This is a genomic window from Neobacillus sp. SRL179 (assembly GCF_984799095.1).
The window spans coordinates 1,215,071-1,272,741 of sequence record NZ_OZ481792.1 but is presented as its reverse complement, the minus strand read 5'-3'; the positions used below and the strand labels follow the sequence as shown (position 1 = coordinate 1,272,741).

The 57,671-nt window shown below is 37.1% G+C and carries 57 protein-coding genes and 1 riboswitch (2 of these 58 running past the window's edge); of the genes, 29 read left to right on the top strand and 28 right to left on the bottom strand.

The genetic code is table 11. The annotated features are described in order from the left end of the window. The 3 genes from AC4E8C_RS06235 to AC4E8C_RS06225 form a co-directional block, all read right to left on the bottom strand. On the bottom strand, nucleotides 1–852 hold the 5' portion of the coding sequence (locus AC4E8C_RS06235; protein WP_490211119.1) for a long-chain fatty acid--CoA ligase. It extends 771 nt beyond the left edge of the window; the window shows 852 of its 1,623 coding nt (coding positions 1–852); it begins with the start codon at nucleotides 850–852; the stop codon falls past the left edge of the window. 473 nt (nucleotides 853–1,325) lie between these two features. Then, entirely contained in the window at nucleotides 1,326–2,195 is an 870-nt protein-coding gene (locus AC4E8C_RS06230; protein ID WP_490211117.1) for a Cof-type HAD-IIB family hydrolase, read from the bottom strand. A 158-nt stretch (nucleotides 2,196–2,353) separates the two neighbouring features. After that, nucleotides 2,354–2,701 (bottom strand): YlbF/YmcA family competence regulator, encoded by a 348-nt coding sequence (locus tag AC4E8C_RS06225; protein WP_490211116.1) that lies wholly within the window; start codon nucleotides 2,699–2,701, stop codon nucleotides 2,354–2,356. Nucleotides 2,702–2,872: 171 nt separating this feature from the next. Between AC4E8C_RS06225 and AC4E8C_RS06220 the strand changes: the two genes are divergently transcribed. From AC4E8C_RS06220 to AC4E8C_RS06185, 8 genes are all read left to right on the top strand, one after another. Next, nucleotides 2,873–4,228 carry a YheC/YheD family endospore coat-associated protein gene (locus AC4E8C_RS06220; protein ID WP_490211114.1) on the top strand — a complete coding sequence of 452 codons (1,356 nt, stop codon included), beginning with the start codon at nucleotides 2,873–2,875 and terminating at the stop codon, nucleotides 4,226–4,228. Between the two features lie 34 nt (nucleotides 4,229–4,262). Then, nucleotides 4,263–5,366, top strand: coding sequence for a YheC/YheD family endospore coat-associated protein (locus AC4E8C_RS06215; RefSeq protein WP_490211113.1), 1,104 nt, complete (start codon nucleotides 4,263–4,265; stop codon nucleotides 5,364–5,366). Next, nucleotides 5,344–6,708 (top strand): YheC/YheD family endospore coat-associated protein, encoded by a 1,365-nt coding sequence (locus tag AC4E8C_RS06210; protein ID WP_490211112.1) that lies wholly within the window; start codon nucleotides 5,344–5,346, stop codon nucleotides 6,706–6,708. The genes AC4E8C_RS06215 and AC4E8C_RS06210 overlap by 23 nt, the downstream gene beginning before the upstream one ends. Next, on the top strand, nucleotides 6,705–7,748 hold the full coding sequence (locus AC4E8C_RS06205) for a YheC/YheD family endospore coat-associated protein (protein ID WP_490211110.1): 1,044 nt from the start codon (nucleotides 6,705–6,707) through the stop codon (nucleotides 7,746–7,748). The genes AC4E8C_RS06210 and AC4E8C_RS06205 overlap by 4 nt, the downstream gene beginning before the upstream one ends. Nucleotides 7,749–7,825: 77 nt before the next feature. Continuing rightward, nucleotides 7,826–8,035 (top strand): YheE family protein, encoded by a 210-nt coding sequence (locus AC4E8C_RS06200; protein WP_490211108.1) that lies wholly within the window; start codon nucleotides 7,826–7,828, stop codon nucleotides 8,033–8,035. Between the two features lie 90 nt (nucleotides 8,036–8,125). Then, nucleotides 8,126–8,311: a hypothetical protein gene (locus AC4E8C_RS06195; protein ID WP_490211106.1), complete on the top strand. Its 186-nt coding sequence runs from the start codon at nucleotides 8,126–8,128 to the stop codon at nucleotides 8,309–8,311. Between the two features lie 118 nt (nucleotides 8,312–8,429). Beyond that, nucleotides 8,430–9,332 (top strand): PucR family transcriptional regulator, encoded by a 903-nt coding sequence (locus AC4E8C_RS06190; RefSeq protein WP_490211104.1) that lies wholly within the window; start codon nucleotides 8,430–8,432, stop codon nucleotides 9,330–9,332. A gap of 107 nt (nucleotides 9,333–9,439) precedes the next feature. After that, the gene (locus tag AC4E8C_RS06185) at nucleotides 9,440–10,540 is read left to right on the top strand and encodes an ABC transporter ATP-binding protein (RefSeq protein ID WP_490211102.1); all 1,101 of its coding nucleotides are present in this window, start codon (nucleotides 9,440–9,442) and stop codon (nucleotides 10,538–10,540) included. 124 nt (nucleotides 10,541–10,664) lie between these two features. On the opposite strand, the gene AC4E8C_RS06180 is transcribed toward AC4E8C_RS06185, so the two are convergent. Continuing rightward, nucleotides 10,665–10,838, bottom strand: coding sequence for a hypothetical protein (locus AC4E8C_RS06180; protein ID WP_490211100.1), 174 nt, complete (start codon nucleotides 10,836–10,838; stop codon nucleotides 10,665–10,667). Nucleotides 10,839–11,235: 397 nt separating this feature from the next. Between AC4E8C_RS06180 and AC4E8C_RS06175 the strand changes: the two genes are divergently transcribed. Next, entirely contained in the window at nucleotides 11,236–11,439 is a 204-nt protein-coding gene (locus AC4E8C_RS06175) for an alpha/beta-type small acid-soluble spore protein (protein WP_490211098.1), read from the top strand. Nucleotides 11,440–11,512: 73 nt separating this feature from the next. On the opposite strand, the gene fumC is transcribed toward AC4E8C_RS06175, so the two are convergent. The 3 genes from fumC to AC4E8C_RS06160 all read right to left on the bottom strand — a co-directional run bounded on the left by fumC (nucleotide 11,513) and on the right by AC4E8C_RS06160 (nucleotide 17,026). Then, entirely contained in the window at nucleotides 11,513–12,889 is a 1,377-nt protein-coding gene (gene fumC, locus AC4E8C_RS06170; RefSeq protein WP_490211096.1) for a class II fumarate hydratase, read from the bottom strand. Nucleotides 12,890–13,256: 367 nt separating this feature from the next. Further along, nucleotides 13,257–15,272 (bottom strand): ABC transporter ATP-binding protein, encoded by a 2,016-nt coding sequence (locus AC4E8C_RS06165; protein ID WP_490211094.1) that lies wholly within the window; start codon nucleotides 15,270–15,272, stop codon nucleotides 13,257–13,259. Next, nucleotides 15,269–17,026, bottom strand: coding sequence for an ABC transporter ATP-binding protein (locus AC4E8C_RS06160; protein WP_490211092.1), 1,758 nt, complete (start codon nucleotides 17,024–17,026; stop codon nucleotides 15,269–15,271). Before AC4E8C_RS06160 ends, AC4E8C_RS06165 begins: the two co-directional genes overlap by 4 nt. A gap of 516 nt (nucleotides 17,027–17,542) precedes the next feature. Here AC4E8C_RS06160 and AC4E8C_RS06155 point away from each other — a divergent pair. Further along, a complete protein-coding gene (locus AC4E8C_RS06155; RefSeq protein ID WP_490211090.1) occupies nucleotides 17,543–18,445 on the top strand; it encodes a nuclease-related domain-containing protein in 903 nt (300 codons plus the stop codon). Between the two features lie 907 nt (nucleotides 18,446–19,352). On the opposite strand, the gene AC4E8C_RS06150 is transcribed toward AC4E8C_RS06155, so the two are convergent. From AC4E8C_RS06150 to thiT, 6 genes are all read right to left on the bottom strand, one after another. Next, nucleotides 19,353–21,413: a transglycosylase domain-containing protein gene (locus AC4E8C_RS06150; RefSeq protein ID WP_490211088.1), complete on the bottom strand. Its 2,061-nt coding sequence runs from the start codon at nucleotides 21,411–21,413 to the stop codon at nucleotides 19,353–19,355. Nucleotides 21,414–21,542: 129 nt separating this feature from the next. After that, on the bottom strand, nucleotides 21,543–21,998 hold the full coding sequence (locus AC4E8C_RS06145) for a helix-turn-helix transcriptional regulator (RefSeq protein ID WP_490211086.1): 456 nt from the start codon (nucleotides 21,996–21,998) through the stop codon (nucleotides 21,543–21,545). A gap of 108 nt (nucleotides 21,999–22,106) precedes the next feature. Further along, nucleotides 22,107–22,262, bottom strand: a complete 156-nt coding sequence (locus tag AC4E8C_RS06140) for a FeoB-associated Cys-rich membrane protein (RefSeq protein WP_490211084.1) — start codon at nucleotides 22,260–22,262, stop codon at nucleotides 22,107–22,109. Nucleotides 22,263–22,283: 21 nt separating this feature from the next. After that, nucleotides 22,284–24,287, bottom strand: coding sequence for a ferrous iron transport protein B (gene feoB, locus AC4E8C_RS06135; protein WP_490211082.1), 2,004 nt, complete (start codon nucleotides 24,285–24,287; stop codon nucleotides 22,284–22,286). Next, nucleotides 24,287–24,511, bottom strand: coding sequence for a FeoA family protein (locus AC4E8C_RS06130; RefSeq protein WP_490211080.1), 225 nt, complete (start codon nucleotides 24,509–24,511; stop codon nucleotides 24,287–24,289). Before AC4E8C_RS06130 ends, feoB begins: the two co-directional genes overlap by 1 nt. 168 nt (nucleotides 24,512–24,679) lie before the next feature. After that, the gene (thiT, locus tag AC4E8C_RS06125) at nucleotides 24,680–25,270 is read right to left on the bottom strand and encodes an energy-coupled thiamine transporter ThiT (protein ID WP_490211078.1); all 591 of its coding nucleotides are present in this window, start codon (nucleotides 25,268–25,270) and stop codon (nucleotides 24,680–24,682) included. Between the two features lie 122 nt (nucleotides 25,271–25,392). Continuing rightward, nucleotides 25,393–25,501: riboswitch (TPP riboswitch) on the bottom strand. A gap of 222 nt (nucleotides 25,502–25,723) precedes the next feature. Here thiT and AC4E8C_RS06120 point away from each other — a divergent pair. The 5 genes from AC4E8C_RS06120 (at nucleotide 25,724) to AC4E8C_RS06100 (ending at nucleotide 31,132) form a co-directional block, all read left to right on the top strand. Continuing rightward, nucleotides 25,724–26,845, top strand: coding sequence for a histidine kinase N-terminal domain-containing protein (locus tag AC4E8C_RS06120; protein WP_490211076.1), 1,122 nt, complete (start codon nucleotides 25,724–25,726; stop codon nucleotides 26,843–26,845). Nucleotides 26,846–26,978: 133 nt separating this feature from the next. Then, a complete protein-coding gene (locus tag AC4E8C_RS06115; protein ID WP_490211074.1) occupies nucleotides 26,979–27,530 on the top strand; it encodes a GNAT family N-acetyltransferase in 552 nt (183 codons plus the stop codon). 233 nt (nucleotides 27,531–27,763) lie between these two features. Beyond that, nucleotides 27,764–29,074, top strand: a complete 1,311-nt coding sequence (locus AC4E8C_RS06110) for a hemolysin family protein (protein WP_490212487.1) — start codon at nucleotides 27,764–27,766, stop codon at nucleotides 29,072–29,074. A gap of 239 nt (nucleotides 29,075–29,313) precedes the next feature. Then, complete coding sequence (locus tag AC4E8C_RS06105) at nucleotides 29,314–29,715, top strand: MerR family transcriptional regulator (protein WP_490212486.1); 402 nt, start codon at nucleotides 29,314–29,316, stop codon at nucleotides 29,713–29,715. A gap of 61 nt (nucleotides 29,716–29,776) precedes the next feature. After that, nucleotides 29,777–31,132, top strand: a complete 1,356-nt coding sequence (locus AC4E8C_RS06100; protein ID WP_490211072.1) for a hemolysin family protein — start codon at nucleotides 29,777–29,779, stop codon at nucleotides 31,130–31,132. 118 nt (nucleotides 31,133–31,250) lie between these two features. Here the strand turns inward: AC4E8C_RS06100 and AC4E8C_RS06095 are convergent, their stop codons facing one another. Further along, nucleotides 31,251–31,547, bottom strand: a complete 297-nt coding sequence (locus AC4E8C_RS06095) for a hypothetical protein (RefSeq protein WP_490211070.1) — start codon at nucleotides 31,545–31,547, stop codon at nucleotides 31,251–31,253. Between the two features lie 361 nt (nucleotides 31,548–31,908). On the opposite strand from AC4E8C_RS06095, the gene AC4E8C_RS06090 reads away from it, so the two are divergent. Next, nucleotides 31,909–32,214 (top strand): HesB/YadR/YfhF family protein, encoded by a 306-nt coding sequence (locus AC4E8C_RS06090; RefSeq protein WP_490211068.1) that lies wholly within the window; start codon nucleotides 31,909–31,911, stop codon nucleotides 32,212–32,214. Nucleotides 32,215–32,333: 119 nt separating this feature from the next. Here AC4E8C_RS06090 and AC4E8C_RS06085 read toward each other — a convergent pair whose 3' ends face one another. After that, nucleotides 32,334–32,867 carry a YgdI/YgdR family lipoprotein gene (locus AC4E8C_RS06085; RefSeq protein ID WP_490211066.1) on the bottom strand — a complete coding sequence of 178 codons (534 nt, stop codon included), beginning with the start codon at nucleotides 32,865–32,867 and terminating at the stop codon, nucleotides 32,334–32,336. Nucleotides 32,868–33,227: 360 nt separating this feature from the next. On the opposite strand from AC4E8C_RS06085, the gene atpB reads away from it, so the two are divergent. The 5 genes from atpB (at nucleotide 33,228) to AC4E8C_RS06060 (ending at nucleotide 37,323) form a co-directional block, all read left to right on the top strand. Further along, nucleotides 33,228–33,941, top strand: coding sequence for a F0F1 ATP synthase subunit A (gene atpB, locus AC4E8C_RS06080; protein ID WP_490211064.1), 714 nt, complete (start codon nucleotides 33,228–33,230; stop codon nucleotides 33,939–33,941). Between the two features lie 22 nt (nucleotides 33,942–33,963). Next, complete coding sequence (locus tag AC4E8C_RS06075; RefSeq protein WP_490211062.1) at nucleotides 33,964–34,359, top strand: F0F1 ATP synthase subunit B; 396 nt, start codon at nucleotides 33,964–33,966, stop codon at nucleotides 34,357–34,359. Between the two features lie 5 nt (nucleotides 34,360–34,364). Next, nucleotides 34,365–35,327, top strand: coding sequence for a DUF3939 domain-containing protein (locus AC4E8C_RS06070; protein WP_490211060.1), 963 nt, complete (start codon nucleotides 34,365–34,367; stop codon nucleotides 35,325–35,327). A 221-nt stretch (nucleotides 35,328–35,548) separates the two neighbouring features. Further along, a complete protein-coding gene (locus AC4E8C_RS06065) occupies nucleotides 35,549–36,805 on the top strand; it encodes a DUF445 domain-containing protein (RefSeq protein WP_490211059.1) in 1,257 nt (418 codons plus the stop codon). A gap of 152 nt (nucleotides 36,806–36,957) precedes the next feature. Next, nucleotides 36,958–37,323, top strand: a complete 366-nt coding sequence (locus AC4E8C_RS06060; RefSeq protein WP_490211058.1) for a cytochrome-c oxidase — start codon at nucleotides 36,958–36,960, stop codon at nucleotides 37,321–37,323. A 71-nt stretch (nucleotides 37,324–37,394) separates the two neighbouring features. On the opposite strand, the gene AC4E8C_RS06055 is transcribed toward AC4E8C_RS06060, so the two are convergent. Continuing rightward, complete coding sequence (locus AC4E8C_RS06055) at nucleotides 37,395–38,213, bottom strand: 5'-nucleotidase, lipoprotein e(P4) family (protein ID WP_490211056.1); 819 nt, start codon at nucleotides 38,211–38,213, stop codon at nucleotides 37,395–37,397. Nucleotides 38,214–38,440: 227 nt separating this feature from the next. Between AC4E8C_RS06055 and AC4E8C_RS06050 the strand changes: the two genes are divergently transcribed. Beyond that, nucleotides 38,441–39,673, top strand: a complete 1,233-nt coding sequence (locus tag AC4E8C_RS06050) for a PucR family transcriptional regulator (RefSeq protein ID WP_490211054.1) — start codon at nucleotides 38,441–38,443, stop codon at nucleotides 39,671–39,673. A 127-nt stretch (nucleotides 39,674–39,800) separates the two neighbouring features. Beyond that, a complete protein-coding gene (ald, locus tag AC4E8C_RS06045) occupies nucleotides 39,801–40,931 on the top strand; it encodes an alanine dehydrogenase (protein WP_490211053.1) in 1,131 nt (376 codons plus the stop codon). Between the two features lie 71 nt (nucleotides 40,932–41,002). Here the strand turns inward: ald and AC4E8C_RS06040 are convergent, their stop codons facing one another. Both AC4E8C_RS06040 and AC4E8C_RS06035 read right to left on the bottom strand, forming a co-directional pair. Then, nucleotides 41,003–42,418, bottom strand: coding sequence for a SpoVR family protein (locus AC4E8C_RS06040; protein ID WP_490211051.1), 1,416 nt, complete (start codon nucleotides 42,416–42,418; stop codon nucleotides 41,003–41,005). A gap of 165 nt (nucleotides 42,419–42,583) precedes the next feature. Then, on the bottom strand, nucleotides 42,584–43,564 hold the full coding sequence (locus tag AC4E8C_RS06035; protein ID WP_490211050.1) for a M14 family zinc carboxypeptidase: 981 nt from the start codon (nucleotides 43,562–43,564) through the stop codon (nucleotides 42,584–42,586). Between the two features lie 148 nt (nucleotides 43,565–43,712). Here AC4E8C_RS06035 and AC4E8C_RS06030 point away from each other — a divergent pair, with 148 nt between their 5' ends. After that, nucleotides 43,713–43,967, top strand: a complete 255-nt coding sequence (locus AC4E8C_RS06030; RefSeq protein WP_490211048.1) for a YhdB family protein — start codon at nucleotides 43,713–43,715, stop codon at nucleotides 43,965–43,967. A 156-nt stretch (nucleotides 43,968–44,123) separates the two neighbouring features. On the opposite strand, the gene AC4E8C_RS06025 is transcribed toward AC4E8C_RS06030, so the two are convergent. Both AC4E8C_RS06025 and AC4E8C_RS06020 read right to left on the bottom strand, forming a co-directional pair. Continuing rightward, entirely contained in the window at nucleotides 44,124–45,866 is a 1,743-nt protein-coding gene (locus AC4E8C_RS06025; protein ID WP_490211047.1) for a phospho-sugar mutase, read from the bottom strand. Nucleotides 45,867–46,064: 198 nt separating this feature from the next. Next, complete coding sequence (locus AC4E8C_RS06020) at nucleotides 46,065–46,451, bottom strand: YhcU family protein (protein WP_490211046.1); 387 nt, start codon at nucleotides 46,449–46,451, stop codon at nucleotides 46,065–46,067. 119 nt (nucleotides 46,452–46,570) lie between these two features. Here AC4E8C_RS06020 and AC4E8C_RS06015 point away from each other — a divergent pair, with 119 nt between their 5' ends. Beyond that, nucleotides 46,571–47,494: an RluA family pseudouridine synthase gene (locus tag AC4E8C_RS06015; RefSeq protein WP_490211045.1), complete on the top strand. Its 924-nt coding sequence runs from the start codon at nucleotides 46,571–46,573 to the stop codon at nucleotides 47,492–47,494. Between the two features lie 77 nt (nucleotides 47,495–47,571). Here the strand turns inward: AC4E8C_RS06015 and AC4E8C_RS06010 are convergent, their stop codons facing one another. Next, nucleotides 47,572–47,826: a GlsB/YeaQ/YmgE family stress response membrane protein gene (locus AC4E8C_RS06010; RefSeq protein WP_490211043.1), complete on the bottom strand. Its 255-nt coding sequence runs from the start codon at nucleotides 47,824–47,826 to the stop codon at nucleotides 47,572–47,574. A gap of 417 nt (nucleotides 47,827–48,243) precedes the next feature. Between AC4E8C_RS06010 and AC4E8C_RS06005 the strand changes: the two genes are divergently transcribed. From AC4E8C_RS06005 to AC4E8C_RS05995, 3 genes are all read left to right on the top strand, one after another. Continuing rightward, nucleotides 48,244–48,858, top strand: coding sequence for a DUF47 domain-containing protein (locus AC4E8C_RS06005; protein WP_490211042.1), 615 nt, complete (start codon nucleotides 48,244–48,246; stop codon nucleotides 48,856–48,858). Nucleotides 48,859–48,869: 11 nt separating this feature from the next. Then, on the top strand, nucleotides 48,870–49,871 hold the full coding sequence (locus AC4E8C_RS06000) for an inorganic phosphate transporter (protein ID WP_490211041.1): 1,002 nt from the start codon (nucleotides 48,870–48,872) through the stop codon (nucleotides 49,869–49,871). Between the two features lie 118 nt (nucleotides 49,872–49,989). After that, nucleotides 49,990–50,565 carry a YitT family protein gene (locus tag AC4E8C_RS05995; protein WP_490211040.1) on the top strand — a complete coding sequence of 192 codons (576 nt, stop codon included), beginning with the start codon at nucleotides 49,990–49,992 and terminating at the stop codon, nucleotides 50,563–50,565. 31 nt (nucleotides 50,566–50,596) lie between these two features. On the opposite strand, the gene proC is transcribed toward AC4E8C_RS05995, so the two are convergent. From proC to deoR, 5 genes are all read right to left on the bottom strand, one after another. Next, complete coding sequence (proC, locus tag AC4E8C_RS05990) at nucleotides 50,597–51,400, bottom strand: pyrroline-5-carboxylate reductase (RefSeq protein ID WP_490211038.1); 804 nt, start codon at nucleotides 51,398–51,400, stop codon at nucleotides 50,597–50,599. Between the two features lie 19 nt (nucleotides 51,401–51,419). Next, nucleotides 51,420–51,932, bottom strand: a complete 513-nt coding sequence (locus AC4E8C_RS05985) for a DUF3189 family protein (RefSeq protein ID WP_490211036.1) — start codon at nucleotides 51,930–51,932, stop codon at nucleotides 51,420–51,422. A 122-nt stretch (nucleotides 51,933–52,054) separates the two neighbouring features. Next, nucleotides 52,055–52,450 (bottom strand): cytidine deaminase, encoded by a 396-nt coding sequence (locus AC4E8C_RS05980; protein WP_490211035.1) that lies wholly within the window; start codon nucleotides 52,448–52,450, stop codon nucleotides 52,055–52,057. Nucleotides 52,451–52,482: 32 nt separating this feature from the next. After that, nucleotides 52,483–53,157 carry a deoxyribose-phosphate aldolase gene (deoC, locus tag AC4E8C_RS05975; RefSeq protein WP_490211033.1) on the bottom strand — a complete coding sequence of 225 codons (675 nt, stop codon included), beginning with the start codon at nucleotides 53,155–53,157 and terminating at the stop codon, nucleotides 52,483–52,485. Nucleotides 53,158–53,294: 137 nt separating this feature from the next. Beyond that, complete coding sequence (deoR, locus tag AC4E8C_RS05970) at nucleotides 53,295–54,260, bottom strand: DNA-binding transcriptional repressor DeoR (protein ID WP_490211031.1); 966 nt, start codon at nucleotides 54,258–54,260, stop codon at nucleotides 53,295–53,297. Between the two features lie 249 nt (nucleotides 54,261–54,509). On the opposite strand from deoR, the gene AC4E8C_RS05965 reads away from it, so the two are divergent. Further along, nucleotides 54,510–56,681, top strand: coding sequence for an MMPL family transporter (locus AC4E8C_RS05965; RefSeq protein ID WP_490211029.1), 2,172 nt, complete (start codon nucleotides 54,510–54,512; stop codon nucleotides 56,679–56,681). A 54-nt stretch (nucleotides 56,682–56,735) separates the two neighbouring features. Here AC4E8C_RS05965 and AC4E8C_RS05960 read toward each other — a convergent pair whose 3' ends face one another. Beyond that, complete coding sequence (locus tag AC4E8C_RS05960) at nucleotides 56,736–57,290, bottom strand: 2-oxoacid:ferredoxin oxidoreductase subunit gamma family protein (RefSeq protein WP_490211027.1); 555 nt, start codon at nucleotides 57,288–57,290, stop codon at nucleotides 56,736–56,738. Next, nucleotides 57,283–57,671, bottom strand: partial view of a thiamine pyrophosphate-dependent enzyme gene (locus tag AC4E8C_RS05955; RefSeq protein WP_490211025.1) — the 3' portion only. The gene runs 373 nt beyond the window's last position; the window shows 389 of its 762 coding nt (coding positions 374–762); its start codon lies off the right edge, out of view; the stop codon is at nucleotides 57,283–57,285. The genes AC4E8C_RS05960 and AC4E8C_RS05955 overlap by 8 nt, the downstream gene beginning before the upstream one ends.

The following is a 57,671-nucleotide window of genomic DNA, read 5'->3' as shown; positions in this document are numbered from 1 at the left end:
TTCATCGAGTTCTTTTAATAGGCCCAGCCAAATGGTTGGAACTCCAGCCGTAATGGTTACTCTTTCCTGCTCAATTAGTTCAGCTATCAATTTCGGCGTAAAATATGGTCCAGGTAACACTAGTGACGTTCCAAACCAGACCGCAGTAAATGGCATCCCCCAGGCATTAGCATGGAACATCGGAACAACAGGAAGGGCGATGTCCCTTTCACTTATAGCTGCACTGTCAGCTAGTCCAAGTGCCATACTATGGAGAACAATCCCGCGGTGGGAATACACTACACCCTTTGGGTTACCGGTGGTTGCAGAAGTGTAACACATTCCGGCCGGGTCATTTTCCTTAATATTGTCAGGATATTGATATTTCGAATTTGCCTCTTCTAATAGTTTTTCATAATGATAGACAGGAGATAAAGTGGTTTCAGGTAATTCCTTTTCATCTGTCATAATGACAAAGGCCTTAACGGTTTTTAATTCAGCGGCGCAAGTTTCGAGCAATGGCAGGATGTCAGAATCAACAAGGAGTACCTGGTCTTCGGCATGATTAATAATGTAGGATATGTGCTGTGGTGACAATCGGATATTAATGGTGTGCAATACTGCACCCATGCAGGGAATAGCAAAATATGCTTCTAGATGGCGGTGATGATTCCAGGCTAATGTTCCCACCCTCTCCCCTTTAGTAACTCCTAGTTTCGTAAGACTATCAGCAAGTCTCCTTGTTCTTTCAGCAATTTGTTTATAAGTAAATCTTTGGATGCCGCTTGCCGTCCTGGATACAACTTGTTTCTTTGAAAAATACTTCTCTGCCCGATTAATCATTTGTGTCATTGTTAAAGGTGTTTGCATCATAGCTATTACTCCCCTCCAATATTGAGAACGTTTTAACTCCCCCTTAAATTTCTATGGGGTAATCACAGTAATTATTCGACATCTCGAATATATAATCCTTTATACAGAACAAGAACAAATGCGCAAGCGCCCGGTTAGCGGCGTATGGCCTGGAGCAAATCGACTGAGATAAGGTGAAACTTCAATTAGCGAACGTTTTTCTCCGCTGATTGTTAGTTGAACCAATCGGGTTCTTACGGGCAGTTGAGAATCTACTGCCCGTTAAACGCGATAAAGGAAACACGAAGAGCGTCAGCGATTCGATGTTGACTTATCGTAGGGAGATGGGCGAAGGACACTAGCCGCTGGGCGCTGGAGCTGGACTAGTCTCAACCAGTAAAAAGTTATCCACAACTCTTCAAATCTTTAATTTACTAGACCATAAAAAAATTCCCCCGCTTTTATAAAGCAGGAGAACTTTTTTTCGTTGTTCATTAACTTTTTATAATTTTCATCTTTCGCAAAAACTCAATAGGCTGTTGTTTGCGAAAATGTTCCTTTACCATGTAAGCCACACCGTGTTCGTTTTCCGATCTTGTTACCCAGTCAGAGGCTCGTTTCACCTCAAAACCAGCATTCCACATTGAAACCCCCAGACCAACTGCTTCGATCAGTGGGACATCATCAAGACCATCGCCAATATAAACCATTTCCGCTCTATGGATACCTAATTGTTTACCTAAGTAGGACAATCCCGCTAACTTAGAGACACCACTAGGAACTATATCAAGCCTTAAAGAATCTAATTGAATGACATCAATCTCATTAAACATTTTACTTAACGCTTTCTTTGCATCAATTACATCACTTTCCTCTTCAAAATAAACTTCAATTTTAGGTGGTGTTAATGGCTGATCATGTAAATATTCACTTAATGACGTAACAAATTGTTGAGAATAGAAAACTGGATCACCAGAGGTAAAAATAGTTTTTGAGAGTAGTTGATTATTTAGCTTTAACTTATTTGCTAGTGAAAATTGTTCATGGACGAGGCGGATTTGACAAGGTAACCCCTCTAAGAAGCTGACAGTGTCATAGGTAATATCCTCACTAATCCTTGCAACATATATAGGCTTTTCCTCAGCCCCTGCAATATAGGCCCCTTGATGGGTGATAAGCGGCATTTTTATTTTTAAGGCCTTAGCGACTTTTCGTGCTGATGGGTAGCTTCGCGATGTGACAAGCGTGACATATATTCCTTTTTGCTGGACATATTCAATCGCCTCTTTTGTTGACTTATGAATTTTCCCATTCGATTGAAGAAGCGTTCCATCAATATTTAACGCAAGCAAGCGATAAATCATTATGTTGCCCCCTGTTCTTGGTGAAATAACCTTTATATCACTTTTATGAGTTTCCACGCATGAATAGAACAGTCTGAATAAAACTCATCGATTGCATGTCACAATGCAGACAAAGAAAATGCCTCCGGTATTGAACCGAAGGCGCTGCAAAATGGGAATTACATGTTTCCGTATAAATCCTCTAATGGTTTCATAATGACCTTGTTTAATTCACCAATGATCATGCTCATCCGTTGTTCTGCTTCCATAAGTTGTGAGATTTTTGAGTTTTGTTGGACAAGACCAACGGTTGCTTGAGCTTGCTGGATTTCTTGTTCAGAAATGTCTTGGCCCATCATCTGTTTTTGTTGTAAGTTCATTTGAATCTCACGAAATTGTTCAAACATTTGTTTAGCCTGAGGGTCAGCATTAACTTGGTTATACGCTTGGTTTAATTGAATATACTCAGCGCTTTGGCGAATAGCTGTTTCTAGGGCATATGCGGAATCGTATAAATTAACTGCCATAATTGGTTCACTCCTTTTTTAGTAAACAATTCTTAACAACTATACCAAACTATTCAGTTAAATGCGAGAATGTTCAAATCACCATCCTAGAGGTTTCACATACATTACTTATATCAACTAATGCCCATATGAGCTCATCAATTCTTAAAACTATGCAAATGAGGAGTGTGTATGTCATATTCGTTAACCCAGATTATGATTGTTCCTAAAAATCTAAAATCTAAAGATGATTCCATTCAAATGTCCCCCCAGTTGTTTTCCCATTTACAATTGGAAAGGAGCAGGGAATTAACTATTACAATCGGAAAAAAGTCAATAAAAACAAACATCCAAACAGCCAATCCGCCTACTAATAATGAAATTTATTTTCCTGCAGAAATACTAGAATCTTGTGATTTGCCAATTCAATCCTATAATTTTCAGGCCATTTATCTGCCAGATACTCATACATTGAAACTTGGTCCTGTAATTGGCTTACTAACTGATATTAATCTTAAGAAAAATGGTGAACCCCACTTTTGTTCCATTCATTTATTTTGTGAGGAATTACATCATTGGGTAACTAAAAATGGGGGCTTTTTTTATGTATTTTCGTACGATCAATTCCCCAGCCTGGGATATTATTACAAGGATGGAAAATGGACTTCAGGGAAACTTCCAATCCCCGATGTCATTTATAACCGAATTCATTCAAGAAAACTGGAACATAAGCAGCCCTTTAAAGATTTCAGAGAAAAACTTAATCAATTAATGATTCCCTTTTTTAATGACCGTTTTCTTTCTAAATGGGATGTATATGAGCAATTACAAACTGAGGACCACCTTTTTTCATATATTCCCGAGACCAAACTATTTTCAAAAGATCATTTTCGAGAATTCATCAAAAAAAACAACTCAGTTTTTATAAAGCCTATTCATGGCAGTCAAGGGAGAAATATTATCAAAGTAACTCAAGAAATTGGAAGTCTTTACTCGTTTCAAACCTCGTTACCAGGCTTGCCCTCAAATGGTGATAAAAAATATTCGTTTTCTGAAATCGAACAACAAATCATCCCGCTGGTCCGAAACCAAATATATATCATTCAGCAAGGAATTGACCTAGTATCCCAAGATTCTTGCCCCATTGACTTCAGAGTATTAGTTCATCAGAATGTAAACAATCAATGGGTAGTAACCTCAACTGTAGCAAGAATTGGGTCTGATCAAGAATTTGTCTCCAATTTGGCAAGAGGCGGAACAATGACAAAACCATTGGATGCTTTACGGATTAGTATGAATCACATAAAAGCTTTGGAAATACTTCGGCTTATCAAAGAATTGGCCCTTGAAACTGCCCTGGTAATCAGCAAGCAATCAGGAGGTATTATGGGTGAGCTTGGTATTGACATTGGTGTCGACTCGAATGGAAAACCATGGTTAATTGAAGTAAACTCGAAACCTTCGAAAAAATTTGAAGATGGGTCAGGTAAAATAAGACCATCTACTAAAGCAATCATTCAATTTTGTACGAAACTTGCTTTTGACTAGAGAGCTTACCTTCCCATATATAGGAGGACCTAAGTTGATTATATTTGGAATTATGACGTTAAACATGGATTGTGAACTGACCTATGTTAACGAGATATCCGTTCAAGCAGAATCTTGCGGGATGCAGGTTTTTAGATTTATTCCCTCAGATATTAATCCAACTACACTGACAGTTAAAGGCAGGAAATTTGAACCGAGCACTACATCCTGGATGGAATGTGAATTACCAATCCCATCCCTCATTTATGACCGCTGTTTTTATGGAGATGATGAACATTCAAAACAATGCATGCCCATCGTTTCTTGGTTAAAGAGCAGACAAGATATTTCTTTTTTAGGCTACGGACTGCCTAATAAACTCGAATTATATAACGCCATTAAAAACACACCATTATCTTCCTACTTACCTCCAACACTGTCAGTTTCAGATCCAGGTATTGTTTTAGATGAATTAGCTGAAAAGAAAAAAATTATTCTAAAGCCGATCAACGGTTCACAGGGATACGGAATTTATTACATTCAAAAAAATGAGAGAACCTTTCATGTCAAAACCGAAAAACAAAAAAAGATTATTTCACGAATTTTCCCTAATGAATCGAAACTAATTCAATGGCTTCAATCATTATTAAAACAACGCGCCTATCTGTTACAGCCATACCTTGAATTATCCAATCAGGAGCGGCAGCCTTTTGATATTAGAATCCTTTTGCAAAAAAACGACCATGGCATTTGGGGAGAACGCGGAAAAGGGATTCGGATTGGCAGTACCGGTGGAATCCTCTCAAACTTAAGTGCGGGTGGTTCGGCCCTCACCTTTTCAGATTGGCTTTCATCCTTACGTCCGACAATGGGGGAATTTATTTGCCAAGAATTAGATTTTATTCTTACCATTCTCCCCACTACTCTTGAAAATGAATTTATGCCCTTATTTGAAATTGGTGTCGATATTGGTATTGCAAAAAATGGGTCCATTTGGATATTAGATATTAATTCTAAACCAGGGAGAAAAGTTTTGTTACAGACCCAGCCTGAACTGCAGGAAACTCTTTACCTTGCCCCTCTCCTTTATGGCAAATACCTTTCACAGATTAATCCAAATGAAAGGAAGAAATATTATGAGAAAACATTATCACATTGAAATTGCACAAAATGATCAATGCATTGTATTCTGCCCTCCTGCACTTATTCGTGACAATCAGATAAAAAAGATTGCTTTTGGCTCAAAATCAATGGAAGTTGAGTTTCTCCCCCACCCTGATCGGATTGACCAAATCGTTATTAGCAGGAATATACAGGAAGGGATTCAATTCCCTCATTTTAAAGTGCCACTTCATGCCTTTTTAGAAGGAGAAATTCTCTATATTGGACCATTGGTTGGAATTTTCACAGCAGGCTTCACATCAATATCCCAACAGCCGATGGGGGAACGAACATTGTTTTTTTCTAAACTGCTTTCCGTTAATAACTCCGTAGGAGCCTTAGCCTTTGTATTCGGGGAGCCGCATATTAATTGGGAACAAGGCTTAATTGAAGGATATTTTTATTATAATCATGCTTGGCATAGTGTGGAGGTTCCATTTCCAAATGTGATTTACGACCGCCTGCCAAATCGTAAAAGTGAAGAAAATCCAAAATTAATTAAGGTCCGAGATCGCCTGCAAAAGGAATATCTAATTCCTTGGTATAATCCTGGTTTTTTTAATAAACTTGATATTTACGAAAGGCTGCAAAACGAGGCTGCTGTTACGCAATACTTACCTGAGACGCATCCGTTTACGTCCTTTTCCTTACTTGAAATAATGCTCTCCACGTATGGACATATTTTTATTAAGCCTAAAAACGGCAGCTTAGGACTGGGTGTTCATCAAATAATATACGACAAATACAAAGACCAATATTATTGCCGCTTTCAAGATAAGGATGGAGTCAATCGCTTACGAAGATATTCAAGCATTGAGCAATTAGTTAATTCCGTGTTTGTGGACCAATCACTAGAAAAAATGCTCGTACAGCAAGGGATTCACTTGCTAAGACAAAACACTCGTCCGATTGATTTTCGGGTCCATACTAATAAGGATGAATTTGGAAAATGGCATGTCACAGCCATTGCCGCTAAAATTGCCGGTCCTGGCAGTGTTACTACCCATGCTCGCAGTGGTGGGGATATTAAAACAATCGCTGAAATCTTTCCTAAAGAAGAATGCGAATTGTATATGGAAAAACTGAGTGATGCTGCGCTGCTTTTAAGTTCAGCACTTGATCAAAATGTTGAGGGGATTATTGGGGAAATTGGCTTTGATTTGGGGATTGATCGAAATGGAGATGTTTGGCTTTTTGAAGCAAATTCTAAGCCCGGAAGGTCTATTTTCAGTCATCCAGAATTAAAAGCATTTGATTTATTAACTTGCAAATTATCGATAGCATTTGCCATCTTCCTTACCGAGCAATCGTTATTACATCCAGAGGAATTATTTAAATGAAAAAGCGTGAAACAGGTCCACTAGTTGGCATCTTGACGGCCCGAAAAGCAAATGGATCCATAGCTGGGAATGGTCAGTTATTTATTGAGCTGCAAAAAAAGCTTATTTCTCATAATGGAATAAGCTTTGTCTTTATTTCAGAAGAAGTGGAGGAAGACTTTATCATTGGCTACACTTTTTCACTGGAAAATAACCAGTGGAAAAAAGCGATATTTCCCTATCCTGACATTGTCTATAATCGAATTCCTTTTCGAAAGTCAGAAAAAGAGGAAACATGCCAGCGTCTTTTTTTAAATTTACAAGAGAGAAAAATTCCCTATTTTAACCCTTGTTTTATAGATAAATATGAACTTTTTCTCTTACTTAAAAAACATGCTCAACTCCAACATTATTTGCCTCAGACACTCCTCGTGCAAGATCAGAATGAATTGTTCTCCTTTTTGCAAAAGTATTCGTTGATTTATTTGAAACCCAGACATGCTTCAAAGGGTAATGGAATTGTACGTTTACAATTAATGGACACTATGTTCATTCGCCTTGAAGGTATTAATCGGCATGAAAGGTACGATTCTTTTGCTCAGTTTTGGGAAGTCTGGAACAAAGTATTAATAGAAAAACAGTATCTAGCACAGGAGGATATAAAGTCAGCATTATATGAGGGGAACCGTTTTGACTTTCGAATCATCGCTCATGCTGATCAAGATGATTATGTCCTTACAGGGGTAGGCATTAGACAATCTCAAAATCAGCAAGTCACCACTCATATTCCAGCTGGCGGCAGACTGCTCCCCTATGAACTTTTACAAACGAGTGAACATGACCAGTTCATTCAAACAATTGTCCCTCTTATTGGTAAAGCCCTATCACAGGAGCTTGGATATTTTGGTGAATTTTCCATCGATGCTGGGGTTAGCAGTTCAGGTAAATATTATATATATGAAGTAAATTCCAAGCCGATGAGTTTTGATGAAACCGAAATTGAAGAACGAAAAATAGTCCACCTTTGTCGTCTATTTATGCAACTTATTAATCAGAATTAACAAAATTTTTATTTAAATATTCTCCTATTCAAGGTAAGCTGTAGGTATACAGATTGTCTTCAAGGAGGATGGTTTTTATGCTGATGCATTTCCAATTCAAACCGCTATATTCAAATAAAAGCATTCCAGGTTGGAACTTTTCATTTTATTATAATAAACAAAGGTTTACAGGGATTTACCACCAGACAGGAAGAATAGAATGGACAACAGTTCAACCAAAACAAGAAGCGATTGAGACGCTTACCAGCCAAATTCATGAACTAATGCTCTTTCACGTATATGATTAATCTGATAAACATCCTTAAGGTGAATGAAATCTCGTTTCTTTCCACAATATAATTAACAAAGCTATTAACTAGCGAAAGGGATGTTTCGTAGTGGAAAAGAGAAAGAACACAAATGATGCCTCTGTATATGAAGGAAGAGATAAGGCTTATATGGATGTAGATCGAATGATAAATGAAGGCTTGTCGGGTGGTTCTGTACATTCACGTCAAGATAGCACAAATATTGAGGAAGCCCGTGACCTTACTGAAGAACAACCTCCAATAGTCCATGATTAATTTTAGTAACTGGCTAAGCCAAAATAGGCTTAGCCTTTATCATTTATGCCCGCCTGCTTTACTATTGGTATAATAGAAACAAAACTGTAAAAAAATTTTAAAAGATAAGGACAACGTTATGTTAAAAAATTTACTATCAATATATGAGAATGCGACTTTGCTAACCTCAAGACCCGAGAATCCTTCCGAACCTCTTTTTTACTTTTGGAGTGAGTCTGAGCATGTTGGAATTGGAATACCTAAAACCGAAATAAGTGATAAGGAAGTTAATCTTCTTAAGACTCTTTATACATTCTTAGAGTTTCAATTAACCACACTCTCTCCTGCAGCAAATGAATGGTATGATTTTTTATTTCTAGAAGGTCATCTCCCAACTCATTATTCTGGGACAAATTTACGATTTATCCAATTCCACATTCAGGGTGTTCCTGCCAATCAAACGGAAATTGAATTTGCTTTAAAAGGTTTTTTTACGGAAGATGTTTATATTGTTTGGGAAAGCGAAACCCAGGGGATAGTGATAGAGGAAATGAAACAGATTTCACTTTTAGAGGAAGAATTAATCTCGATGACAGAAACAGTTGAAAGCGACTTTTATGTAAAAATTACTTTCTTTATTGGGAAACCACATCCATTTTCAGATCAGCTGCGTGCTACTTTTCAGCAGGAAAAAGAATACTTTTTATTTGCTCTTAATAACCTAAGCACCCCTAATATTTTCACTTTTGAACGAATCTTCCCAGCCTATTTAGCACATCGTTTACCGGTTGATTTAAAACAAAAGGCCACCCAGGAAATAGTCGACGTATTTATTGAAGATCCAGAATTGTTTTCAACAATTAAGTTTTTTTTAGAAAATAATTTAAATGCAAGTTTGACGGCAAAAAAGTTGTATATCCATCGGAATACCCTCCAATATCGCATTGATAAATTCACCGAGAAAACTGGAATTGGACTAAAAGATTTTTATGGGGCATTTACTGTCTTTCTGACTTGTCTCCTTTTTGAAAAGAAAATGTGACAACCTGCCCAAAAAAGCGTTTTCAAACTTTGTGCAACCTGTCTATTTAGATTTTTGTCCTATCCCTGTAAACTTAATGTATAAGTGAGAACAGGGAGGAATTACTAATGGCAGAATTAAAATTGGACCATATTTTTAAAATCTATGACAATAAAGTAACGGCCGTACAGGATTTTAACTTACACATTGAAGATAAAGAGTTTATCGTATTTGTTGGCCCATCTGGATGTGGAAAGTCCACAACTCTTCGAATGATTGCAGGTCTTGAAGACATTTCAAAAGGTGATTTTTACATTGATGGAAAAAGAGTTAATGATGTAGCACCGAAAGACCGTGATATTGCCATGGTTTTCCAAAACTATGCTCTTTATCCGCACATGACTGTGTATGATAATATGGCTTTCGGATTGAAACTGCGTAAATTCCCTAAAGACGAAATTGATCGCCGTGTAAATGATGCAGCAAAAATTCTTGGACTAGAAGCTTACTTAACTCGTAAACCAAAAGCATTATCAGGCGGTCAACGGCAACGTGTTGCATTAGGACGCGCTATTGTCCGTGATGCTAAGGTTTTCTTAATGGATGAACCATTATCAAACCTTGATGCGAAGCTGCGTGTTCAAATGCGTGCAGAGATTGCTAAATTACACCGCCGCTTAGATACAACAACCATTTATGTAACGCACGACCAAACCGAGGCTATGACAATGGCGTCACGGTTAGTTGTTATGAAGGATGGTGTGATCCAGCAAGTTGGAACACCAAAAGAAGTATACGAAAGACCTGAAAATGTTTTTGTTGGCGGCTTTATCGGTTCACCAGCAATGAACTTCTTTAATGGGAAACTAGAAGATGGGAAATTTGTGATCGGAAAAACTTCACTTGCCGTTCCAGAAGGAAAAATGAAGTTCCTTCGTGACCAAGGTTATGTTGGCAAACCAATTATTCTTGGAACTCGCCCTGAAGACATACATGATGAGCCTGTTTTCATTGATGCATCAACTGGAACATCTATTAAAGCAAATGTCGATGTTGCCGAATTAACAGGTGCAGAATTGATGATTTATTCTTCAATTGATGAACAAGACTTTGTTGCCCGCGTAGATTCACGCGGAGATATCCATCCTGGAGATACAATCGAATTAGCAATCGATATGAACAAAGCACACTTCTTTGACGTTGATAGCGAATTAAGAATTCGTCCTTAGAGTAAAGAAAAGCGGAAGCGCCCTGGTCAGCGGCGTATGCCTAGAGCCGGGCAATTCTCAAAGTCAAAACTTATTTATTCTTATAATAAAAAATAGATAACAATAAGCCCCGAATAAACGGGGCTTATTCTTTCACAAAAATTATCTCGTCCTTTTGACAAGATGGACATTGATATAAATGCGGACATTTATGACCTGAATTTGTATCAGGATACCCATCCTCCATTTTCATTAAATCGATTTCCATATAGGCACTGTAATCATCAAAAAAATCGATTAACCTGCCGCTTTCCTTCATAGATTCCCCACAATTTGCGCACAATAAGTAAACTTCCCTTAGTCCATTACAGACAGGACATATGGTCATATCTTTCACCCTTTTGTTTGTTAGATGTTCTTAGTTTGCGTTAACTTACAAGCCCTATGTAAAGTAATAAATTACCAAATAGTTTTTGAATATAACCTCAAAAATTAATCATAATAAAGATTACAAAGCAACAATTACACCGATGGATGAAACCTTTAAGGGTAGTAACCGGTGCAACTCCGGATCATCCAACCAACTACTATAAAGCATCTCCAATTTTTAAAAACTTATCAAGCAGCATTGATAATATGGGTTAGGCCAAGGTGGCAATCATATGGTTCAATTCCATACTGACCCAAAAAATTATTAAGAGGAGTGTTATTCAACTATGGCAAGTAACAACAACTCTAATCAACTTTTAGTACCAGGCGTCGAGCAAGCTCTTAATCAAATGAAGCAAGAAATCGCTCAAGAATTTGGTGTAAACCTTGGTGCAGACACTACTTCACGTGCTAACGGTTCTGTAGGTGGAGAAATTACAAAACGTCTTGTATCAATGGCACAATCTCAACTTAGCGGTTTCCAACGCTAATTTTTAACAAACCTTATTGTACAAATTAATAATATGGCTAAGCCCCCTCCTTTAATGGAGGGGGCTTTCATTTTCATACCATTTTTTCAGGCTTGATCCATTCAGCAAATTGCTCAGCCGTTATATATCCAGTTTTTATGGCTGCTTCTTTCAAGGAACAATTTTCCTTAAAAGCCAGCTTAGCAATTTGGGCTGCTTTTTCATAACCAATATGTGGATTAAGTGCCGTGACCAACATCAATGACCGTTCTACATGGTTCCTAATTATTTCTTCATTGGCCTTAATTCCGATTGCGCAGTTGTCATTAAAAGAATGCATACCATCAGTAAGAAGACTGACAGATTGGATCAAATTATAAATGATGACTGGTTTAAAGACATTAAGCTCAAAATTCCCTTGGCTGGCAGCAAAGCCAATAGCAGCATCATTTCCAAATATCTGACACGCCACCATTGTTAACGCTTCACTTTGTGTTGGATTCACTTTTCCCGGCATGATGGAGCTTCCTGGCTCATTGGCCGGAATACTAATTTCACCAATTCCACTACGAGGTCCACTTGCCAGCCAGCGCACATCATTGGCTATCTTCATTAAATCAGCCGCTAAGGCTTTTAGTGAACCATGGACATGAACAATCTCATCATGACTGGTTAAAGCTTGAAATTTATTGGCCGAAGACCTAAATGGGTGTCCCGTTATTAATGAAAGCTGTTTAGCTGCCCTTTCTCCGAATTCAGGGTCAGCATTAATTCCCGTCCCTACGGCAGTACCGCCAATTGCTAAATCAAGCAAATACTGGCTGGATTCTTTAATCATTTTTTCATTTTTTGCAAGCATTGCCCTCCATCCACTAATCTCCTGTCCGAGTGTCAATGGTGTGGCATCCTGTAAATGGGTCCTGCCAATTTTTACGATTGTGGAAAAATCTTTCTCTTTCTCGTACAGCGTGTTTTTTAATTCCAAAATGGCGGGCAGAAGATTCTGGGTTATTTTTAAATAAGCAGCAATATGCATTGCGGTCGGAAAGGTATCATTAGAGCTCTGTGACATATTAACATCATCATTGGGATGAATGCGTTCTTCGCTTCCCAGGTCTTTTAATAAAAGGTTGGCTCGGTTAGCTATGACTTCATTGACATTCATATTTGTCTGTGTACCGCTGCCCGTTTGCCAAACCACTAATGGAAAATGCTCATCTAATCTTCCTCTATGAATATCATCACAGACTTTGATCATTGCCTTCATTTTTGCCTCACTGAGTTTACCTAATTGATGGTTTACCATGGCCGCTGCTTTTTTTATATAAGCCAAACCATAAATTAGTTCAAGTGGCATTTTCTCGATTCCAATTTTAAAATTATCCTTACTGCGCTGCGTCTGTGCTCCCCAGAACTTATCCACTGCCACTCGAACTTCACCAAGTGTGTCTCTTTCAATTCTATACTCCATAAACAACCACCTCACTATTTTCCTACTTACATAAATATATCCAATGATGACTATTTTATTATCATATTACCCTGAACTGTGATTCCCGACGCAAAAAAAAACTGCAGACATTTTGTCTGCAGCCTATGATTTAACGAGTGTATATCCGATAAAATAAGAAAGAATTAAAAAACTGCCAATTGCTAGTACAACTGAATAGTCTGACATATACATCCCACCCCATTTTATAAATTAAAAACTAAATCATTTTTAAATTATCATAATTTGCTGTACTAGCAAGTGATAAAAATTACACTTTTTAGAGAATCCCATTTTTCTTCTATAGAAAAAGAGCTGGCACTCTTTTTAAGAAGGGCCAGCTTTGATATTAACCTGCTAACTCGTTACTGCCTTGTTGAAGTTGATACATCTGATAATATTTCCCTTTATTCTCCATCAATTCGTCATGTGTTCCTTTTTCAGCAATTGTTCCCCGATCTAAAACAAGAATATGATCGGCATTTCGAACCGTGGATAAACGGTGTGCAATAATAAAGGTCGTTCTCCCTTTTTTCAAGACATCCATCGCGTTTTGAATAAGCGTTTCTGTTTCTGTGTCAATACTTGAGGTGGCCTCGTCAAGTATCAAAATGGCTGGATTAAAGGCAAGCGCACGGGCAAAGGATATTAATTGCCGCTGACCGCTTGAAAGGGTGCTTCCCTTCTCAATGACCGGTTCATCATACCCATTTTCTAAATTTCGAAACACCTTTTCAGCCCCAACATCTTTTAAGGCTTTCTCTACCATTTCCCTTGAAATTGAAGGGTCGTTGATACTCACATTTGAAGAAATGGTCCCAGTAAATAAATATGGATCTTGTAAGACAATTCCCATATGATTTCGAATCGTCTGCCGGGGAATCGTTGCAATATCCTTTCCATCGATTGTAATTTTACCTTTTTGACAATCATAAAACCTAAAAAGCAAATTCATGATGGAACTCTTACCAGAGCCGGTGTGACCCACCAATGCAATGGTTTCTCCCTGACTTGCCTCAAAGTCAATATCTTTTAGAACGTATTCTCCATCCTTATATCCAAAAGAAACATGTTCAAAGCGGACATTCCCTTGAAAGCGAGTGGTCCGCTCCATACTAACATCTTCCCCTCGCTCATCCATCAGTTTAAATACTCGTTCACCAGCAACGAGAGCTTGCTCCAAATTCGCTAACTGATTAACAATCCCCTGAACTGGCTGAAAGAGACGGTTAATATAATCCACAATCGCATAGAGCATCCCTAATGAAATGATGGTATTGGAATTCAATGCCTGACCGCCAAAATACCAAATAAAGGCTACAAAAATAAGATTTCGCAATACTCCCACCAAATTATGCGACGTAAGTGCATTTAAACTTAACAATTTATTTTGATACGTAAAATGTTGAGTGTTTAGTTCTTCAAAATCTTCTGTTGTTTCTCTTTCACGACTGAATGCTTGAATAATACTCATACCCTGAATGGATTCATTGATCATGGCATTAATATCACTGTTCCTTGAACGGATGATGCGATTATATTTAGACGCATACTTTCGATATAGTAACATCCAGGCATATAGAATCGGAAGCAGCAATATACACATGGCGGCAAGCTTGGCATTCAAAATAAACAAGGCTATATAAATCCCAGTGATGTAAATGGCACTTGTGAAGAAAGTGGCTAAAACAGTGACATATAATTCACGGATCGCTTCTGTGTCATTGGTAATTCTTGCTACTACTTTTCCAGCAGGCAAATTATCGAAGTAGCTGATTGGAAGTCGTTGCAGCTGCCCATAAACATCTTCTCGCATCTTTTGAATAATGCGGTTGGCTGACTTCTGTAATAAAAAGCGTTCTCCGTATTGAAAAATAGCGGAAACTACCATGAGCCCTAAGTAGAGAAACAATAATTGAAATATTATGGGAATCTCAGGTTGATAAAAAAGGAACAGTTCAGACGTTTGAAGGACCTTTGCAGGATATTGTGCGTGTCGGTCTCCAGTGCTAACGGTAAGTGTATCTTTTTTTAACCCCCTCTTCCCATCAAATTCTAGCTTTTCGTCAATAAGAACAAACTTGGAACCAACCTGCAAAATCTGTATCGCTTTTCCCTTTTCTTGATTGTTGAAAAAATATGCTTCCTGTTTATAAAATTTATCATGATATCTTACAGCTTTATTTTCACTAGCTGTTTCATACCAAACCGATTCAATCCCTAAAATATGTTGATCAATGATATTTTTAGCTATAAAAGGTCCTGCTAGATCTGTTACAACAGAAATGGTCAGCATGACTAATGCCGTTAAAATGATTTTTTTATATGCTAACGCATATCGAGTTAATCTTTTTCCTGTAGTCATACTGACACCTCCTCCTCAACTTTTCCCGCAATTTGTTGACGGATAAATTGTTCATGATACCATCCCTTACATTCGAGAAGCTGCTCATGTGTCCCTTCCTCCACAATGCCCCCTTCTTCTAGGACGATAATGTGGTTAGCATGCTGGACAGCAGACATACGGTGTGTAGTAATGATCGTTGTCTTGTCTTTTCTCACCCTGCGAATATTATCGATAATCTTCTTTTCTGTTTTAGCATCTACCGCTGATAAGGAATCATCAAGAATAAGTAGTTCCGGGTCTTTAATTAAGGCACGCGCAATGGAAATGCGTTGCTTTTGCCCGCCTGACAGGGCTACACCCTTTTCCCCTACAAGTGTATTCAGACCTTCCGGCAGCATTTCGAGATCTTTCCGAAAGGCGGCCAACTCAATTGCTGTCTCTAACTCTTGATCACTCGCATCTTTCTTGCCAAAAAGAATATTATCTTTCACACTCCTAGAGAAGAGCACATGATCTTGTGGTACATACCCTATCCAGCTTCGGACTTGATTTATCGCTTGCTTCTCCAACGAAACCCCAGAAATGAAAATATCCCCCGCCCCCAGCGGATATTGTCTTAATAACTGCTTTATAAACGTTGTTTTTCCACTCCCCGTTTTACCAACGATTCCAAGTGTCTGCCCCTGTATCAAATGAACATTAACCTCTTGCAGGTTGTCATTCTTTGAAGAAGGATAACGGAAGGTGACCTGTTGATAATCAATTCTGTCAACAGCTGCTATTTTCACTGGAATGGAGGGATTGTCAACTTCCTGCTTGTAATTGATAGTTTCATTCACACGATCTAACGAGGCATTTCCCCGCTGCATGATATTGATTAACTCTCCAATCGCAAACATTGGCCAAATCAACATCCCTAAATAGACATTGAAGGAGACGAGATCACCTAAAGTAATCGTTTGGTGAAAAACTAAATAGGCACCATATCCAAGTCCTATTAAATAACTAATACCAACCAGTACCTTAATAGTTGGATCGAATAAGGCATCGATTTTTGCTACGTTAATGTTTTTATGGTAAACATCTTCTGTTAATTGATGAAACCGATCATGATCAGCTTTTTCTTGGACAAATGCGCGAATCACCCGAACACCCGCTACAGACTCAAGGACCCGGTCGTTCAATTCACCAAAGGCATCCTGTGCTTCCATAAAACGTGCATGGATTCTTTTTCCATATATTTTCATCATAATCGCCATAACCGGGAGAGGAATAATTGCAGCGATGGTAAGCTTCCAACTAATGAAAACTCCCATTGTCATCAGCAATGTCAACATCCAGACACTTGAATCAACAAGCGTCAGGATTCCAAAACCAGCTGTAGTAGAAATGGCTTTTAAATCATTCGTCGCGCGAGCCATTAAGTCTCCTGTCCGATTTTTCTCATAAAATCCCGGTGTCATTTTTAATAAATGCTGCATAAATCGGGATCTAAGTTTTCTTTCCACTAGGAAGGCACCGCCGTGTAATTGATACATCCAAATATAGGTGATTCCGTATGACAAGACCATAATGAATAAAAGAATCCCTAAATATTGAATAAGTTTCTCATTATTAATAACACCAACATGAATATCATCGATAGCCATTCCTATTAATTTGGGCGGCAGTACATCCAATAGCCCCACTATAATTAACAAGGTTATCGAGACGCAATATCTCTTCCAATTTTCCTTAAAAAACCAACTTAATTTTTTTAACACGGTAAACATAACTGTCACTCCCCCTTGTGTTTAACTAACCACTTTCAGTCTCCCCTACTGTTTTTGCCAGGCGTACCTCTCTAATTTTTAACATCTAACCTTCCTCCTCATCTTCATATTTATAAAAAAAAGAGACATGCCGCAACAAGTGTGCAGCATGCCTCTTTTAAAAAAAGGGACAAAAAAAACACATGGTACGTTCTTAGAAGCCGTAACCAGTGTTTTCGCATCGTTCATTCAGAATAAAAATTTAGAAAAAAACAACTCGAGGACAGGCTACTCTCAGATTTTCAGTTAATAAAAAATTTCTATTCAAAACAATCATCTCGTAACCCTCCCTTTCCTTATTTTTCTTACTTTGTTAGATTATCACTAGATATTTTAAAAGTCAATTCCCATTTTTCAGAATTGTTTAGAAGTTAAATGTCAATAATTGGACATAAACTCTTTTCATCTTATCGACCTCTTTATTTACAATAAAATTAGATGTGGCTTTAGGTTCATCTAATAAAAAGGAGGTGCTTTATGGCATATAAGTCTCGAACAGAACGGGAAGAATTAACCATTTTAAGAAGCTTAAATGCACGGATGAAATTAACCAAAGAAGACAAAATGAATTATTTGAGATTAAAAAAAGGCTATGAAGGAGAAGTGATATTTGACTCTTTAACCGAGAAACTCTCCTGTGATTGCTACATCATAAATGACTTGCTGCTTGAATTGAATGGAGCAAAATTTCAAATTGACACATTAATTATTCAAAACACCCTATACCTTATTGATGTTAAAAATCATGAAGGCGATTATGTTTATGAAAATGGGGATTTTCAATTAAAAAATGAAAAGTTACTTAATAATCCCCTTGTTCAATTAAAACGATGTGATTCCTTATTCCGCCAATTGCTCCAAAAATATGGCCTCAAATTACAGGTTGAAGCGTCTTTGGTATTTATCAACCCTACATTCACCCTTTATCAGGCACCCCAAAATGAGCCTATTATTTATCCCACACAATTAAACAGATTCATTTCAAAGTTAGATCTGTTAACTGGAAAGCTAAATGAAAGGCACAAAAATCTGGCTGAGTTATTAGTCTCGTTACACAAAAAGGAATCTCCATACTCACGGGTACCCCCATATCATTATGAAAAGTTGAAAAAGGGATTGATTTGTTCTTCGTGCCAATCGTTTTCGGTTACGGTGAAAGGTAGAAAATTGATATGTACCAATTGTGACTGTGTAGAGAATCTTGATACTGCCTTACTGCGAAGTGTTAGGGAACTGACACTACTTTTTCCAGATTTGAAATTAACGACTGCGCTGGTTGAGGAATGGTGCGGAGGAATTGGATCACAAAAAATGATGGGTAGAATTCTTAGGAAAGAATACAAAAAAGTTAGTTCAGTTAGATGGTCATATTACGAATAATAAATATATGTCTTTTGGATATTTTTAGACGGCCCGGACGCTTAGGAAATTTCTATGTACCGAGCGGTCTCTTTTTTTCTCTGCTTGGGCGATTATAGGTACTCTATCCTACCGTTGCTGATCTTCTTTTGTTTGCTCGGTCGATTAGAAGTACTCTATCCTACCGTGGTGCATCTTCTTTTCTCCGTCCGGTCGCTTAGAGGTACTCTATCCTACCGTGGTGCATCTTCTTTTCTCCGTCCGGGCGCTTAGAAGTACTCTATCCTACCGTGGTGCATTTTCTTTTCTCCGTCCGGTCGATTAGAAGCACTCTATCCTACCGCGGCGCATCTTCTATTCTCCGTCCGGTCGATTAGAGGTACTCTATCCTACCGTGGTGCATCTTCTTTTCTCCGTCCGGGCGATTAGAGGTACTCTATCCTACCGTGGTGCATCTTCTTTTCTCCGTCCGGACGCTTAGAAGTACTCTATCCTACCGTGGTGCATTTTCTTTTCTCCGTCCGGTCGATTAGAAGCACTCTATCCTACCGCGGCGCATCTTCTTTTCTCCGTCCGGTCGATTAGAGGTACTCTATCCTACCGTGGTGCATCTTCTTTTCTCCGTCCGGGCGCTTAGAAGTACTCTATCAACCGAAACGGCTCTTCTTTTCTCCGTTCGGGCGCTTAGAAGTACTCTATCCTACCGAAACGACTCTTCTTTTCTCCGTCCGGTCGATTAGAAGCACCCTATCCTACCGAAACGGCTCTTCTTTTCTCCGTCCGGTCGATTAGAGGTACTCTATCCTACCAAAATACTTCTTCTTTTCTCCAATCGGTCGAATAAAGATTAGTATCCCTCTATTCCACTAGTACCTTCCTCTCAAAATGAGAATGAAAAGAAGACACTGGTCCACAGTGCCTTCTTTAATCAATGGTCTTTCTCTTTCCCTTTCCCTTTTCCTTTATCCTTCCCCTTTTTATTCCATTTCTCTTTTTGCTTGTTCCATTTATCTTCCCACTTTTGAAGCTCATTGTTAAATTTGTCTTGTACACTATTTCGATTCTTTTCTTCCTCTTCTTTTTTCCTTTGTTCAATCAACGCTGCAATATGAGGCACACCAAATTCCTGTGTTGGAGCGTTTTGTAATGCTTCCTTCATTACCTCACGAAATATTACAGCAGAACCAGTCCCATTCAAAGGGGTAATATAATGGTCTGCATCCGTTTTGTCGTATCCTACCCAGATCGCCCCCACTAATTGTGGTGTATAACCGACAAACCATTGATCCTTTAATCCATTGATTCCCTTGATTGGAACCTGTGTAGAACCGGTCTTTCCTGCAGTTTCCCTGCCCGGTATTTGCGCCGCAGTACCTGTCCCATGCTCCACAACACCGAGTAACATGGTTGTCATATTATCAGTTACCGCTTTTGTAGTGACCCGTTCTTTTTGGACTTTTCCCTCTGCCACTACCAATCCACTTGCATCCACAATTTTTTTGATGACATGGGCTTGCATTCTAACACCGTGATTAGGAAACACGGAAAAGGCTTCAGCCATCTCTAATGGTGAGACGCCTTTATGCAATCCCCCCAGTGCCATTGGTAAATTGCGATCCTCTTTATCTAATGAAATTCCAAAGCGCTTAACCGAGTCGATCCCTTTTTCAATCCCTAACTGATTTAAAAGCCAAACAGCAGAGACATTTTTGGATTCCTTGACTGCCTCATACATTGGTACTTCGCCGGCATATTGATGGTCATAATTACTTGGTTGATACGTTCCAAAATTCAAAGGTTCATCTTTTAACATATCAGTAATTTTCCAGCCTTCTTCAAGCGCTGGAGTATAAACGGCAAGTGGTTTAAAGGATGAACCTGGCTGAGCTGTTAATTGTGAAGCGCGATTATACCCTCTAAAGGTATGCTCTCCCCTGCCGCCTACAATGGCCCTAACCCCGCCAGTTTTGGGATCAACTAAGACCCCGCCACTTTGAACAAGAGGGTCACTTCCATTAGGAAATAAGGCAGTCTTTTGATAAGTGTTCTCCATTGCTGTTTGCATAGCCGGATCAAGTTCGGTATAAATTTGGTAGCCGCCTGTTAATAATTCATCCTGTGAAAGACCGTATTGATGGATAGCCTCATCTAAAACTTGGTCAACATAATAAGGAAATTTCCCACGAAAAGGATCCCCGCCTTTATCATCCAAGACGACCTTTTCGTTGACTGCCTTTTCATACTCCTGACTTGAAATATACCCTTGATTCTTCATTTGTACGAGAACAACATCACGCCTTTCAGTTGCCTTTTCCATATGGTTATAGGGATTAAGAGCAGATGGCGCCTTGATTAGCCCTGCTAGTAATGCCGATTCACTTATCGATAAGTCTTGAACCTCCTTTGCAAAATATTTGCTTGCGGCCTGCTTAATACCATAAGCACCATTACCGAAATATATTTGGTTCAAATACATTTGTAGAATCTCTTGTTTTGAATATTCCCTTTCAACCGCAATTGCCAGAAATACTTCCTGTAATTTTCTTTTAAAGGTTTTTTCTGAGGTCAGAATTGTATTTTTCGTTAATTGCTGTGTAATCGTGCTGCCACCCTCGACCATCCCGCCTGCCTTTAAATCACGAAACAATGCTCTTGACGTTCCGATCAAATCAACTCCATTATGTCGGTAAAACCGGTGATCCTCAATGGCTATGACTGCATTTTTCATTGAATCTGGAACTTCCTTGATTGGAACACCTTCATTTTTATTAGCAGAGACCTTACTAGCCACTTTCCCATTTACATCATAAAAAACGGTAGGTTGTGGAAGTTCATTCTTCAACTCTGATATGTCGGCATCCTTAGAAAAATAAGAAATAAGTCCGAAAAAGGTTAGAATTATAATTAACCCAAATAATACGATTGCTTGAAGCAAGTGCCATTTTTTTAATTTCTTAAAAATGTCACTAATTTTTTCTCTTACTTTCACTTCGATGACATCCTTTATCTGTAATCTCTTTAACAGGTATACTTTTCGATAAAATTGGCGTTTTTATGACGGTTTCGAAATACAAAAGAAAAAGATGGGGTGTTACCTCCATCTTTTAGTTTGTTATTTTCATTCTATTGTAGTTAATTCTTTAAAGCGTTGTTTTGAATGCTTTTCATCAAAACTGCTAAAAATCCTGTAATGTCTTTCATCTAATATCCGAAAATGTTTACTAAGAATATTCTGTTGGAGAATGAATCCACCTTTTTTTGATACGACTCTCCACCAAATTTTCCCGCCGAGCGTTTTTGATTTTCGGAGATCAATCCCGTCTAGGGCGACTGTCTCGAGGACCTCAAGCGGCTCGTTTCCAAATAAAAATTGGACTGTTTCCGTCTCTCGAAAAAGAGCACAAATCGAAACAACCGTCGACCAGTTTGCTAATACTCTGCCTTTTTCTATTTGTACCAATGTCTTTTTTGATACACCGATAATATCGGCCATTTTATCCTGTGTATACCCTGCTTCGGCTCGTATTAGACGAAGCTTCTCAGAAACCTGCATGATTATTTCATCCCTGGTCACGTTAAGCCCTTCCTTCAATGATATCTAGTGTAATTTTACACTAACATATCTTATCATTCAAATTATATAAAAAAACTGTTAAGTCCTCCTTAACAGTTTTCTAAGTCATTATTTCAGTTCTGGGGGGATGCCGCACTGGCTGGAGCATGAATTTTTCAAATCACACGCAGCACATTTTCCTTTTTTGGATTTATTTATAAACTTTACTAATGCCCAAGTCGCGTATCCAAAAATAGCAATACCAATAACCACACTGGCAATCATGTACTTCACCTCTTCGTTTAATTAGACCAATCCAAACAGCTTACCGCCTTGATAGATAATCAAGGATAATACATAGGCAATGACAAATGCGTATATCATCGAAAATGCCGTCCATTTTCTTGAGCCCGTTTCCTTGTAAATGGTTGCTGTTGTTGCTAGACACGGAATATATAAAAGGATAAATACCATAAAACTATAGGCCGCAAGCGGTGTATAATAATTTGCCAATAATCCCTGCAAGCTTGCATCATTAGGTACAAAATAAATAATGTTCATCGTTGAGATAATAGCTTCTTTCGCAAGGAAGCCGGTAATTAATGAGGCAGATGCCTGCCACGTACCAAAACCGATTGGCTCAAATATTGGAGCGATCACATTCCCAATCGCTGCTAAATAGCTATGATCCATGTCGACTTTTAATCCACCAGGGCCTGCATAAGATAACAGCCAGATAAAAACGGAACCAGCAAAAATAAATGTTCCTGCCTTTCTTACAAAACCTTTCCCTTTATCCCAAGTGCTTCTCCATAAGGATTGGAATTGGGGAAGCCGGTAAGGTGGAAGTTCAATAACAAATAATGAGGTTTCCGATTTAAGAATTGTCTTAGAAAAGATTTTTGCTAAAGTCAATGCAACAACAATCCCAAGAACGTACAGACTCAGAACGACAAACGCTTTTTGCCCAACAAAAAATGCTCCAACAAATAAAGCATAAACAGGCAAGCGAGCTGAACAAGACATCAATGGTGTGAGAAGAATGGTTAAAAGTCTCTCCCTTGGAGTTTCAATCGTTCTAGCGGCCATGATGCCAGGGACATTACAGCCAAAGCCAATCATCATGGGAATAAAAGCCTTACCATTTAATCCAACTGACTCCATAATTCGGTCCATTACAAGAGCAACTCTAGCCATATAACCGGAATCTTCCAACAATGAGATAAAGAAGAAAAGAATAAAGATTTGCGGAACGAAAACAAGGACACCGCCAACCCCTGCTACTAGCCCTTCAATTATGAGGGCATGAATAAATTCAGATGCATGGATGGCAGCTAATATCTTTTCAAATCCAAGAGTGACGGGACCTGTTAACAAAGCATTTAAAGCATCTGATAAGGGCGTACCCAGCCAATCAAAAGTTAACATGAACATCATATACATAAGTAACAAAAAAATCGGCATCCCAAGAAATCGATTAGTGACAATACTGTCAATTTTTTCAGTGAGTGGTATAACCGAATCACTTTTCCGTGCCACTTCCGCTACAATTTTTTCGATAACTTCTTTTCTTTTTAAGTAGATATAATTGGCTAGTGATTTATTTTCAAATTGTACTTGTAATCTAGTTTCTACTTTTTCAACTATTTTCGTTATTTCTTGAATACTTGCAATACCGTTTACATAGTTTCGAACATATTCATTTCCTTCAAGATATTGAATGGCAAGAAAGCGAAGTGAATGACTGGTTTTACCAACCATTTCTCCCATTAATGCTGTAATTGCCTCTTCTACCTCCTTACCGTAGTATACAAGGTTCTTTTTCAAAGGTTGAATAGATTTTGTAGAAATAACATCAACAAGCTTGTCACAGCCTTTTCCACTTCTTGCTACGACAGGTACAACAGGAACGCCAAGTATTTTTGCAAGCTTTGGAGCATCTATTTGAATCCCGCGTTTATTAGCCACATCAATCATATTAAGGCCAATAAGTGCCGGTTTCTCAAACTCAAGTAGTTGCAGTGTCAGGTGTAAATTCCGTTCTAATTGCGATGCATCTAATATATTTAACAAGCGATCAACAGATTCATTCAAAAAGAAAGAAGTAACAACACCTTCATCTTTTGATAATGGATTTAATGTATATACGCCAGGCAAATCTATTAATTGGCCGATATTGTTCTTAAATATACCAACCTTCTTTTCAACTGTTACACCGCTCCAGTTACCAACATACTCGTAGGAACCTGTTAAGTTATTAAACAATGAAGTTTTCCCAGTATTCGGGTTTCCAATTAGAGCGATCTCCATTATAATCTCACCACTTCAATTTGTACGGCTTCTTTGCGGCGAATTCCCACACATTGGCCACATGACTCAATCATAATAGGACCGCCAAAGGGCATAACACATTTCACGCAAACTTCAGAGCCTTCTGTAATCCCTAAGTCAAGCAATCGTCTTTGTACGAGGTGACCAACATGAGAAATATCTATGATTTTCCCTTTATCTCCTGCTTTTAAAGAACCAAACATGTATATCACCCTATCTATGTTAATTGAGAATGATTATCTTTCTAATTTGTATTTTAACATTTTTTTGAGTGAATACACATAATAAATTTGACAATTGTTCGAAAAATTTACTTGCAGCTCCTGTCCACAAAAAAAGGAAAGGATTAAAAACCTTCCCTTCCCCACACATTAACTATTTTGTTGTACCATCATTTTTTTTGGTAATGCGCTAATAACAAGAATAATAATGATGGCACTAATGATAAAACTTGGAAGCATATAGGTACCATTATATAGAATCGAATAAATAGCTACTGGCTGGCCTTTTGGTGCATACTCTCCAAAGAAAACTATTCCGGAATAGACATGGCAGAGATATCTAAGCGCACTTCCTAAAAAGGCGCCCGCCAAGACATAGGCCATCCATTTGCTTTTTTTGTGATCGATAATCGCCTTTTTTACCTGTGCGGTAAAAACGCCAGCTAACCCAACAACCGTAAAGGCAATAAAATAATCAATGATTCCTTGTATAATTGTATAAATCTGTGAAAAGCCAAGAATAAACTGGAGTAATCCTAGTAAAAAACCAGTTAAAAGTCCGCCCTTTATCCCCCAGCGAAAAGCCATCAAGAAAATAGGTACCATGGCAATTGAAATAGAACCGCCCTGCGGCCAAATTTTTAAAGATAATAATCCGCCAACAAAATCCAATAAATAAGCAAGTGCAGTAAATACGGCAACCTCCGCAATAAATAATGTGTTACTCCTTTTTTGATTCATCAACGTCTCCCCCTATTGTATATTGGACCCGTTTGATATCTTCCTATTAACCATATGGTGCCATCCATTAAAGAGAAAAACAAAAAAGCAATGCACGACGATGAGGATTGTCTGCATTGCTTAATATCGGCAAACCACATCCCTACGCTAGCGTTAACTAACAGGTTCATAGGGTCAGAACTCCAACGTTCACTCTCAGCCGCTTTAAAAGCAGCTCCCCCTGTGGAAGTATTCAATTGTTCCATAAAAAATATACTATTGTTTTTACTATTTTACAAGAAAATTACCTCTCCCTTTCATATTTATATCTTCATTTCTACCTTTAAAAAACATAAAATTTAATCATGAAATGTTGGGAAAATTATTTTATTTTATTTTATAAAGGATTTTTACTTTCCTAAGCGAATTTACAATGTAGTCAGTTTTGTGAATAGCAGTGGAGGGGGGACCGTCATGTTTACGGGGGAACAAACGGAACTAATTGCTTTTTTTGAACATAATAAAGAGAATTTGTTAAAAGAATGGGAAGATGCCATCATGATTAATTGTGGAGATCCCTTCAAAATGAACATACGTGAAAATGGGCAAGCTCTTTTGGATGTAATTCTTGCCACGCATAAACTATCTAGACAAGATCTGTTAACGATTCTTGAAAGGATTGCCATAAGTGTTTCTGAAGAAAGGGTTATGGCTGAAATTAACCTTGGTGATTTCGTCTATAATGTCAACCTTGGCAGAACAATTTTATACAGCTATTTGAGTAAAACAGGAATTTCTTGGACAGAAATGCAGGATTCAATCAATTTGATTAACTTTTGTTTTGATAAATTTCTCTATTTTGCTGTGTCCCATTATTCAGAAGCGAAAAATAAAATTATTGAAGAAAAGACGATGGTCATAGACTCTACACATCAAGATCGGTTAACACTACTTGGCCAGATGACATCCAGTTTTATTCATGAATTCAGAAATCCACTGACATCTGTTCAAGGATTTATTCAATTACTTAAAGCTGATTATCCCAATATGAGATATTTAGATATTATTTCAAGTGAATTAGACCAGCTTAATTTTAGAATTTCACAGTTTTTATTATTATCAAAAAAAGAACTAATTGGTAAAGAAAAGATTCACTTCCAAGTCAATCAGTTGATTGATGAAGTATTAAACTTCCTATATCCAAGTATTCTTGACGGTAAAGTAAAAATAATACGAAAATTAATGGAAGATTTTACTTTGAATGGGTATGCAGATGAAATTAGGCAGGTATTAATCAATATAATCTTTAATGCAATTGATGTTCTAAACCATCACGAGGTGGAAACTCCCACTATTGAAATTAGCAGCAGCCTTGAAAAGAACAACTATCTTAAAATAACCATTTCCAATAATGGCCCAGTTATTCCTACAGAATTACGTGAAACCATATTCGAACCCTTTTTTACTACTAAAAAACTTGGAACAGGTTTAGGACTGTTTGTCTGTAAAGAAATTATTGAAAAACATAAAGGAACATTAACCTGTGATTCATCCCTTGATAAAACTACTTTTACTATTTTCCTGCCCATTGTATAGGGGCGACAAAAAAAAATTTAGCGCTTAAAACAAATCCCACTTTTTGATAAGCAGGGATTTTTATTTTTGTTTTATCTACCCCAGGCGCATCTCCTGCATATGATGAATTAAAAATTTTAGTGGGAGATTTGCTATGTTTACATTAAAGGTTGATCATGAAATTGAATTGCAATTATTTCAACGTCACCACGCCTTAAAGCTTTACCAGCTTATTGAGGAAAATAGAGAACATTTGCGTGAATGGATGCCATGGGTAGACAGCATGAACTCGCCATACCAAATTGAATCCATTATTCCTGTGTGGCTTACACAATTTGCAGAGAATAGCGGGATGAACGTTGGTATTGTTTATAAAGGGGAACTTGTTGGCTCACTTGGCTTACATCAAATCGATTGGTATAACAGTATGGCGAGCATCGGTTATTACCTGGCAAAAAAGGCTGAAGGCCGCGGCATTATTACTCGTTCTGTTAAAGCCCTGTTAAATTATGCTTTTTTCCAGTTAGGGATTAACCGTATCGAAATTCGTTGTGGTGTGATGAACAAAAAAAGCCGCGCTATCCCTGAAAGACTTGGTTTTATCAAGGAAGGCCTGCAACGCGATGGTGAACAATTAAACGGTCATTTCCATGATTTGTTCGTATATAGTATGCTAGCACGAGAGTGGAAATTATTACCCATATAAATTCCACTAAAACCGCCAGGCTTGGCGGTTTTTTTTAGATAAGAAAATACATACTTCCGACGTTAAACTGCCCATGAGGTCTGCTGATCTTGTTGTAAATTGTCATTATTTGCTTATTGACTTTGTTTTTGAAATAATAAATTAGAAAGTAGAAAATGCTTTAACAGGAAATAATGAGTACATAGAGTAAAAAGTAAGTGAGGTGGAAAACCTTACTATTTGTAGGGTGCATGATGGTTGGAATAAATGTCATTATAATAGCAGTCCTTATTGCCCTTACAGCTTTCTTTGTCGCATCAGAATTTGCGATTGTAAGGGTCCGGACAACACGAATAGACCAATTAGTATCTGAGGGAAATAAAAAGGCTGAGGCTGCCAAGAGGGTCATCTCCAACTTGGATGGTTATCTTTCCGCCACACAAGTTGGCATTACAATCATTTCATTGATTTTAGGATGGCGGGGCGAGTCAACTGTCCGCCAATTATTGGAACCTATTTTTAGATGGATTCATTTACCATTATCCTTAGAACCAATAATTTCGACCATTTTTGCTTTTATTATTATTACTTTTTTCAATGTAGTAATTGGTGAGCTGGCTCCCAAAACATTTGCTATCCAAAAGGCCGAAGAAATTATTTTAGCCTTTGCAAAGCCATTAATTTTATTTTATAGACTATTGTATCCGTTTATATGGGTCCTAAATCACTCCGCTCGTTTTGTTACAGGGCTGTTCGGTATTAAATCGGCTTCCGACCAAGAGCTTTCTCTTTCTGAGGAAGAACTGCGTATGCTTCTTTCTCAAAGTTATGAAAGTGGTGAAATTAATCAATCTGAGTACAAATATATGAATAAAATTTTTGAGTTTGATGATCGGATTGCAAAGGAAATTATGGTGCCAAGGACAGAGGTTATTACCCTTTCGAAAGAGGCAACAATGGATGACATTGTCGATACTGTAAGAGAAGAAAAATACACAAGGTATCCTCTTATTGATGGAGACAAAGATAATATTTTAGGCATTGTCAATATTAAAGAAGTATTAACCGATTGTATCCAACAAAAGTGTAATGGTGAAGAGCCGCTATTACCTTACTTAAAACCAGCTATACATGTGATTGAAACGATTCCAATTCAGGAATTATTGGTTAAGCTGCAAAAGAATCGTTCCCATATGGCAATCCTGTCAGATGAATATGGCGGGACAGCTGGCATCGTTACCGTTGAAGATATTCTTGAGGAAATTGTTGGAGAAATACGTGATGAATTTGATTTAGACGAGCTCCCGCTTATTCAGAAAAAAGGAGAAGGACACTTTATTTTGGATGGTAAAGTCTTAATCAGCGAGGTAAATGACCTCCTAGGCACAAGTCTGGAGGAGGATGATGTGGATACAATTGGCGGCTGGTTTTTGACTCAGAAATTTGATTTACATATTGGCGATTCTATTCAGAATGATGGATATACTTTTCAAATTCTAGAACTTGAAGGCCATCATATCTTATATATTGATGTAAAAAAGGAAGTAAAACCGTCTCCTGAGTAGGAGACTTTTTTTGTGAAAAAGGGGCGTAGCGTGGCAGAAGCGGACTTGCTAATTTAAATTAGCAGATATTATTTTCTTCTCCGCCTATTTCCTTATCTATAATCATATTTACATAAAAGTGTCATAAATTATTTGTATCAGCAATATTCTAACCAGAACGTTTGACTGTACGGTTTAAATTCTTTATAATTATTGTTAATTTACATTTATTGAGGTGGTAAGATGGGGCTGTCTATCGTATTGGGGAAATAGCAGAAATAGCTAATGTGTCAAAACGGACCATTGACTATTATACGTCTATTGGGTTACTCTCGGCAGAACGCTCTAAGTCCAATTACCGCATTTATTCGGATGAATCATTAAATGATTTACAATTTATAGAAGAATGCAAGAGTCTGCACTTTCCATTAGACGAGATTAGAAGAAAACTAGAAATGCGAAAAGCAAAGAACATCCGTGAATCAGAAGTGGAAAAACACGTAAGTGCTGTCACACAACAAATGAAGCAGCTTCATAGTGATTTGTTTGATCTTATTCCCATCCTAGAAAGATTGGATGATCAACAAAAAGAAGTGTTTACTAGAAATTTGAGCCTGCTGCGAACGGCACTCATGAAATCCCTTCTGAATGTAACGAGCTAATTTTTTTATATTACTGGGAGGTGACTCCTTACCCGTGTGATAACGGGCTAAGGGAACTTATTTGGACATATTTAACTTGGTTATTATAGCCATTTTAATTGCCTTAACTGCTTTTTTTGTAACTTCAGAATTTGCTATTGTTAAAATAAGAAGTTCAAGAATTGATCAGTTAATTGAAGAAGGAAATTCGAAAGCTATTTCAGCGAAAAAAGTGATTTCAAACTTAGATGAATATCTATCTGCCTGTCAATTAGGTATTACCATAACCGCCCTTGGTTTAGGTTGGATTGGGGAATCTACAATTGAACACATGCTAAGCCCATTATTCCAAAAGTTCAACATTCCTGAAAGTGCAACGCAAATATTATCAGTAGGTATTGCATTTGCGACGATTACCTTCCTGCATGTTGTGGTTGGAGAGCTTGCACCTAAAACATTGGCCATCCAAAAGGCCGAACTGATAACATTGGTTGTGTCTCGACCACTCATCTTATTTTATAAGATTATGTATCCGTTTATTTGGGTGCTGAATGGATCAGCACGGATTGTTTCAAGTCTATTTGGACTTAAGCCTGTATCTGAAAATGAAATTGCCCATACAGAAGAAGAGCTGCGAATTATCCTGTCTGAAAGCTATAAAAGTGGTGAAATTAACCAATCAGAGTTTAAGTATGTAAATAAAATTTTTGAATTTGATAATCGTATTGCAAAAGAGATCATGGTTCCAAGGACCGAAATGGTTTCATTATCAAAAGATGATTCCTTAGAGACCTTTCTCAATGTATTACGTGAAGAAAAGTTCACAAGGTATCCCGTCATCGATGGTGATAAAGATCATATTATTGGACTTGTTAATATCAAAGAACTCATGACCGATTTAATTGGAAATGAACAATTATCATCACAAACTTTGGAAAGCTATACACGGCCAATTATTAGAGTAATAGAAACGATTCCCATCCATGACCTATTAGTAAAAATGCAAAAAGACCGTGTCCATATGGCAATATTAATGGACGAATATGGCGGGACATCAGGACTTGTTACAGTTGAAGATATATTAGAAGAAATTGTTGGCGAAATTCGTGATGAATTTGATATGGATGAAATTCCAGAAATCCGAAAGATTAAAGAAAACCATTATATTATTGATTCAAAAGTGTTAGTGACAGAAATTAATGATTTATTGGGAGTAGATATTAACGATGAAGACGTTGATACGATTGGCGGATGGATTCTAACTGAGAATTATGAAGTTAAAGAAGGCGATATCATATTTCATGATTCCTATGCCTTTAAAATTCTCGATATGGAAGAACATCATATTAAATATATTGAAGTGACGAAAAATGCCAACAATGAAGAACCAAATTTGTCGCCAATGGCAGTAACAAAATCAGAAGAAGTACTTTCATAATGTATTAAAATAGACCGTTGCAAACGGTCTATTTTTTTCTTTCAAATTTATTTACGCTTAGCCCTTCCTCTTTTTCTCAAAAGAAAAAGACTGCATGTTTTTAACAGTCTTTCAAAAGTTATTTTGTTTTTAAGATAATAAGGTCTTCTTCAGCTTTTGCTATCTTCACTAAATGTGAATCCAGGCGGCGATGGATATGCTGAATTTCACTGCTCTTTGTCTCCTCAATACGCTCAAGTGATTCTTTAATATCTGTTAAATCAATTTGATTTACTTCAACTCTATGTTCAATGCTGTCCATCTTCTCTAGTCTCGAAAGTCTTTTTTCAATATTATCTAATGTATTATTAAACGTTTGAATTAAACCTTTAATATCGATCACGTCATCTGTTAGTTTTTCGAATTGTTTTTCCATAAACAAAACCTCCCTTGTTTATTATATTTTATCATCATTTCCACTATTAATAAGTTACAAAATCAGTAACACTCAACGAGATAGTCACAAAAAATACATATAGACATCATTCCTAATATTTCCTCCACTTAATTATATCATTAGCTATTTTTTAACATGTGAACGATTGAAATCAAAAATATGAACATTTATTTAAAGTTATGAAAAATAACTCAATCATGTGAAAAATATCACATGAAAAATTTTAATTTCATTATACTCTTGCAATATAAGGAATGAGGCTGCCGCAAGCAGGATTGTAATCCCTACAAATCTTTCCTTATGTTGCATATTCAAATTGAAAAAGGGTTGGTGTATAAATATGTTCATTTCAATCGACGAAAAAGCTACCTCATGGTTCACAAAGGAATTTGAAATTAGTCAGCCAATTAATATTCGCCTTTTTCCCCAATATGCAGGATTTGGACAGCAAAATAAAGGATATAGCCTTGCATTTTCTGCTGAACATCCTTCAAATGTTGGATTTACAAAAGAAATTAATGGAATTACTTTCTATGTTGAAGGAAATGATGTGTGGTTTTTTGAAGACACTGAAACATACTTGTCTGTTGATGAACGTATCGAAGAAATTCAGATAACTTATAAAGAGACAGTTAAAACAAGTTAACAAACCACTCTACCAATATATTCAATCAAGACAATTTACTGTTGTAAATGGAATATAAATATTTTATCCTCAAAAAAACAAGCCAGATATATTTTTATCCGGCTTGTTTTATGTGGTAATTAGTTTACTTGTTTACCTAAGCTTGGAGGAAGTAATTTAACACTCTCATATACTTTGCCAAGTTTCTCTTCACCTTGGGCGAAAAGATCGTCCCCTGCATCAAGTGCTGGTGTTTCTTTTTTCAATTCATCGGCCTTTGCCTGATATGAAGCTGCATAATCCTTAATTGCTGCCTCAAGGTCTGCCTTTTGGTCTTTAAGTTCTGCGGGTACTTGAATACTATTAAGCTCTGCAGCAACGGCTGCAGCAGATTCACTTGCTTTAGTCTTTTCCTCTGGTGTTGGTAATTCTTCAGGCTTTGCACCTTCCTTAGTTGCTTTTGCCATATATGCATTTAGATCAGCATCTTTTGCATTAATTTTGTTACCAAGCTCCATATAAAATTTAACTAATTCTTTCTTTGCATCTACCTTTGGTGCTGCCGCTTCCTTTGTAACTTCTTTCTTTTCTGTTTTTGCCTCATCATTGCTTGAACATGCAGCAAGACCAATCGCCATTGTTAAAGCTGATACTGCTAGTAAAAACTTCTTCATTTTTGTTTCCCCCTATTTCTATTTGTTGCCTTGTTTATTTTACAACATAAATTAAGACGAAAAAAGTAGAAAAAGGTTGCAAATATAAAAATTTTTTCACTTTTTAAAAGATAACATTTTTTACTGCCATATATTAACATTAAGGGAAATTACTATACATTTCATATCAATATGCTTAAAGAATTTAACGATGTTTAGTATTATTACCTTGAAAACTATATTATTCAGAAAATTAGGAAATTATTGTGAACTATGTTACAATAATAAACTTTTTTAGTTATAATATAAATGACAAAATATCCCTCTTACTCAAAGTGTTTTCAAAGCAATCCATACTTTCACAGAAAGGGGTTGGACATCATGGAACACTCGAGGCCTCAAGTTGAATGGTTTAATTTAACATTCGACTTATCCATCATCTTAACATCAACAGTTGCAGCAATTATTGTATTTCTTATTGCTTCCATATTAACTAAGCATCTTTCATCTCGGGCACCAAATAAGGGACAAAATTTTATGGAGTGGCTTATAGAATTCGTAAAGAATATCATGAGCTCTTCTATGCTTGTCTCGAACAACTTATTTATCTTGTCTACAGGCATTTCTCTGTTAATGTATTTATTTATTGCAAATCTCATGGGGATCCCTTTCTCCATTATTACTGCAGAGGAACATTCTGTTGTATGGTGGAAATCCCCCACGGCAGACGCACATGTTACGATGACACTTGCCATCATGATCATTGTTTATACTCACTTCATCGATATTCGCTTACATGGCTTTAAACATTTTGTTGTTAGCTTTTTCAAGCCATTTAAACTCTTATTTCCAATTAATGCTATTGAACAACTGGCCACAACATTGACGTTGGGTCTTCGTTTGTTTGGAAATATTTATGCGGGGGAAGTAATGTTAGCCTTATTAGCCAGTGCAGTAGGCCAAGGTTGGGTGATCAGTCTTTTTGCTGCCGTTCCAATGTTAATCTGGCAAGCATTCTGTATCTTTATTGGGGCCATTCAAGCATATATTTTTGTGACACTTACCATGGTATATATTGGTCAAAGATTAACATAAACGATAAGGGGTGTTATAGGTTATGGGGGATTTTACATTATTTGGGCTGCCAGTTTCATTAGGTACGATGCTTTATCAAGCATCCATTTTTACTATCCTAGTGTTTATTTTAAAGAAACTAGTCTTTAAAAAGCTTGTTGCTATTCTTGACAAAAGAAGACATGACATTGAAAATCAGTTAAAATTAACAGAAGAGTATAAATTAGATGCCAAAAAAAATCTTGAAACGAGTGAAAACGTCTTAAAACAGGCCAAAATCGATGCTAGAGAATATATGAAACATAGTGAAACAGAGGCTAACTTAATGATTCAAGCAGCTAAGGCAGAGGCAAAACAAATACTAAGAGAGGCAAAAGAAGAAGCATTCCTTTGTCGGTCTCGCTCCTATGCTCATAACAATCAAATTAAGGGGGCTTAAATCCTATGAAGCACAAATTCACAAAGTATCTTGGCAGAGTGACAGAAACGCTGGAATTAGGTTTTGAGGAAAAGTGGATTTATGTTCACTATACAAAAGGCTCCATTGAAAAAACGGCCTGTTTATTAAAAAATGAAAATAAAGATGAAGGAGAATATCTAGAGCCCTTCTTCGAAGAAAATAAGGTGTCTATGGAAATGGTTAAAGAAGTTAAAAAATTTCTAAAAAATGAAAAGGTACATGACGAAACCCACTGGAATGAATTCACAACCTTCCTCATGAAAACCCTTTCATTAAATATGGCTTTTGGTATTGCCATCGCTATTTCGGTTTATATGGGTTATAAGATAGGGGCTTTCCTAGATGACCGCTATGATATTTATCCAACTTTTACATTATTGGGCACATTTATAGGGATTGGGATTGGCGGTTTAACGATCTATTCAATGGTTCATAAATACTTTAATACTCCGCAAGAAGACCAGATAAAAGAAAAACAAGCAAGTAAGGTAAAAGAAGAAAATGCTGACTATCCAGTTATTGATGTTACCATTGAACAAATACGGAAGGCCGTAAGAGCATTTTCAGATAATCTTCCTAAGGGGGTTTTTCGAACAATCCTTGTTAAGGAAGACAATAGTATTGATTTTAAACAGCTTGCCTCACTTCTTGGCGGAATACCTTCAAAAAAATTCTATATGTCCAAGGAGACATATGATTTATTCGAAGAAAGTGAAGGGCAAATTTCAGTAGAAATGGACATAGTACAAAAAGCTGTTGACCAATATGTAAAAGAACATAAAGAATATCCAATGTTAAAATTTGACCCGCATCATAGGGTGAATTACTATCAACTTTTACAGGATCATTACTTAAAAGAAGCTCCAGAAACACAATTTTATATTACAGATTTGGATGGGCTTATAACACATATTAAACCTAAGAAAAAACACTCCTCTCAAAGTTGAGAGGAGTGTTTTTATTCGAGTTCTTATTGAATCCCTGCAAAACATTACCCTTTTAAGAGCATTTTGGTTAATTGAACGAATATTTTTCTATTGACCAAAGGTATATTTCCTTCTTTTTAAAGCAAATATTGTTTTTAAAAGGAAGTTTTTTTTGCTTTTTTCCTATTTATCTTGAGATAATACAAGGGATAACCAATATTAGTTAAACGAGGGGTACAAAAATGGTAAATCAGAAAAATAAATCGCAGCATTTAGCGACTATTTCTCTAATCGTGATGGGAATTGGCTTTATTGCCACCATCCCATTACAAGATTCATTCTGGGGAAATATTTTGCAGGGAGGGTTTGAAGCGGGTCTCGTGGGCGGGCTAGCTGATTGGTTTGCAGTAACTGCATTATTTCGTCATCCGCTTGGGATACCGATTCCACATACAGCCTTACTGCCAAAAAATCGCAAACGAATCATTGCAGGAATTATTTCTATGTTAGAAAATGATTGGCTAACAAAAGAGAGCATTCGAAAAAAAATTGATTCTATCCAATTTACAGATAAATTATTTGAAATCATCAACATTCAGATCCATTCAAAAACGGTTCAAAAGAATTTCATTACTTTAGTAAAACATATCATCAATAAGGTTGAAATTAAAAGAATCACTCCAGTTGTCGAAGAGCAACTTAAATCCCGATTAAATGAATGGGATATTAAAAACTATCTTCCTTTACTAATAGACCAAGTTGCCAATCGAAAATATGATGAAAAAACACTTGATTATGTTCTCAAAGAAGTGGACGAATGGGCTCGGAAGGAGAGTACCAAATATAAACTCGGTAGTATGGCAGTTGATGCTGTAGAAAATATTAAAGCGGATGGTTTTATGCAATTTGCGTTAAAATCATTTAGCAACTTGGTTAATGAGGAAAAGTTAGGGAATATTATTCAGAATTTAATTTTAAAAGGAGTCGACAGTTATCGAGATCCCTTTAATCCAAATAGGAAAACCTTATTGACACATATTCATCAAAAGTTAGAAACACTTAAAAGTGATGAAAAACTATATCAAGAACTTACCAACCTAAAAACCCATGTAATTGGGGAGTGGGAACCAGAAGCACAAATCACAGAGGTATTAACACAAATCCAGAAGAAGGTATTAGATTTCGTTGAAGGCCCCACCTTCTTTGATGTGTATATTCTTCCTTTTATAGTAAGTGGACTAGCCGACATTCAAGGAAATCCTGAAAAAATGAATTCCTTAGAATCATGGATTAAATTACAGCTTAACGATTTTGTTAATAAGCACCATTCTAAGATTGGCAAACTTGTCGAAGAAAATTTAAATAGACTAGATGATAAAACACTAATCACCATGGTAGAAACCAACGTTGGCAAAGACCTGCAATGGATCCGCGTCAATGGGGCTGTTTGTGGATTCTTGATTGGTTTGATTTTAGTGGGAATCAGAGGCATTTTTTAAAAGGATTAGATTGGGCTGCTGAAGGCAGCCTTTTTTCTTTTAATAGATGAGAATTAATTTATACTGCACATCAATGTCTCAGTTCTTTTTCACATTATATCTTCATATTTAGTAATGCAGGACTATTTTATTAGGTAAAAGGGGGCAGAAATATGGCAGTTAAGCTGATTAAAATTTCAGTTCTTTATTTTGTCATTGGAGTCTGCATTGGAATGTATATGTCGATGACAGAAACTTTTGACTTTACACCAGTTCATGTCCATATTAATTTGCTTGGCTGGATGTCGATGGCGCTTGCAGGACTTATTTATGTAGCTTTCCCTAATGCAGCTCAAACTACTTTAGCAAAGGTTCACTTTTGGCTTCATAATATCTCGTTACCCATTATGATGATTGGTCTTGCCTTTTTAGTCTCTGGTGTTGCTCAAGCCGGCCCAGCAGTTGCAGTTGGAGGTACATTAATGGTGTTAGGCATTATAATCTTTGCAATCAATGTTCTAAAAAATGTAAAAAATTAGCCTGCCTTTATTCTTATATATTATTAAGGAAAAAGACACTCACACGGTGTCTTTTTCCTTTTGTGCTTCGTTTAATTACTGTCGGTATTTAACTGATTTCTTCTCAACTTTACTTTTTCATCATCTTGTTTTCGATAATTATAATCATAGATAGCGCCTTCCCAATCACCATACATGGGATTTGGGAACAGGATGAACTTGCTACCGAAATCCTCCTTTTGCTGCTCCACTTTTTTCATTCTGTCATTAACTGTTAATTCATCAAACCCACTAAAATCCCCTAAATTATCACCAAATAACAAGACAATTTCATGTGTTTTGGCTACATACCTTCGACGTTTTTCTTTTCCTTTTTCACCGTTCTGCTGTAATAATACATGCCGTTTATTAACTTGAGGAGCGCCTACTTTTTTTAAATTCATTATGGTTGGTTCTTTATGCGCTTCATTACGATTGGAAATATAGTAAATGTCTACCCCTTTAGAATTTGCATAGTTTAAAAATTCGATAGCTCCAGGCAGTGCCGCTGCATCAGACCTGCTAAACCATTCCGTCCAATTAAATGGTTTACCTTTTCCATAAAGAACATACCATGCGAGATAAGAACTGTTATCCAGGATTGTTTCATCAATATCAAGGACAATGGCTGGCTTCTTCCCCTTATTCTTTGGATATTTTTTCAGTATCTCACTCAATCTTAATTTTCCTAGGTTATAACCTTGATAATACAGTGCTTTTGCTTCGGCGGACTGTTGAAACCAAAGAACAGACATCGTATTTTGTTCATACAAGTTTAGCGATGAATGGTTAACTTGTTGAGAATAAACTCTTTCACCTTTTAAAGTAAAAGAGACGATTACAGCTACCAGTAACCAGGTTATTTGCTTCATAGGAAACCTCCTTAACTTTTTCCTTTTAGTATGTGATAAAAAAACATTGTAAGTCTGTGTTCAACTTTTTTCTTTCTAATGTTTTATCAAACCTATTAATAATTTTTGTAGAAAAACGAGAAATATGATCTAATCTTTTGTAAAATTAAACAAAGACCACTTTTATGATTTTTTTTAATTCTGCAGTATACAACTATCCTATTCCTATTTTTTTGGGGGTTTTCCTTTTGACTATTAGAAAACATGATCCTTTTACTGCCACTATTGATAGCTTAGATGAGTTTGCTGATCTTGTTAGCCATGTACTGAATTGCCCGATTACAATTGAAGATGTAAACCATCGTCTGCTTGCCTATAGTACCCACGATGAACGGACTGATCCTGCCAGAGTTTCAACAATCATTGGCCGACGAGTGCCAGAAAAGGTCATTAATCAATTATGGAAAGAAGGAACAATACCTACACTTTTAAAGACTCGCGAACCTATTCGTGTAAAGGATATGAATGATATTGGACTTAACCACCGAGTGGCTATATCAATTTGGAAACATAATGAGGTAATAGGGTTTATTTGGGCAATTGAAATCGATAAATCGTTAACAAAAACAGATTTTGAACTATTAAAAAAAGCTGCAGAAGCAGCGAAAAATAAATTGCTGCAGCTTCAAACAAGAAGGAATAAAAAAGAAGAGCATTCACAAGAATTTTTCTGGAGACTTTTAACAGGCCATTTAAATGAGGAAAAAGAAATAATGGAAAACTTCCGAGCACTGCAAATTACACCATCATCCTCTTTTGCAGTGGCAGTTTTTCAATTCCAACAAAATATTACTAGCGAAGAGGAAAAAAACATATCCTATTTATTAAAAACAAGCCAGCTGTTGAAAATTATGCTTTATACGATTGACTGTAATCAACTGATCCTCTTAGTCTCAGCGGTAACAGTTGAAGAACCTTTTACCGAATTTGATCATTTTATTAAGACATTTGTTAGGCAGTTAAATGAACGCTACGGTATCGCGGACCTCACCCCTGCCTACAGCGGTATATATGATAACTATCAAAAAATTGGCAAGGCATATAAAGAAACTTTGTCTGTTTTATCAATCAAGGAAAAATTCCCTAGCGAAACAAATGAGATTTTTAATTATCAAAAGCTGGGAATCTATCAATTGTTTGAACTTATTTTAATCAAAAGAGAAAAGGAAGAATACGAGAATTACTCATTAAAACGACTTCATGCATACGATAAGAAGCATAATACTAATCTTGTTGAAACCTTAGAGGTTTTTTTAAATAAAGATAACAGTATAAATGATGCTGCTAAAGAATTAAATGTTCATGCAAACACATTAAATTATCGTTTGAAGCGAATAACAGAGATTGGCAATATTAATTTTAAAGATCCCAACCAAAAAATGATTCTTTATCTTGATTTAAAATTAGAAAAGTACCTTTGAGCGGTTTGTGAAAATCCCCAAATAAAATAATAATTTTTCTCCATTCTTAACAAAGAATTTCTCTGACAAACAATTTATACTGTTACCATAGTACAATTTTTTTTAGTAACTTGAGGAGGAATTGGTTATGTTCATTGGGGTACCTAAAGAAATTAAAAATAATGAAAATAGAGTAGCGCTTACGCCTGCAGGTGTCGTTACATTAGTAAGTACTGGTCATACTGTATTAGTCGAAAGCGACGCAGGTATTGGAAGCGGTTTCACAAATAGTGATTACAGCAAGGCCGGTGCTAAAATTATTGAACAGGCTGAACATGTTTGGTCTAAATCAGATATGATTATGAAAGTAAAAGAACCACTTCCAAGTGAGTATCCATACTTCCGTCAAGGCTTAATTTTATTCACCTATTTACATCTTGCTGCAGAACCCGACTTAGCTCAAGCGCTGAAGGAAAATGGGGTCACTGCAATTGCTTATGAAACAGTGTCTGTTAATAAATCTCTCCCGCTTCTTACACCAATGAGTGAAGTTGCTGGCCGTATGAGCGCCCAAATCGGTGCGCAATTCTTGCAAAAGAATAATGGCGGGCAAGGAATCTTGCTTGCAGGTGTACCAGGGGTTAACCGTGGTAAAGTAACCATTATTGGCGGTGGAATTGTAGGTACGAATGCGGCCAAAATGGCAATAGGCTTGGGTGCTGATGTAACCATCATCGACTTAAGTGCAGAGCGTCTTCGCCAGTTGGATGATATCTTTGATACTCAAATCAAAACATTAATGTCCAACCCCTTTAACATTGCAGAAGCAGTGGCAGAAGCTGACCTTTTAATCGGTGCTGTATTAATTCCTGGTGCTAAAGCCCCTAAACTTATTTCAGAAGAAATGGTTAAGTCAATGAAGCCTGGCTCAGTTATTGTCGATGTAGCCATTGACCAAGGTGGTATTGTAGAGATTGACCATGTAACTACACATGATAATCCAACATTTATTAGACATGGAGTTGTTCACTATTGTGTTGCAAATATGCCTGGTGCTGTTCCTAGAACATCAACCATTGCCCTAACAAACGTAACCGTCCCATATGCGTTACAAATTGCCAATAAAGGTGTATTAAGAGCAATTTCTGAAAATGATGCATTAAAGCTTGGTGTGAATGTAGCAAATGGGGAAATTACGTATGAGGCGGTTGCACAGGATTTGGGATATGATTATGTAACAGTAGAGAATGCATTAAATAAAGAATTTACTTCTATTTAATTTGAGTCTGAAACCATAGGGGATACTATATAAAGGAGGCAGCTATTATAAAGAATAGCTGCCTCCTTTTTTTATAAATATTTTCGATGGACACCTTTTCCATCATAGGAAAACAGCATTTTCCTTTCTTCAATCATGGTCTCAATATGAACCGGTCTTCCCCATAACTGCTGGACATATGGGAGTACCTTTTCGAGGTATTTTACATCGAGTTCGACGCCCTCATACCAATGCTTTAAATATAGTTCCCCATTCTTAAGGTAGTCGCCATCATTGACCGTAATATATGGAAAACCTCCATTTACCCTCATGCCTACTAATTGGTCGCGGATATGCTCCCATTCTTTATCAACGACTTTATAATCACGTCCTTGCTTTTGAAATAAATACATATCTTCTCTCATCACAAGATCCTTATTTAAGTAATTACGAAGGAAGGAAATATCTGATTCAACTTCGCGAACTTCGAACATTTTCTCCCTGCCGGAATCTGGCAAAACCCCTCTGCGCTTCATTTCTTCGGTGGGATTATTATATCGTTCCTCAATATCCTCAAAGATTTTAATACCAAGATAGTACGGGTTTATTCCAGTCTTGGATGGCTGAACAACGCCAGCATTCAATTTGGCAAATTCGACTGCTTCTCCGCTTGTTAAATCAAGCTCCCTTAAAATTCGTTGATGCCAATAAGATGCCCAGCCTTCATTCATGATTTTAGTTTCAAGCTGCGGCCAAAAGTAAAGCATTTCCTCCCGCATCATTGTTAGGATATCCCGCTGCCATTCCTCAAGTTCCCTGCTATACGTTTCAATAAAAAGTAATAAATCCTTTTCTGGCCGAGGAGGGAACTTCTTTTTCTTAGGCTGATTAGTTACCTTCTTGCCTTTATCATCTAGATTCCAAAGATCATCGTATGGTGTTATGATACGGTTCTCTTCATCCTCTTCATCTTCTGCATCACCTATCGACCACGATAATTTTGGCCGCATTAATGATGGATCAATATGCTCATCAATTGCCAATACAGCATCTAAAAAGGTCTCCACTTCTTTTTTTCCGTATTGGATTTCATATTGGTGAATTCTTTCGGCAGTAGCTGCCATACTTTCAACCATATCCCGCTTGGTATTTTGGAAGCGGACATTATTCTTAAAGAAATCACAATGCGCTAGAACGTGAGCCACGATTAGTTTATTTTGAATTAGGCTGTTGGAATCAAGCAAAAAGGCGTAACACGGGTTAGAATTAATAACAAGTTCATATATTTTACTTAATCCCAAATCGTAGTGCAATTTCATTTTATGAAATTGCTTTCCAAAACTCCAGTGTGAAAACCGGGTAGGCATTCCATAGGCACCAAATGTATAGATGATTTCAGCAGGACAGATTTCATAACGCATCGGATAAAAATCCAAGCCAAAACCAGTTGCTATTTCGGTTATTTCGCTAATCGCATATTCTAGCTGCTTGCGATCTTCAACTTTCATTAGCCACTCCCCCTTTTCCTCTTACCACAATGTATGAAGGAAAAGCAGGATTGATGAGAAAGAAGCCAAAAAACAATATCAATGTGACTAATTGTTTTTTGATTCAATTCAAAGGTTAAATTTAGAAGATTCCATTCTGATCCCTGGAAGATTAATCAATATTAATTATTTCAATTTCTTTGCCTCATCTGCTAGCAGAAGTCCAACATTTTTATTTCGATGCCATTCTTTTTTAAAGACAGAAAGCGGCGGGCTTGTTTCACCAACCAGATAACTAATTTCTATTGTCATCGCAGGTTTGTGATAGGTGGTGATAAACCAATCAGTAAAACCACCGCCTACTGCATCTGAATCCGGCTTTGCTAATTTATAGCCAGTTAACCTAGAAACCCTTTTGGCAACTAAATAATCCCGTATAAAGTGTTTTCCATTTTTATAATTCCAAAATATTTCTCTTCCTGCGGTATGATACGCTATGGCTATCAATGGGTTAATGTCCTTAATAAAATGGGATAATGCAATAACTTCTCTGGCCTCTAGAGGCTCTTTTCCTTTATAAAATTTATAATTTGGTTTAACTGACTCAAGCTTTAGATCCTTCCACCCCGCTGGATATTGTCTGTTTAAGTCAATCCCCATGCCGTTAGCTTTCCACCTTGTAAAGTTTCTTGAACCTTCATTCATCATAAGCAATCGGTTTTGATGTGTTGGCGGAAATAATTCGAGGTGATTTTGTTGAATGGTTACACCGTCAGGATTTAACATGGGCACAAACCATATAGAAACCTCATCTAAAATCTTAGTTGATTTGTTTTCAAATTCATTCAGGTTTTGGTAGGAATTAGAATACTCCTCAAGCATCTTCATTAAAAGGGCACTTGTCAGCCATTCACGCCCATGGTGTGATCCGATTAAAACCAAATTTTTTTTGCCACGCCCGAGTTTTACTGCCCAAATAGTTCTCCCAAAGTGAGTTGTTCCAATTGATTTTACTTTAATTATCTTTTTATACTTTTCCTTCATTTCCTTCAGATCCTGCTCAAGCTCCATATAGGAATACGGTTTATTGACAGTTACTATTTTTGCTCCAACAACAGATTCGAAAAAAAAGAATATAATCAAAAGCACACTTAAAATTCTAGCCATAAAACCCCCAACTGTCTTTTTAACATGGTTTTTATACAGGTAAATGTTGAAAACAGCGTAAACAAAGGATGTCCAACATTTGCTTTGAAAGTTATCTTGAAAATGTCATAAAATAATTTCAACTCCTAGTAAGGAGGAGAAAAGTCAAATGAATAAATTGGATTATGATCGAGCGTTATATTATACTCATCGGTCGGAATGGGATAATTTATTAATCCTAATGGTACGGACCAAAGACCAATTTTTATCAAAAAAGATTGAACAATTCCTGCATGCTTATAATTTTGAACGTGATTACACCGTGATTGAAACAAAACTATATAATCTTCTTCGTTACATCGACCATGCTAACGAAACCGTAGAACCAGATGCAAATGGGCTGCCGATGTATAGTCTTTCCTGAAAAAAAATATGGATACACTTGATGAGAATAATTTTACTGCCGGGTAAAAGAATTCCACCAAAAAAAAAACGGCTTCCATAGGAGGCCGTTTTATCTTCAACATTTTTGGATCTGAGAGCATGCTTTTGCACAATCTTTAGGTAGGTTTTACAAAAATTATATTTCTTGAACCATTTTAATTCTTTGATCGACAATTCCCATAAAGTCCTTCTCAATGTTTTGAAGTTTGGTCTTACTTTCGGCAAGACTTTCACTATTCACACCAAAGTAGAATTTAACTTTTGGTTCTGTACCTGATGGTCTTAAACAAACCCATGAACCATCCTCAAATGTATATTTTAATACATTAGATTTTGGTAATTGGATTGTCACTTCACCAGTTTCCGTTAAGCATTTACCAGTAAGGTAATCCTCTGTAGTAATAGTTCTTAATGAGCCTAACTGGGTTAATGGCTTATGGCGGAAGGATGTTAGAAGACGTTCGATTTGTTCGGCCCCTTCTTTTCCTTTTAAGGTTAGTGAGCGAAGTCCCTCTTGGTAAAACCCGTACTTTTCATAAACTTGCTGCATTCCTTCATAAAGGGTCAAACCTTGTTTTTTATAATATGCACATACCTCTGTCGCTAGCAGTGCTGCCTGAACAGCATCTTTATCGCGAACAAAGTCGCCAATTAAATAACCATACGATTCCTCATACCCGAATAAGAAAGTATGGTCACCTGTTACTTCATATTCCTTAATTTTTTCAGCAATAAACTTAAATCCTGTTAGTACATTAATCGTTTCTAATTGGTAGGCCGATGCAATTTTACGGCCTAGTTCAGAGGTAACAATTGTTTTTATTACTACCCCATTTAGAGGTAATATCCCTTTTTCCTTTTTCTGCGAAAGAATATAATCTACTAATAGTGCACCAGTTTGGTTACCAGTTAAGACAATATACTCTCCTTTATTATTAAGACAGGCAATACCTAAGCGGTCTGCATCAGGGTCTGTTGCTATAAGTATATCTGCACCCACTTTTTTTCCATCGCGAATAGCTAGTTCAAACGCAGCGTGCTCTTCTGGATTTGGACTTTTTACGGTTGAAAACTCTGGGTCAGGCAGTTCTTGCTCTTTTACCACCGTAACATTTTTATAGCCTAATGCTGCTAATGCAGCTCGTACTGATTTATTAGCTGTTCCATGTAATGGTGTAAAGACAATCTTTATATCCGATTCCGCAGCAAGATTTGGATTCTCTGAGATGGTCATTAATTTTTCAAGATATGCCTGATCAATTTCTGTCCCAATTGTTTTAATTAAACCTGCTTCTTTTAGTTTCTCAGCACTGTCCACTTCTATTAATAATTCATTACCTGCTCCGTTGACCTTAGCAATAACCTCCATGGCTGCATCTGGTGGAAGCTGTCCTCCATCTGAACCATATACCTTATAACCATTGTACTCTGGAGGATTATGACTGGCAGTAATCACAATACCTGAAAAGGCGTTTAAATATCTTAAGGCAAACGATAATTCAGGTGTCGGTTTTAGTTCATCGAATACATATGTTTGAATACCTCTTGTAGCAAGAGTTTTTGCAGCCTCCAAGGCAAATTCCGGCGATTTATGCCGTGAGTCATAAGCGATCACAACGCCCCGTCTTTTTGCCTCTATTCCCTGCTCTTCTATGTATGCAGCCAAACCTGCAGATGCTTTACGGACAGTATAAATATTCATTCGGTTTGTTCCCGGACCGATTTCCCCGCGCATTCCAGCAGTCCCAAATTCTAAATTCTTATAAAAGGACTCTTCAAGTTGTTTTTCATTTTGTTTTAAAGCCATTAGTGCATTTTTTAATTCTAAGTCTAACTTTTCATATTCGATCCAGCTTTTAGAGATTTTTTTCCAGTCCATACGATGTCCCTCCTAAGTGTCTACTATTTATTGTTTCTAACTGCAAGGTACTTACTCCTTCAAAAACTACATAAAATTAGACGACAATTTTTGCAGTTTGAAAGAAATATCATTTATTATAATACAGTAAATAGACATAATTTAAGAGTAGGAATAGAAAAAAGCCTGTAAAATTAAATACAGACTTGTGACAAATACTTATATGATTAATTCATTGTCTGCTTTTGAATAAATACTAAGCATTGTATTTCTTAAAGTTTTCACTTCAATAAACTGCTCATATTCAAAAGGAAAAAATAGTCGAAATTCATTTAAAGTAGCAACATTCTTGTTAAAGACACTCACATATTGATCGTCTAGTTGTGAGGATTCAAGAATGGAAATTAATGTTTGAATGCTGGTCATCACTTGAAAAGCATCTTTTAATGTATTAAAATCCTCAGAAATGTGCAAGACCTTTAACTCCTCAAATTGAAGGATCTCGTCATCTCTAAAATAAAGAGGAAAAATATTGGTGTAAAAATACCTCACCAGTTCATTGATTTCTTTTTCCTGACTTGGTGTCGAGGCAAAAACAATTTTCACTTATAACCCACCCTTTGCCATCGCTTTTTTCTGTCTTAATATATATCATAAGAATAACATAATTAAAGGCACTTTTTGGGTGGTAATTATCACCACAGTTTATTATAAAGGAGAAAACAATGCTGAAAACGGTCCGAATGGGTGAATGGTTACAAATTATTATTCCTATTGCATGGGAAGGGAAAACAATCGAGGATATTTTCCGTGAGGTCTGGGATGCCCCCAAAAAACTAACGTATCAATATCGATCTGAGAATAAAGTGCTGGTGAATGGCGAACGTATGAATTGGAATAAGAATCTTCCTGCGGGCACAAAACTGCAAATCCATCTTTTTCAAGCGGAAGAGCTTCAGATTACACCGAACTTTTATGATTTAGATATTCTTTTCGAAGATGAGCATGTTTTAGTAATTAATAAGCCTCCATATATGAATACACATCCCAATAATCCCTTGGTAGAAACCAATACACTTATTAATGCTGCTGCCTATTATTTGCAAGCTAAGGGTGAATTGTGTAATATCCGCCACATCCATCGACTTGATCGAGATACTACAGGAGCCATTCTATTTGCCAAGCATGCCTTAGCAGGGGCAATTTTAGATAAAATGCTCGATAAAAGAGAAATAAAAAGAACTTACATCGCAGCAGTGCATGGCCGGCTGCATCAAAAAAAGGGGACTCTAAATAAGCCAATTGGCCGCGACAGACACCATGCGACAAGAAGAAGAGTGTCACCATCTGGACAAACAGCCATTACCCACTTTCAGGTATTAAAAGAAAATCAAGCCCGGGAGGTCACATATGTGAAATGCTGGCTTGATACTGGGAGAACACACCAAATTAGAGTTCATTTCAGCTCCATCGGTCATCCAATTGTCGGCGATATTTTATATGGCGGCAAGCCCCTGCTCAAGAGGCAAGCACTCCATTCTGCTAAATTAGAGTTTATTCACCCATTTACCCAAGAAAAAGTAACTTGTCATGCACCAGTTACCGATTTACCGGAAATATTTTCTGGGGTGGATGTATATTCCCTTTAGTACCAGAAAAAAGGATGTCTCATCAGAAAAACCCTTCTGAGACATCCTTTTTTTACTTTTCACTTCTATTCTTTTTATTAGTCAGCTTTCCTAAAAGCACGCATAATGAAACTTAACAGAAGAACTAGTACCGCAGAACCAATGATAGCTGGAATAATCGCAAAATCTGACACATGCGGGCCCCAGTTTCCTAATACCGCTGTTCCAAGCCAAGCCCCTACAAAACCTGCAATAATATTACCGATAATGCCGCCCGGAATGTTTCTGCCAACGATCATTCCAGCTAACCATCCAATAATTCCACCAACAATTAATGCCCAAATGAAACTCATTTTAGAACACTCCTTTTTTAGTATTCATGATTTCACTTATTTGCAGCCATAAACCCCAAGCAGTGTTGCAATGTTCCTTGTTTCTATATCAAAACGATCGAACCTAAATGTCAACAATCGCTTTTCACTGCCTGTACCAATAAAGTACCCCATTTTCTATTTTATACTCATTATGATAACGGAAATTTTTTGTTACAGTGTTTGTCCTTTTATTGCATAGGGAATGGTTCATGTTATACATAAATTTATCCATCTTGGCAAAAGTAACAGGTATAACAGAACAAGAAAAAAGAGACTGAAAATTCAAATGTTAAGTTTTTGTAAATTTCGTTAAGATTATTTCTTTTTTCGACATTTTTCAGATAAAATTATTGAGGTCAGTTTATAACTTGTTTAAAAAATGGAGGCTACAAATATATGGCAAAAAAAGTAGATAAGTTCTCTGCATTGTTAAAGGATATATCATCAGTTCTTGATGAAAGTGTTGATTTCTTTACAGAGTACAAATTAAAAAACATTAGTGATTTAAAAATCTTTTCTGAGAAAATGAAAGAATTTGAATCAAAGGGAGATACATACGTTCATGAAGTAATTAAAGAATTAAACGATGCCTTTATTACGCCGATTGAACGAGAAGATATTTTACATCTTGCAATGAGTATGGACGATGTCCTTGATGGTCTGGAAGCATGTTCTGCGTTATTCGAAATGTATTCCATTACCCAAGCGGATGAATTTATGCTGCAGTTTGTTGAAGCTATTCAAAGCAGTGTTCATGAAATCGATAAAGCTGTCGAATTACTTTCAAGTAAAAAGTTACCGCAAATCCGAGAGCATGCTATAAAGATTAAAGATTTCGAATCAAAATGTGATAACATTTTACGACAATCCATTAAACATTTATTTACGGTTGAAAAGGATCCTATCCGGATTATTCAATATAAGGAAATATACGAAACGCTCGAGGATATCGCTGATTACTGTCAAACAGTTGCCAATGTTCTTGAATCCATTATTATGAAAAATGCATAAGGAGCCATATTATGAGCCTTTTATTAATACTAACGATATTAATCGTAATCTGCGCCCTTGCATTTGACTTTATTAATGGTTTCCATGATACAGCAAATGCAATCGCTACAGCAGTTTCAACTAAAGCATTAAAACCGCGCCAGGCAATTATGTTAGCAGCAACAATGAATTTTATTGGTGCCTTAACTTTTACGGGTGTGGCAAAAACCATCTCAAAAGATATTGTCGATCCTTTTAAGCTTGAACATGGATCAATTGTCATACTAGCGGCCCTGATATCCGCTATCGCCTGGAATTTACTTACTTGGTACTTTGGGATTCCGAGCAGTTCCTCTCACGCCTTGATTGGTTCCATTGCTGGGGCAGCAATTGCTGCTGAAGGATTCATGGTCCTCAATTATGGTGGTTTCATCAAAATTATTGAAGCACTTATTCTTTCACCTATTTTAGCTTTTACAGTCGGATTTATTATTTATAGTATTTTTAAAGTAGTTTTTAAAAATTTCAATTTGACGAAAACGAATCGGAATTTTCGCTTTATCCAAGTGGCAACAGCTGCATTACAATCGTATTCTCATGGAACAAATGATGCCCAAAAATCAATGGGTATTATTACCATGGCATTGATTGCAAACGAGATGCTGCCGAAAAATGCCGATGTTCCTTTTTGGGTCCAAATATCGTGTGCGGCTGCAATGGGACTTGGAACATCGATTGGCGGCTGGAAAATTATTAAAACCGTCGGCGGAAAAATTATGAAAATCCGTCCAATTAATGGCGTAGCTGCCGATTTAACTGGAGCAGCTATCATCTTTGGTGCAACCTATATCCACCTACCTGTAAGTACCACACATGTCATTTCTTCTGGTATTTTGGGGGTGGGCTCTGCACATCGTCTAAAAGGTGTTAAATGGGATACAGCGCAGCGTATGCTTATAACATGGGTTATTACCCTGCCAATTACAGCAGTGCTTGCAGGAGTTCTTTATTTTATATTAAATCTATTCTTTTAAATCAAGCAAACCAGGGAGCATACTTCCCTGGTTTTTTCTTTTTCTTTACTTTCACTTCTAAATGTCTTACTCTTTCCATACTTTATCTATAAGGACAGGTCTAGAGGTGTGATCGAACTTGAAGGAAAAAATAATTGCTATGCTTATTGGCTCTTTATTATTAAGTCTTGGCATTAATGGGTTTTTAGTTCCCTATCATCTCCTTGATGGGGGGGTGATCGGTTTAGGATTAATTGTCCATTATTTTTATGGCTGGCCAACAGGTCTTAGTATCATTTTTTTAAGTCTCCCCCTTTATGTTTTAGCTTGGTTTTTTGAAAGACGGTATTTTTACTATAGTTTACATGGGCTGATTATCTCTTCATTTTGCATAGATCTATTTTCATTTATTAACGGTAAAATAGATTTAGGCATTCTTCCAAGTACTGTGATTGGAGGAGTACTTGTTGGAATTGGGATTGGTCTCATGCTTCGTTATGAAACAAGTACGGGTGGAACCGATCTTCTTGCTCAATTGTTAACTAAATTTACTTCAATCAACATTGGTATTATTATTTTTATACTTGATGGCCTCATCATTACAAGCGGCATACAAGTCGTAGGATTAGAGAAGTTTTTTTATTCGCTCCTTACCATTCTGTTTGTTGGCCTTATGACAACAATTACGGTTACGAAGAGGCCGCAAATACAATAAAGCCACCGGGTGCAATAGCCGGTGGCTTTCCTTATTTTAAGTTTTTCAGCTTCCTTGTACAGCTCTCCATTGCAGCCAATATGGCTCCACGGAATTGCTCTCTTTCAAGGGTTACAACTGCTTCAATTGTTGTACCACCTGGTGTGCAAACATCATCCTTTAGTTCTCCTGGATGTATGCCTGTCTCTAGGACCATCTGGGCCGCTCCTAGGACTGATTGAGCTGCAAGTCGGTACGCTTGACCCCTAGGGATTCCTTGACGAACCCCTCCATCAGCCATGGCTTCTATTAACATATAGACATATGCTGGGGAAGATCCACTAATTGATGGCACAGCATCCATTAACCTTTCATCTAACCTCTCAGTCTTACCAAAACACTGGAATAACTGCTCTACTTCACTAAGCTCCTCTTCACTAAGATATTCATTTGCACAAAGGGCACTCATACCTTCACCAACTAACGAAGGGGTGTTAGGCATGGTTCTGACCGCTTTTACTTCAAAGTGAAATAATTGTTCAATATCTTTTAAGCTAATCCCTGCTGCGATCGTAACCACAATGGAACTTTTATGAAGTGATTCTTTTATTTCTTGAATGATTGTAGCATGGAGGTCTGGTTTCACTGCAAGAATTAATATATCTGCAAAACCTGCAACTTCACTGTTATGTATCGATGTTTTAATACTGTATTTCTGTTTTATTTTGTTAATCGTTGCTTCTGTTGCAGCACTTGCCATAATCTTTTCAGGCGGAATGATACGTGACTTTATCATTCCCGCCATCATCGCTTGTGCCATTTTTCCGGCTCCAATAAAACCTATCTTTTTATTCATATTTTCAGCACCTTATCCCTTACTTATAAATCTCATTTTCTAATATAATGACATGTTCCGCAAATGATGTCCTTCCAATCTCCTTCGTGTTTTGAACTAATCGATAAATATTATCACAGCATTGTCTAGCACCTTTTACTAATAATGGCACACCAATAAAATCGATTTTTAATCCTCGGGAGAAAACCCCCCCCATTGACAGGGCAAATGGAACAGTTGGTGATGTATTGGAAAACACTATTTTTTCATCAAAGTGAAATTTTTCTTGCAGCATCAAAGCCATCTCTTTTAACGCAGGTACAACGTATTTATTTCGTTTTCGGCCAATCGTATAAACGGTGTTCCCATCCTCATCAACGCCATGGATTATTAATTTCCCAAAATCCTCCTTTGTTAATTTATTAAAAAATTTTACACCTAATATTTCTTCCCTAGTTAGTTTCCGTTCAGATTGAGGTAATTGTTTTAAATGATAGGCCGCAGCTAAAGATGTGGTATGTGTCCCGCCATAATCATTATATATATAAATCACGCCATCATCCCCTTTATACTTATACTTAGTATCTTCTTATGATCAGCCTTCAATTCCTAGGAGAAAATTTTTCAGAAAGGTAAAAAGAAGCTAATCATCAAGATTAGCTTCCCACAATTTTTCTATTTCAAATCATTAGGAGAAAATGCACCCGGTAATAGGTTCTTTACTTTAACCCTTTGTATATCTCCCTTTAAATTGGTTAGGATAACTTCCATTTCAGAATCACAAAGTTCAGAAATTACCTGGCGGCATGCTCCACAAGGAGACACAGGTCCATCAGTATCTGCTACAACAACAAGCGAATCAAATTGAGTAATCCCCTCTGAATAGGCATTAAACAAGGCTGTCCGTTCGGCACAATTTGTCATACCATATGAAGCATTTTCAATATTACAACCATGAAAAATCGAGCCATCCTTTGATAATAATGCCGCACCAACCTTGAATTGAGAATATGGTACATAGGCAAACTCTCTTGCCTTATTTGCTTCTAGGATCAGGTTCTTTTCTTCCATCCAATTTCACTCTCCGCCAGACATGTATTTACTTAATAATTGCTAGAAGATACCTCACCTTTTGCAATTGAAACACCGGAACTTGCCCCAATACGAGTGGCACCTGCTTCCACCATTGCCAGTGCATCTTCACGACTGCGGACACCACCTGAAGCTTTAACACCAATTTCTGGACCAACTGTTTGACGCATTAAACGGATATCTTCTACAGTTGCGCCCCCTGTCGAAAAGCCAGTTGATGTTTTCACAAAATCTGCTCCGGCTTTTACGGAAAGCTCACATGCTCTTACCTTTTCTTCATTAGTTAATAAACAAGTCTCAATAATTACCTTGACTAAGGCTTTACCTTTTGCAGCATCGACAACCGCACGAATATCATTTTCTACCAAATCATTCTGCCCGTCTTTTAGTGCAGCAATATTAATGACCATATCAATTTCATTAGCACCATTTTCAATCGCATTTCTAGTTTCAAATGCCTTAGTTTCTGATGTTGAGGCACCCAAAGGAAAGCCAATTACAGTACATACCTTTACCTCTGGTGTATCCGCAAGCAAGCTGGCTGCTGTTTTAACCCAAGTTGGATTAATACAAACAGATGCAAACTTATATTCTTTTGCTTCTTCAACAATCTTAATAATTTGTTCTCGTGTTGCATCCGCTTTTAATAATGTATGATCAATCATTTTGACAATAGTTTGAGTCATTTTAATTTCCTCCTATTTTTAACTTATATTATATACAGATTTTTACTTTCTTATTTACAACCTAACTATAGCAAAGGAATTGAACATTTGTAAATAATTAATTGAACAAATGTAAAAATAGGATGCGTTTTTTTCATTTATTCCTGCTTTTCAAGTAAAAATTGAGCGGTAAATTGATCAGTAATTAGGACATTTGCATATTTTCCTTTTAATGCTCCATAAATTCCATCTATTTTATTAGGACCTCCGGCAACCACAATGGAGTATTCCTTCTTACTCAATTCATCAAGATTTACGCCAAGCGTTCGTTCATTGAGGCTTTCATTGCAAATAGCACCATCTTTATCAAAAAAACGTGAACAAATATCCCCTACTGCCTTGCCATATAAGGATTCCATATCACTCTCTGTAAAATAGCCTAATTGAAATAATAAGGAATCTGTTTTAATTGAACCTATCGTAAACAAGGCAATATTGGCTTGTTTGCCTAGCTCTAGGATTTTCCGAATATGCCGATCTGCCTCCATTGCCTGCTTCACCACAACATGGTCCACAATGGCTGGTAATGGAAGATTATGTGGAGTAGTATTATAAGCCTTCCCGAAAAGATACAGGATTTCGGATGCATATGTATTGGTTTCTGCATGACTGACTCCGCCTTTTAATTGAACCACTTTCACATTTTTTACAAACTTCTGTTTCAGTTCAATCGCGATATGATAAAGGGTAGTTCCCCAAGTAACCCCGATGATATCATCATCCTTAATAATCTCATCCAAATACAGTGCGGCCTTTTCTCCCAAGTAGTTTTTGATAATATGGTTCTCATATTGAGGAATAGAGGCAATAATGACTTTTTTTAAATTAAACTTATTTTCTAATTGTGCTGCAAGACTTTCCACATCGTCTATAGGGTCCATAATCTTTATTTGAACAATGCCTTCACTTTTCGCCTGTTGTAGTAGTCGAGATACAGTGGGGCGGGAAACACCCAAGACTTTAGCAATCTCACTTTGGTTATAATCTAATAAATAATACAGTTTGGCTGCCTCAATCACCTTACTCAATTTTTCTCGATCCACTGATATCACCTTGAATGTCATATTTCTCTATATTGTATCAAAAATTTAATACTAATAATAATTTCTTTACATTTGCAAATTACACTTTGAACTTAATTACTTTTTTCTTTGATTTAAAAAGGTGAATGTTCTCTTTTAATTGAGGGGAAAATTCATTAAACAATATTAATCTTTTTACATGATGAAAATAAAACACGAAAAATTCACCGATACCCTTACTGTGTTATGTATACTTATATAGGAATTTAATTCCTAGGAGGAGGCGATACTTTGAAGAAATTAGGCAGGTACATATATAAATACCGAATTTGGGTGCTGATGGGGTGGATCATCGTGATTGGCTTGTTTGGTTTTCTTGCAGCCCAATTACCCACTGTCTTAAGCGGAAATGGATTTGACTTCAAAGGAGAATACAACCAAACAAGAAACCTTTTGGAGTCAGACTTTGGACATCCTAAATCCACTATTCTTCTGGTCTTTGAAAAAAAGAAATCAGTGAGTGATATGCAATTTAGAAACTTTATTGAGGGTACTTTTGAAAATCTAAATAACTTTGAAGCTGCTGAAAAGATCACCACACCATTTGATCACGAGGGAATGGTCAAAGGGCAATATGCCTATGGACTCCTTACTTTTGATAAAAAATCAGATGAGCTCAGCACAGAAATTAAACAATTAAACAAACTCCTCCGTAATAAACAGGGCTTAAAAGTCATTATGACGGGGGAACCGATTATTGTTCGGGATCTAAATATCGCCAGTCAAGAGGATTTAGCCAAAGCGGAAATGATAGGTTTACCGATTGCCTTACTTGTCCTCCTTCTTGCCTTTGGCGGTCTTATTGCGGCTTCACTCCCGATTGTTATCGGTGTGGTCTCCATCATAACCACTATGGGTGCCGTTTATTTCTTTAGTTATGGTGAGCACCTTACCATCTTTATCTTAAATATCATTCCAATGATTGGTCTAGCCCTAAGTATTGATTTTGCCTTATTATTTATTAATCGTTATAAAGAAGAATTAAAAACAAATTCCATTCAACAAGCTATCGAAACAACAGTTGCAACTGCTGGCCGGTCTATCATATTTTCTGGTCTCTGCGTTTTTATTGGCTTATCTGGGCTTTGGTTTATCCAAATTGATATTTTTCAGAATGTGGCCCTTGGTGGAATGACTGTGGTTATGATTTCGGCTCTTTGTGCCTTAACCTTTTTACCAGCACTTTTAGCCATCATCGGGCCAAATATTAATAAGCTTAGTCTTTTTCGTTTATCAGACAAGCAAGAAAGCATCTGGCATAGATTTGCCGTACTGGTGATGCGGCGTCCGATCATCATGGCCATATTAGCTCTAGCTATCCTATTAATCGGATTAATACCTGTTAAGCAAATGGTGTTAGCCATTCCAGGCACAGAGTCTCTACCCTCAAAATACCCTTCTCGTCTTGCTTTAGAAACCTATCAAAAGCAATTTATTGAAAAAGAAAAACGTGACGAAAAAAGGGTGATGATTGTCCTTGAATCATCGGGTTCTATCATAGAAAAAAATAATTTAGCAAAGGTTAGCAACATAATTAAAAAGCTTGAGAATGACTCTTTAGTTAATACAGTTGTTTCCCCCTTCTCTGTAACAGGTATAGAGAATCCTAAACAACTTAATCAATTACTTACACTTAACACGGAAATGACAGCTCCAGTAAAAGATTACTTTATAAGAGACAATAAAATGCTTTTAGAGGTTTATTTAAATACTGGAGAACATTCAGCGGCTGCAAGACAGTGGGTTAGTGATTGGTCTCATAAAGTTTTAGGATTAAACGCCTATTTTGGCGGTTCAATTAAATTTGAACAAGAAATCTTTGCTGAAATATACCAAAAGGCTCCATATGGATTATTATTAATTGTTATTTCAACCTTCTTTATTCTTATGGCTGCCTTTCGTTCCTTACTCATCCCATTAAAAGCAATCATCATGAATGTATTAAGCCTAGGCTGTACATTTGGAATTGTGGTTTGGATTTTCCAGAAGGGACATTTGGGGATCACACCTGTCGATATCGCCTTAATCTTACCCGTTTTCGTTTTCACCCTTGTATTTGGGCTTTCCATGGATTATGAAGTCTTTCTAATCTCCAGAATTCAGGAGTTCTATTTAAGTACTGGTGACAATACCGAGGCAACCATTTCTGGTTTAACCTACACTAGCAAAATTATTACCTCCGCGGCGGCCATTATGATTGTTGTTACAGGGGCATTCGCTTTCACAGGGGTCATGCCGGTCAAGCAGCTGGGTGTAGGCATTGCAATCGCTATTTTTATTGATGCGACCATAGTTAGGATGGTTCTTGTACCTGCCTTGATGAAACTATTAGGTGAATGGAATTGGTGGTTTTTTGGATATAAAAATACACAACAACGAGAACACGGCAAAGAGCCGGCCTAAGTAGTTAGGCTGGCCTTAGAAAGTCACTTTCAATTAAGTGAGCTGCAACACTATTCAACTATTATTACAAATAATAGGGCACAGGGATGCACCCGTTTTTAAAGCCTGCTTGTTAATCCCCAAAAGGTGATGTTTTTCCGTGGAGAGAACCTTTTTTAATGAATCGATAATCGACTCAAACGAAACAATTTTCCGAGACTGCAAAAATGCTCCTAATAAAATCATATTTGCTACACGCGGATTTCCAAGGTCATTAGCAAGATCGGAGGCATTAATTTCGATTATCTCAATATCCTTACGTCTGGATGCTCGCACAACAAGTGACGAGTTTACAAGTAAAAGTCCCCCCGGATGAATCCTCGGTTCAAACTTATCAAAGGATGGATTATTTAATACAATTGCAGTTGAGGGTTTCGTAACGAGCGGTGACCCAACCGGCTCATCACTAACGACAACTGCGCAGTTGGCTGTTCCCCCTCGTTGTTCCGGGCCGTAGGATGGGAGCCACGATACCCCCTTCCCTTCTAGCATACCTGCATAAGCAATAAGCTGTCCCATGGACATAACCCCCTGACCACCAAAACCAGCAATAATAATTTCCTCAAGCATTCGGTAATCCCTCCTCCTTTTCCTTGTAAACACCGAGAGGATAGACAGGAACCATATTATCTTTTATCCATGTGAGCGATTCCGATGGATCGAGCCCCCAGTTTGTTGGACATGTTGACAATACTTCTACCAGGGAGAAACCTAAACCTTTCTTTTGTGTTTCAAATGCTTTCTTGATGGCCTGCTTTGCCTTTTGGATGTGTGGTACATCATGTGCCGAGACTCGTTCAATGTAAGCAGCTCCATCAAGTGTAGCGAGCATTTCGCAGACCTTAATCGGCGACCCTTGGGTACTGACATCGCGGCCATATGGAGTGGTCGCTGTTTTTTGACCAATCAGTGTGGTGGGAGCCATCTGGCCACCTGTCATTCCATAAATAG

Coding starts and splice junctions, on each gene's coding strand:
- proC (WP_490211038.1), bottom strand. CDS start 51,400: ATGAATAAAAAGATAGGTTTTATTGGAGCCGGAAAAATGGCACAAGCG.
- AC4E8C_RS06035 (WP_490211050.1), bottom strand. CDS start 43,564: ATGGCTAGAATTTTAAGTGTGCTTTTGATTATATTCTTTTTTTTCGAA.
- AC4E8C_RS06095 (WP_490211070.1), bottom strand. CDS start 31,547: ATGGAAAAACAATTCGAAAAACTAACAGATGACGTGATCGATATTAAA.
- AC4E8C_RS06155 (WP_490211090.1), top strand. CDS start 17,543: ATGGCATATAAGTCTCGAACAGAACGGGAAGAATTAACCATTTTAAGA.
- AC4E8C_RS06040 (WP_490211051.1), bottom strand. CDS start 42,418: ATGAAAGTTGAAGATCGCAAGCAGCTAGAATATGCGATTAGCGAAATA.
- AC4E8C_RS06010 (WP_490211043.1), bottom strand. CDS start 47,826: ATGAGTTTCATTTGGGCATTAATTGTTGGTGGAATTATTGGATGGTTA.
- AC4E8C_RS06085 (WP_490211066.1), bottom strand. CDS start 32,867: ATGAAGAAGTTTTTACTAGCAGTATCAGCTTTAACAATGGCGATTGGT.
- atpB (WP_490211064.1), top strand. CDS start 33,228: ATGGAACACTCGAGGCCTCAAGTTGAATGGTTTAATTTAACATTCGAC.
- AC4E8C_RS06060 (WP_490211058.1), top strand. CDS start 36,958: ATGGCAGTTAAGCTGATTAAAATTTCAGTTCTTTATTTTGTCATTGGA.
- AC4E8C_RS06140 (WP_490211084.1), bottom strand. CDS start 22,262: ATGATTGCCAGTGTGGTTATTGGTATTGCTATTTTTGGATACGCGACT.
- AC4E8C_RS06015 (WP_490211045.1), top strand. CDS start 46,571: ATGCTGAAAACGGTCCGAATGGGTGAATGGTTACAAATTATTATTCCT.
- ald (WP_490211053.1), top strand. CDS start 39,801: ATGTTCATTGGGGTACCTAAAGAAATTAAAAATAATGAAAATAGAGTA.
- AC4E8C_RS06090 (WP_490211068.1), top strand. CDS start 31,909: ATGTTCATTTCAATCGACGAAAAAGCTACCTCATGGTTCACAAAGGAA.
- fumC (WP_490211096.1), bottom strand. CDS start 12,889: ATGGAGTATAGAATTGAAAGAGACACACTTGGTGAAGTTCGAGTGGCA.
- AC4E8C_RS06190 (WP_490211104.1), top strand. CDS start 8,430: ATGTTAAAAAATTTACTATCAATATATGAGAATGCGACTTTGCTAACC.
- AC4E8C_RS06110 (WP_490212487.1), top strand. CDS start 27,764: ATGGTTGGAATAAATGTCATTATAATAGCAGTCCTTATTGCCCTTACA.
- AC4E8C_RS06030 (WP_490211048.1), top strand. CDS start 43,713: ATGAATAAATTGGATTATGATCGAGCGTTATATTATACTCATCGGTCG.
- AC4E8C_RS06005 (WP_490211042.1), top strand. CDS start 48,244: ATGGCAAAAAAAGTAGATAAGTTCTCTGCATTGTTAAAGGATATATCA.
- AC4E8C_RS06025 (WP_490211047.1), bottom strand. CDS start 45,866: ATGGACTGGAAAAAAATCTCTAAAAGCTGGATCGAATATGAAAAGTTA.
- AC4E8C_RS06180 (WP_490211100.1), bottom strand. CDS start 10,838: ATGAAGGAAAGCGGCAGGTTAATCGATTTTTTTGATGATTACAGTGCC.
- AC4E8C_RS05960 (WP_490211027.1), bottom strand. CDS start 57,290: ATGCTTGAGGAAATTATTATTGCTGGTTTTGGTGGTCAGGGGGTTATG.
- AC4E8C_RS05980 (WP_490211035.1), bottom strand. CDS start 52,450: ATGGAAGAAAAGAACCTGATCCTAGAAGCAAATAAGGCAAGAGAGTTT.
- AC4E8C_RS06220 (WP_490211114.1), top strand. CDS start 2,873: ATGTCATATTCGTTAACCCAGATTATGATTGTTCCTAAAAATCTAAAA.
- AC4E8C_RS06000 (WP_490211041.1), top strand. CDS start 48,870: ATGAGCCTTTTATTAATACTAACGATATTAATCGTAATCTGCGCCCTT.
- deoC (WP_490211033.1), bottom strand. CDS start 53,157: ATGACTCAAACTATTGTCAAAATGATTGATCATACATTATTAAAAGCG.
- feoB (WP_490211082.1), bottom strand. CDS start 24,287: ATGGAGATCGCTCTAATTGGAAACCCGAATACTGGGAAAACTTCATTG.
- AC4E8C_RS06210 (WP_490211112.1), top strand. CDS start 5,344: ATGAGAAAACATTATCACATTGAAATTGCACAAAATGATCAATGCATT.
- AC4E8C_RS06115 (WP_490211074.1), top strand. CDS start 26,979: ATGTTTACATTAAAGGTTGATCATGAAATTGAATTGCAATTATTTCAA.
- AC4E8C_RS06230 (WP_490211117.1), bottom strand. CDS start 2,195: ATGATTTATCGCTTGCTTGCGTTAAATATTGATGGAACGCTTCTTCAA.
- AC4E8C_RS06185 (WP_490211102.1), top strand. CDS start 9,440: ATGGCAGAATTAAAATTGGACCATATTTTTAAAATCTATGACAATAAA.
- AC4E8C_RS06225 (WP_490211116.1), bottom strand. CDS start 2,701: ATGGCAGTTAATTTATACGATTCCGCATATGCCCTAGAAACAGCTATT.
- AC4E8C_RS06205 (WP_490211110.1), top strand. CDS start 6,705: ATGAAAAAGCGTGAAACAGGTCCACTAGTTGGCATCTTGACGGCCCGA.
- deoR (WP_490211031.1), bottom strand. CDS start 54,260: ATGACATTCAAGGTGATATCAGTGGATCGAGAAAAATTGAGTAAGGTG.
- AC4E8C_RS06200 (WP_490211108.1), top strand. CDS start 7,826: ATGCTGATGCATTTCCAATTCAAACCGCTATATTCAAATAAAAGCATT.
- AC4E8C_RS06065 (WP_490211059.1), top strand. CDS start 35,549: ATGGTAAATCAGAAAAATAAATCGCAGCATTTAGCGACTATTTCTCTA.
- AC4E8C_RS06120 (WP_490211076.1), top strand. CDS start 25,724: ATGTTTACGGGGGAACAAACGGAACTAATTGCTTTTTTTGAACATAAT.
- AC4E8C_RS06175 (WP_490211098.1), top strand. CDS start 11,236: ATGGCAAGTAACAACAACTCTAATCAACTTTTAGTACCAGGCGTCGAG.
- AC4E8C_RS06165 (WP_490211094.1), bottom strand. CDS start 15,272: ATGACTACAGGAAAAAGATTAACTCGATATGCGTTAGCATATAAAAAA.
- AC4E8C_RS06070 (WP_490211060.1), top strand. CDS start 34,365: ATGAAGCACAAATTCACAAAGTATCTTGGCAGAGTGACAGAAACGCTG.
- AC4E8C_RS06075 (WP_490211062.1), top strand. CDS start 33,964: ATGGGGGATTTTACATTATTTGGGCTGCCAGTTTCATTAGGTACGATG.
- AC4E8C_RS06055 (WP_490211056.1), bottom strand. CDS start 38,213: ATGAAGCAAATAACCTGGTTACTGGTAGCTGTAATCGTCTCTTTTACT.
- AC4E8C_RS06160 (WP_490211092.1), bottom strand. CDS start 17,026: ATGTTTACCGTGTTAAAAAAATTAAGTTGGTTTTTTAAGGAAAATTGG.
- AC4E8C_RS06130 (WP_490211080.1), bottom strand. CDS start 24,511: ATGTTTGGTTCTTTAAAAGCAGGAGATAAAGGGAAAATCATAGATATT.
- thiT (WP_490211078.1), bottom strand. CDS start 25,270: ATGAATCAAAAAAGGAGTAACACATTATTTATTGCGGAGGTTGCCGTA.